The organism is Mesorhizobium sp. M0833, assembly GCF_040319905.1.
GTDB lineage: Bacteria > Pseudomonadota > Alphaproteobacteria > Rhizobiales > Rhizobiaceae > Mesorhizobium.
In genome coordinates this window covers 1-55,133 of the sequence record NZ_JAMYOQ010000017.1, presented here as the reverse complement: position 1 = coordinate 55,133, position 55,133 = coordinate 1, and the positions used below count along the sequence as shown (strand labels likewise).

Annotated in this window: 54 protein-coding genes and 2 pseudogenes (1 of these 56 running past the window's edge); 30 read left to right on the top strand and 26 right to left on the bottom strand. The window is 62.1% G+C overall.

Going from position 1 to position 55,133, the window contains the following annotated elements; translation table 11 throughout:
* The 3 genes and pseudogenes from NKH98_RS19730 to NKH98_RS19720 all read right to left on the bottom strand — a co-directional run.
* Positions 1 to 1,815: the 5' portion of a xanthine dehydrogenase family protein molybdopterin-binding subunit gene (locus NKH98_RS19730; protein ID WP_352900796.1), read on the bottom strand. It extends 507 nt beyond the left edge of the window; only the first 1,815 of its 2,322 coding nucleotides appear in the window; it begins with the start codon at positions 1,813 to 1,815; the stop codon falls past the left edge of the window.
* The gene (locus NKH98_RS19725; RefSeq protein ID WP_352900794.1) at positions 1,812 to 2,795 is read right to left on the bottom strand and encodes an FAD binding domain-containing protein; all 984 of its coding nucleotides are present in this window, start codon (positions 2,793 to 2,795) and stop codon (positions 1,812 to 1,814) included. The genes NKH98_RS19730 and NKH98_RS19725 overlap by 4 nt, the downstream gene beginning before the upstream one ends.
* Positions 2,792 to 3,168, bottom strand: a pseudogene (locus NKH98_RS19720) ((2Fe-2S)-binding protein). The gene NKH98_RS19725 and the pseudogene NKH98_RS19720 overlap by 4 nt, the downstream one beginning before the upstream one ends.
* 702 nt (positions 3,169 to 3,870) lie before the next feature.
* Here NKH98_RS19720 and NKH98_RS19715 point away from each other — a divergent pair.
* Positions 3,871 to 4,503 carry a TetR/AcrR family transcriptional regulator gene (locus NKH98_RS19715; RefSeq protein ID WP_352900792.1) on the top strand — a complete coding sequence of 211 codons (633 nt, stop codon included), beginning with the start codon at positions 3,871 to 3,873 and terminating at the stop codon, positions 4,501 to 4,503.
* A gap of 18 nt (positions 4,504 to 4,521) precedes the next feature.
* On the opposite strand, the gene NKH98_RS19710 is transcribed toward NKH98_RS19715, so the two are convergent.
* Positions 4,522 to 4,962 (bottom strand): lipid-binding SYLF domain-containing protein, encoded by a 441-nt coding sequence (locus NKH98_RS19710; RefSeq protein ID WP_352475599.1) that lies wholly within the window; start codon positions 4,960 to 4,962, stop codon positions 4,522 to 4,524.
* A gap of 265 nt (positions 4,963 to 5,227) precedes the next feature.
* On the opposite strand from NKH98_RS19710, the gene NKH98_RS19705 reads away from it, so the two are divergent.
* Positions 5,228 to 6,163 (top strand): hypothetical protein, encoded by a 936-nt coding sequence (locus NKH98_RS19705; protein ID WP_254819715.1) that lies wholly within the window; start codon positions 5,228 to 5,230, stop codon positions 6,161 to 6,163.
* Positions 6,164 to 6,192: 29 nt separating this feature from the next.
* Here the strand turns inward: NKH98_RS19705 and NKH98_RS19700 are convergent, their stop codons facing one another.
* The gene (locus NKH98_RS19700; RefSeq protein WP_352900789.1) at positions 6,193 to 7,755 is read right to left on the bottom strand and encodes a serine hydrolase; all 1,563 of its coding nucleotides are present in this window, start codon (positions 7,753 to 7,755) and stop codon (positions 6,193 to 6,195) included.
* A gap of 132 nt (positions 7,756 to 7,887) precedes the next feature.
* A complete protein-coding gene (locus NKH98_RS19695) occupies positions 7,888 to 9,324 on the bottom strand; it encodes a coiled-coil domain-containing protein (protein WP_502894283.1) in 1,437 nt (478 codons plus the stop codon).
* Positions 9,325 to 9,775: 451 nt separating this feature from the next.
* On the opposite strand from NKH98_RS19695, the gene NKH98_RS19690 reads away from it, so the two are divergent.
* From NKH98_RS19690 to NKH98_RS19665, 6 genes are all read left to right on the top strand, one after another.
* Positions 9,776 to 10,516 (top strand): ATP-binding cassette domain-containing protein, encoded by a 741-nt coding sequence (locus NKH98_RS19690; RefSeq protein WP_254819718.1) that lies wholly within the window; start codon positions 9,776 to 9,778, stop codon positions 10,514 to 10,516.
* A gap of 55 nt (positions 10,517 to 10,571) precedes the next feature.
* The gene (locus tag NKH98_RS19685; RefSeq protein WP_352900785.1) at positions 10,572 to 11,633 is read left to right on the top strand and encodes an ABC transporter permease; all 1,062 of its coding nucleotides are present in this window, start codon (positions 10,572 to 10,574) and stop codon (positions 11,631 to 11,633) included.
* Between the two features lie 53 nt (positions 11,634 to 11,686).
* The gene (locus tag NKH98_RS19680) at positions 11,687 to 12,691 is read left to right on the top strand and encodes a sugar-binding protein (protein ID WP_352705642.1); all 1,005 of its coding nucleotides are present in this window, start codon (positions 11,687 to 11,689) and stop codon (positions 12,689 to 12,691) included.
* Positions 12,692 to 12,739: 48 nt separating this feature from the next.
* Entirely contained in the window at positions 12,740 to 13,489 is a 750-nt protein-coding gene (locus NKH98_RS19675) for a glucose 1-dehydrogenase (RefSeq protein ID WP_352475605.1), read from the top strand.
* 183 nt (positions 13,490 to 13,672) lie between these two features.
* Entirely contained in the window at positions 13,673 to 14,584 is a 912-nt protein-coding gene (locus tag NKH98_RS19670) for a DUF930 domain-containing protein (protein ID WP_352900782.1), read from the top strand.
* Between the two features lie 152 nt (positions 14,585 to 14,736).
* On the top strand, positions 14,737 to 15,537 hold the full coding sequence (locus NKH98_RS19665) for a class I SAM-dependent methyltransferase (RefSeq protein WP_352900980.1): 801 nt from the start codon (positions 14,737 to 14,739) through the stop codon (positions 15,535 to 15,537).
* 122 nt (positions 15,538 to 15,659) lie between these two features.
* On the opposite strand, the gene NKH98_RS19660 is transcribed toward NKH98_RS19665, so the two are convergent.
* The 4 genes from NKH98_RS19660 to NKH98_RS19645 all read right to left on the bottom strand — a co-directional run bounded on the left by NKH98_RS19660 (position 15,660) and on the right by NKH98_RS19645 (position 18,027).
* Positions 15,660 to 16,235: a dihydrofolate reductase family protein gene (locus tag NKH98_RS19660; RefSeq protein ID WP_352900780.1), complete on the bottom strand. Its 576-nt coding sequence runs from the start codon at positions 16,233 to 16,235 to the stop codon at positions 15,660 to 15,662.
* 93 nt (positions 16,236 to 16,328) lie between these two features.
* Entirely contained in the window at positions 16,329 to 16,862 is a 534-nt protein-coding gene (locus NKH98_RS19655; RefSeq protein WP_254819403.1) for an SRPBCC family protein, read from the bottom strand.
* Positions 16,859 to 17,248, bottom strand: a complete 390-nt coding sequence (locus tag NKH98_RS19650) for an ArsR/SmtB family transcription factor (RefSeq protein WP_254819404.1) — start codon at positions 17,246 to 17,248, stop codon at positions 16,859 to 16,861. The genes NKH98_RS19655 and NKH98_RS19650 overlap by 4 nt, the downstream gene beginning before the upstream one ends.
* Before the next feature lie 143 nt (positions 17,249 to 17,391).
* Positions 17,392 to 18,027 carry an ankyrin repeat domain-containing protein gene (locus NKH98_RS19645; RefSeq protein WP_352900778.1) on the bottom strand — a complete coding sequence of 212 codons (636 nt, stop codon included), beginning with the start codon at positions 18,025 to 18,027 and terminating at the stop codon, positions 17,392 to 17,394.
* A 229-nt stretch (positions 18,028 to 18,256) separates the two neighbouring features.
* Here NKH98_RS19645 and NKH98_RS19640 point away from each other — a divergent pair, with 229 nt between their 5' ends.
* Complete coding sequence (locus NKH98_RS19640; RefSeq protein WP_352900775.1) at positions 18,257 to 19,111, top strand: aldo/keto reductase; 855 nt, start codon at positions 18,257 to 18,259, stop codon at positions 19,109 to 19,111.
* Between the two features lie 185 nt (positions 19,112 to 19,296).
* On the opposite strand, the gene NKH98_RS19635 is transcribed toward NKH98_RS19640, so the two are convergent.
* Positions 19,297 to 19,602: a hypothetical protein gene (locus NKH98_RS19635; RefSeq protein WP_023677305.1), complete on the bottom strand. Its 306-nt coding sequence runs from the start codon at positions 19,600 to 19,602 to the stop codon at positions 19,297 to 19,299.
* A gap of 235 nt (positions 19,603 to 19,837) precedes the next feature.
* On the opposite strand from NKH98_RS19635, the gene NKH98_RS19630 reads away from it, so the two are divergent.
* The gene (locus NKH98_RS19630; RefSeq protein ID WP_352799225.1) at positions 19,838 to 21,130 is read left to right on the top strand and encodes an Nramp family divalent metal transporter; all 1,293 of its coding nucleotides are present in this window, start codon (positions 19,838 to 19,840) and stop codon (positions 21,128 to 21,130) included.
* 32 nt (positions 21,131 to 21,162) lie between these two features.
* On the opposite strand, the gene NKH98_RS19625 is transcribed toward NKH98_RS19630, so the two are convergent.
* Positions 21,163 to 21,372 (bottom strand): hypothetical protein, encoded by a 210-nt coding sequence (locus tag NKH98_RS19625; RefSeq protein ID WP_254819408.1) that lies wholly within the window; start codon positions 21,370 to 21,372, stop codon positions 21,163 to 21,165.
* A 307-nt stretch (positions 21,373 to 21,679) separates the two neighbouring features.
* Between NKH98_RS19625 and msuE the strand changes: the two genes are divergently transcribed.
* From msuE to NKH98_RS19570, 11 genes are all read left to right on the top strand, one after another.
* Entirely contained in the window at positions 21,680 to 22,237 is a 558-nt protein-coding gene (msuE, locus tag NKH98_RS19620) for an FMN reductase (protein ID WP_352799224.1), read from the top strand.
* Positions 22,238 to 22,289: 52 nt separating this feature from the next.
* The gene (locus tag NKH98_RS19615; protein ID WP_352799222.1) at positions 22,290 to 23,654 is read left to right on the top strand and encodes an LLM class flavin-dependent oxidoreductase; all 1,365 of its coding nucleotides are present in this window, start codon (positions 22,290 to 22,292) and stop codon (positions 23,652 to 23,654) included.
* Positions 23,655 to 23,694: 40 nt separating this feature from the next.
* Positions 23,695 to 24,543, top strand: a complete 849-nt coding sequence (locus NKH98_RS19610; RefSeq protein ID WP_352900771.1) for an ABC transporter permease — start codon at positions 23,695 to 23,697, stop codon at positions 24,541 to 24,543.
* A 57-nt stretch (positions 24,544 to 24,600) separates the two neighbouring features.
* On the top strand, positions 24,601 to 25,599 hold the full coding sequence (locus NKH98_RS19605) for an ABC transporter substrate-binding protein (RefSeq protein WP_352900768.1): 999 nt from the start codon (positions 24,601 to 24,603) through the stop codon (positions 25,597 to 25,599).
* Positions 25,600 to 25,631: 32 nt separating this feature from the next.
* On the top strand, positions 25,632 to 26,402 hold the full coding sequence (locus NKH98_RS19600; protein WP_502894281.1) for an ABC transporter ATP-binding protein: 771 nt from the start codon (positions 25,632 to 25,634) through the stop codon (positions 26,400 to 26,402).
* Between the two features lie 168 nt (positions 26,403 to 26,570).
* On the top strand, positions 26,571 to 27,200 hold the full coding sequence (locus NKH98_RS19595; protein ID WP_352900764.1) for a BA14K family protein: 630 nt from the start codon (positions 26,571 to 26,573) through the stop codon (positions 27,198 to 27,200).
* 127 nt (positions 27,201 to 27,327) lie between these two features.
* Complete coding sequence (locus tag NKH98_RS19590) at positions 27,328 to 27,651, top strand: DUF2934 domain-containing protein (RefSeq protein WP_352900761.1); 324 nt, start codon at positions 27,328 to 27,330, stop codon at positions 27,649 to 27,651.
* Positions 27,652 to 27,665: 14 nt separating this feature from the next.
* Positions 27,666 to 27,815: a hypothetical protein gene (locus NKH98_RS19585; RefSeq protein ID WP_023677295.1), complete on the top strand. Its 150-nt coding sequence runs from the start codon at positions 27,666 to 27,668 to the stop codon at positions 27,813 to 27,815.
* A gap of 299 nt (positions 27,816 to 28,114) precedes the next feature.
* Positions 28,115 to 28,207 carry a BA14K family protein gene (locus tag NKH98_RS19580; RefSeq protein ID WP_352900759.1) on the top strand — a complete coding sequence of 31 codons (93 nt, stop codon included), beginning with the start codon at positions 28,115 to 28,117 and terminating at the stop codon, positions 28,205 to 28,207.
* A 295-nt stretch (positions 28,208 to 28,502) separates the two neighbouring features.
* Positions 28,503 to 30,110 (top strand): anti-phage dCTP deaminase, encoded by a 1,608-nt coding sequence (locus NKH98_RS19575; protein WP_352900757.1) that lies wholly within the window; start codon positions 28,503 to 28,505, stop codon positions 30,108 to 30,110.
* Between the two features lie 232 nt (positions 30,111 to 30,342).
* Positions 30,343 to 33,510: a TIR domain-containing protein gene (locus NKH98_RS19570; protein WP_352900754.1), complete on the top strand. Its 3,168-nt coding sequence runs from the start codon at positions 30,343 to 30,345 to the stop codon at positions 33,508 to 33,510.
* A 72-nt stretch (positions 33,511 to 33,582) separates the two neighbouring features.
* On the opposite strand, the gene NKH98_RS19565 is transcribed toward NKH98_RS19570, so the two are convergent.
* Together NKH98_RS19565 and NKH98_RS19560 are read right to left on the bottom strand one after the other, a co-directional pair.
* Entirely contained in the window at positions 33,583 to 34,122 is a 540-nt protein-coding gene (locus NKH98_RS19565; protein ID WP_352900751.1) for a hypothetical protein, read from the bottom strand.
* A gap of 171 nt (positions 34,123 to 34,293) precedes the next feature.
* Positions 34,294 to 34,473, bottom strand: a complete 180-nt coding sequence (locus NKH98_RS19560; RefSeq protein ID WP_352900748.1) for a hypothetical protein — start codon at positions 34,471 to 34,473, stop codon at positions 34,294 to 34,296.
* Between the two features lie 136 nt (positions 34,474 to 34,609).
* On the opposite strand from NKH98_RS19560, the gene NKH98_RS19555 reads away from it, so the two are divergent.
* Together NKH98_RS19555 and NKH98_RS19550 are read left to right on the top strand one after the other, a co-directional pair.
* A complete protein-coding gene (locus tag NKH98_RS19555) occupies positions 34,610 to 34,870 on the top strand; it encodes a hypothetical protein (RefSeq protein ID WP_352475623.1) in 261 nt (86 codons plus the stop codon).
* A gap of 3 nt (positions 34,871 to 34,873) precedes the next feature.
* On the top strand, positions 34,874 to 35,134 hold the full coding sequence (locus NKH98_RS19550; protein WP_352621366.1) for a hypothetical protein: 261 nt from the start codon (positions 34,874 to 34,876) through the stop codon (positions 35,132 to 35,134).
* On the opposite strand, the pseudogene NKH98_RS19545 reads toward NKH98_RS19550, so the two are convergent.
* From NKH98_RS19545 to NKH98_RS19520, 6 genes and pseudogenes are all read right to left on the bottom strand, one after another.
* Positions 35,131 to 35,835 (bottom strand): annotated as a pseudogene (locus NKH98_RS19545) (SOS response-associated peptidase). The gene NKH98_RS19550 and the pseudogene NKH98_RS19545 overlap by 4 nt on opposite strands.
* A gap of 112 nt (positions 35,836 to 35,947) precedes the next feature.
* On the bottom strand, positions 35,948 to 36,166 hold the full coding sequence (locus NKH98_RS19540; protein ID WP_352822714.1) for a hypothetical protein: 219 nt from the start codon (positions 36,164 to 36,166) through the stop codon (positions 35,948 to 35,950).
* 1,087 nt (positions 36,167 to 37,253) lie between these two features.
* Entirely contained in the window at positions 37,254 to 39,041 is a 1,788-nt protein-coding gene (locus NKH98_RS19535; protein ID WP_502894280.1) for an ABC transporter ATP-binding protein, read from the bottom strand.
* Between the two features lie 9 nt (positions 39,042 to 39,050).
* On the bottom strand, positions 39,051 to 40,022 hold the full coding sequence (locus tag NKH98_RS19530; RefSeq protein ID WP_352900975.1) for a glycosyltransferase family 2 protein: 972 nt from the start codon (positions 40,020 to 40,022) through the stop codon (positions 39,051 to 39,053).
* 63 nt (positions 40,023 to 40,085) lie between these two features.
* Positions 40,086 to 41,183 carry a glycosyltransferase family 2 protein gene (locus NKH98_RS19525; protein ID WP_352900746.1) on the bottom strand — a complete coding sequence of 366 codons (1,098 nt, stop codon included), beginning with the start codon at positions 41,181 to 41,183 and terminating at the stop codon, positions 40,086 to 40,088.
* A 2-nt stretch (positions 41,184 to 41,185) separates the two neighbouring features.
* The gene (locus NKH98_RS19520; RefSeq protein ID WP_352900743.1) at positions 41,186 to 42,379 is read right to left on the bottom strand and encodes an acyltransferase family protein; all 1,194 of its coding nucleotides are present in this window, start codon (positions 42,377 to 42,379) and stop codon (positions 41,186 to 41,188) included.
* Between the two features lie 276 nt (positions 42,380 to 42,655).
* Between NKH98_RS19520 and NKH98_RS19515 the strand changes: the two genes are divergently transcribed.
* Entirely contained in the window at positions 42,656 to 42,874 is a 219-nt protein-coding gene (locus NKH98_RS19515; RefSeq protein WP_352900740.1) for an ATP-binding cassette domain-containing protein, read from the top strand.
* A 65-nt stretch (positions 42,875 to 42,939) separates the two neighbouring features.
* Here NKH98_RS19515 and NKH98_RS19510 read toward each other — a convergent pair whose 3' ends face one another.
* Positions 42,940 to 44,346, bottom strand: coding sequence for a DHA2 family efflux MFS transporter permease subunit (locus tag NKH98_RS19510; protein WP_352900738.1), 1,407 nt, complete (start codon positions 44,344 to 44,346; stop codon positions 42,940 to 42,942).
* Between the two features lie 202 nt (positions 44,347 to 44,548).
* On the opposite strand from NKH98_RS19510, the gene NKH98_RS19505 reads away from it, so the two are divergent.
* Complete coding sequence (locus tag NKH98_RS19505) at positions 44,549 to 45,451, top strand: sigma-70 family RNA polymerase sigma factor (RefSeq protein WP_352900736.1); 903 nt, start codon at positions 44,549 to 44,551, stop codon at positions 45,449 to 45,451.
* Between the two features lie 88 nt (positions 45,452 to 45,539).
* On the opposite strand, the gene NKH98_RS19500 is transcribed toward NKH98_RS19505, so the two are convergent.
* Complete coding sequence (locus tag NKH98_RS19500) at positions 45,540 to 46,742, bottom strand: MFS transporter (RefSeq protein ID WP_352900733.1); 1,203 nt, start codon at positions 46,740 to 46,742, stop codon at positions 45,540 to 45,542.
* Positions 46,743 to 46,959: 217 nt separating this feature from the next.
* On the opposite strand from NKH98_RS19500, the gene NKH98_RS19495 reads away from it, so the two are divergent.
* Positions 46,960 to 47,379, top strand: a complete 420-nt coding sequence (locus tag NKH98_RS19495; RefSeq protein WP_352900731.1) for a VOC family protein — start codon at positions 46,960 to 46,962, stop codon at positions 47,377 to 47,379.
* Positions 47,380 to 47,459: 80 nt separating this feature from the next.
* Here the strand turns inward: NKH98_RS19495 and NKH98_RS19490 are convergent, their stop codons facing one another.
* Positions 47,460 to 48,353: a LysR family transcriptional regulator gene (locus NKH98_RS19490; protein ID WP_352900729.1), complete on the bottom strand. Its 894-nt coding sequence runs from the start codon at positions 48,351 to 48,353 to the stop codon at positions 47,460 to 47,462.
* 95 nt (positions 48,354 to 48,448) lie between these two features.
* On the opposite strand from NKH98_RS19490, the gene NKH98_RS19485 reads away from it, so the two are divergent.
* On the top strand, positions 48,449 to 49,198 hold the full coding sequence (locus NKH98_RS19485) for an SDR family NAD(P)-dependent oxidoreductase (RefSeq protein ID WP_352900727.1): 750 nt from the start codon (positions 48,449 to 48,451) through the stop codon (positions 49,196 to 49,198).
* Positions 49,199 to 49,359: 161 nt separating this feature from the next.
* Positions 49,360 to 49,743: a YybH family protein gene (locus NKH98_RS19480; protein ID WP_352705684.1), complete on the top strand. Its 384-nt coding sequence runs from the start codon at positions 49,360 to 49,362 to the stop codon at positions 49,741 to 49,743.
* A gap of 118 nt (positions 49,744 to 49,861) precedes the next feature.
* Here NKH98_RS19480 and NKH98_RS19475 read toward each other — a convergent pair whose 3' ends face one another.
* The gene (locus NKH98_RS19475) at positions 49,862 to 50,323 is read right to left on the bottom strand and encodes an Lrp/AsnC family transcriptional regulator (RefSeq protein ID WP_254819434.1); all 462 of its coding nucleotides are present in this window, start codon (positions 50,321 to 50,323) and stop codon (positions 49,862 to 49,864) included.
* Between the two features lie 160 nt (positions 50,324 to 50,483).
* Here NKH98_RS19475 and NKH98_RS19470 point away from each other — a divergent pair, with 160 nt between their 5' ends.
* The gene (locus tag NKH98_RS19470) at positions 50,484 to 51,491 is read left to right on the top strand and encodes an ornithine cyclodeaminase family protein (protein WP_352649640.1); all 1,008 of its coding nucleotides are present in this window, start codon (positions 50,484 to 50,486) and stop codon (positions 51,489 to 51,491) included.
* 12 nt (positions 51,492 to 51,503) lie between these two features.
* Here the strand turns inward: NKH98_RS19470 and NKH98_RS19465 are convergent, their stop codons facing one another.
* Both NKH98_RS19465 and NKH98_RS19460 read right to left on the bottom strand, forming a co-directional pair.
* Complete coding sequence (locus tag NKH98_RS19465) at positions 51,504 to 52,436, bottom strand: dimethylarginine dimethylaminohydrolase family protein (protein ID WP_352900723.1); 933 nt, start codon at positions 52,434 to 52,436, stop codon at positions 51,504 to 51,506.
* Positions 52,437 to 52,469: 33 nt separating this feature from the next.
* Positions 52,470 to 54,050, bottom strand: a complete 1,581-nt coding sequence (locus NKH98_RS19460) for a zinc-binding metallopeptidase family protein (RefSeq protein WP_352649641.1) — start codon at positions 54,048 to 54,050, stop codon at positions 52,470 to 52,472.
* An 87-nt stretch (positions 54,051 to 54,137) separates the two neighbouring features.
* On the opposite strand from NKH98_RS19460, the gene NKH98_RS19455 reads away from it, so the two are divergent.
* A complete protein-coding gene (locus NKH98_RS19455) occupies positions 54,138 to 55,025 on the top strand; it encodes a LysR substrate-binding domain-containing protein (protein ID WP_254819437.1) in 888 nt (295 codons plus the stop codon).
* Positions 55,026 to 55,133 lie beyond the last annotated feature (108 nt).

The following is a 55,133-nucleotide window of genomic DNA, read 5'->3' as shown; positions in this document are numbered from 1 at the left end:
ATTGGCCGGCATGGTGTCGCCCTTCGCCTCGATATGCTCGCGCCCGACGCTCCTGAGCAGTTCGGCGATGGAAACTTCAGGGCCGTTGCCGCGCGGTGAAGCGATGCGGCCATTGGCGACGACGAGCGTGTTGGCCTGCAGCGCATGGAACGGCGAAGCCGGATCGCTGATGGCGAGCCCGATCAGTTGGTCGAGCGCGGCACTCGCCGCCTTGTGGACGGCGCCGGTCATCACCCCGGCCAGCCGCGAACCGCCGGTGACGCCGGCTCGCGCATAGCGGGAATCGCCAAGCTTGACGACGACGTTTTCCGCCGGCACGCCCACCACCTCGGCGGCGGTCTGCGCCAGGATCGTGTAGGTGCCTTGCCCCATGTCGATCGATGAGCTTTCGACCTCGACCGAGCCGTCGGCCAGGATGCGCACCATGGCCTCGCCATAGGCGCGCCGCACCGGATAGGTGCCGGCGGCGACGCCCCAGCCGATCAGCTGGTTGCCGTCGCGCATCGAACGCGGCCGGGGGTTCCGCTTAGACCAGCCAAAGGCTTCGGCGCCGGCGGCGAAGGCCTCACGCAGCTGCCGTGTCGACCACGGCTTCTTCGCATGCGGGTCCTGCTCGGCATAGTTCCTGAGCCGGATTTCCAGCGGATCGATGCCGGCCTCGTAAGCGAGCTCGTCAATGGCGCTTTCGATGCCGAAGGCGCTCGGGTTCTCGCCCGGCGCGCGCAATGCCCCCGGCACCACCGTGTTGACCCGCACGACGTTCTGCCGCGACGAGAAATTCGGCGTCGCGTACATGACCGAGGTGACCGAGCCGAGCGGCTCGACCCACATGCCGTCGACAGAGGTCTCGTTGACGCCGCGATGCACGATCGACTGGATTTTGCCGTCGCGATCGGCGCCGAGCGCTACCGTCTGGCGCGTCGCCGCCCGTCCGCCATAGGCGGTGAAGGTCTGCGGCCTGGTGACCGCCAGCTTCACCGGCCGTCCCAGCATTTTCGCGGCCGCTGCCGCCACCGCGCCGTAGCCATAGGCGAACGCCTTGGAGCCGAAGCCGCCGCCAATAAAGGGCGAGACAAGGCGCACATTCTCGAACGGCACGCCAAACCATTCGGCATAGGTCCGCGCCATGCCGTCGACCCATTGGCTTGGCTCCCAGACCGTCAGCTGGTCGCCCTGCCACTTTGCGATCAGGCCATGCGGCTCCATCGGCGCCTGGTATTCGCGCGGCGTGTTGTAAGCGTTGCAGATCCTGACCGGAGCCGAGGCGAACGCTGTCTCCGCCTCGCCCCATTCCTTGGTCATGGCGTCGACCGGGATGCCGTCGCCGGCCTTCGGATCGCTGAGGTCGACGATCGCCGGCGCCTCGTCATAGGCGATCTTGACCAGCGCCGCGGCCGCTGCCGCCTGCTCGAAACTCTCGGCCACCACCGCTGCGACATGCTGGCCGCTGAAGGTGATGTCGCGCGCCAGCGGGCAATAGGCGACATCCGGCGGCGGCGTGCCCAGCCAGTCCGTTGCGGTTCTCAGCGGCAGGATATTGTCAGGCGTCAGCACCAGCAGCACGCCGGGCGACGCTTCGGCCGCGGCTGTGTCGATCGAACGCACCTGGCCGGCGGCAATGGTGCTCTCGACCAGCACCGCATGGGTGAGCCCCTCGAGCTGCTGCTCGACGGCGTATTTGGCGGCACCGGTGATCTTGGCCGGGCCGTCGACCCGAGACAGCCGGCCGCCGACCTGATCGGCGAGGACGGCACCGTCCGAAGCGTCGCCGCGTTTGGCATCGCCGGGTCTTGTTCTCAACTCGTGAACGGTCATGCCGTTTCTCCCATTTTTAGGATGGCGCGGGCGACGACGCGCGGCGCCAGTTGGATCTTGTAGTGGTTGGCGCCATGGTCGACGGCGCCCTCGACGGCGAGCAGGCTGGCTTGCCTGACGACCTCCGGCTCGAGCACTTTGCCTTTCAGCGCCTCTTCCACGGCACGCGCCCGCCACGGTTTTGTGGCGACGCCGCCAAGCGCCACGCGCAGGTCGCGGATCGTGCGGCCGTCCGCCTCGAATTCGACACCGACGGCGGCACTTGCGGCGGCAAATTCATAGGATTGCCGGTCGCGGACTTTCAGATAGGTCGAGCGGCGGGCGGCGGCCGAAGCGGGAATGCCGATCGCGGTGATCACCTCGCCCGGCTCGATCGCATGTTCGTTGTCGGGCGTGCTGCCCGGCAGCAGAAAAAAGTTATCGACGGCGATTTGGCGGTCACCGAGATGGACGATTGCGTCGAAAGCGACGAGTGCAACCGCCAGGTCGCCGGGATAGGTGGCGATGCAGGCCTCGCTGGTGCCGAGCACGGCATGGCTGCGGGTGACGCCGCCGATCGCCGAGCAGCCGCTGCCGGGCGAGCGCTTGTTGCAGGCGGGGAAATTCGACGGATCGCGGAAATAGGGGCAGCGTGTACGCTGCATCAAATTGCCGCCGATCGTCGCCATGTTGCGCAGCTGCGCCGATGCCGCCTGCCACAGCGCCTCTGAGACGGCAGGGAACCCGCTCTTGATGCCGGCATGGTCGGCCAGGGTGCTCATCCTGGCCAGCGCCCCGACCATGGCGCCCCGGTCATCGATCACGATCGTGTCCAGTCCGGTGAGATGGGTGATGTCGACCACGGTCTCGGGTTCGGCAACGCCGCATTTGGCGAGATCGACAAGCGTCGTGCCGCCGGCGAGCAGCATGGCGCCCGGCAGTGCTGCTGCCTCACGCGCTGCGTCGACCGAGCCGGCACGGAGATACGAAAAGTCCCTCATGATGTGGCCTCCACGGCTGCCTGGCGCACGGCGGCGACGATATGCGGATATGCGCCGCAACGGCAGAGATTGCCGGCCATGTATTCGCGGATCTCTTCATCGGAGCCGGCATGGCCTTCGCGAATGCAGGCGACCGCCGACATGATCTGGCCCGGCGTGCAATAGCCGCACTGGAAGGCATCCTGTTCGAGGAAGGCGCGTCGATATGGACCGTGCAGGCGCCGCACTGGCCCTGGTCGCAGCCCTTCTTGGTGCCGGTCAGGCCGAGATGATCGCGCAAGGCGTCGAGCAGGGTAACACGCGGCTCGGCCTCGAGCTCATGTCGATGTCCGTTGATTTGAAGTTGGATTGGAGTTCGGGTTTTGCTTGTCATGGGGCGTCTGGCTCCAATTGCTTGACGCGGGAGGGGATGATCTGGCGCCCGGCCGGCGAGCGGCAAGGTCAGCTTATGGCTAGGTGAGGCTAACCTCCCCTTGCGGGGAGATGCCCGGCAGGGCAGCGGGGGTCCGCTTGACTTGATGCGACCTCCGGGAGGGCCGCGGCTTGCGAGGTCGAAAGACGTGACATACCCGATCCCGTGATTACATGATAAAGGCGCCACAAATCGGAGGCGCCTCCGTTTATTAACTAGGAGCGTGCTCCGCCCTGTTCAAGCCCCGGATCGAAATTGATCGAGATTGGAGAAAATTGGGGGCGGGCAGCAGCCGCCATGCCAGAAGACAAAAAAGCACCACCGGCCCAAGCCGGTGGTGCTCTCTGGACTGTCTGTAGGGGCAGGACAGTCCAATGATCCTGAGGGGATCGCGCTCAACCTGGGCTCATTTTTGCCCCACGGCATCGGCCGAACAGATGAGGAGTGCGGGCCGTGAGGAAATATCCTCCGTCGTCATCCACCGGCCGTGCACCGGAGGCGGGCAAGATGCCTCGCCTGCCGGAACGCCGGCCCAAACTCGATCCTGTGATTATAGTTACTTGCGATTATATTTGTCGGAGACGTAACGAAGGTGGAACAGTCTGCGTTCTTGAAACGGGCCTGCCTATCCGATTATGCTTCGGATCAGCACTGGAGAAGAAATTGGCCGCGGAGCCGCCCGTCATACCTGGAGACAAAACCGAAGCCGCCGTTGCAAAACCGCTGCGCGCCGACGCGCAGCGCAACCGCGACGCGCTGGTCGAGGTCGCGGCAAAGGCCTTTGCCGCGCATGGCGTCGACGCCTCGCTGGAGGAGATTGCGCGCCAGGCCGGCGTCGGCATCGGCACGCTCTACCGGCATTTCCCAACCCGCGAGCATCTGGTCGAGGTGGTTTATCGGCGCGAAGTGGAAGGGCTGTGCCAGGCGGCCGACGAACTCGCCCACGATCATGCGCCCGACGTGGCGCTTGAACAATGGATGCAGCGCTTCGTCGACTACATCGCCACCAAGCGCGGGCTGTCGACAAGCCTGCGCATCCTGCTCACGACCAACTCCACCCTGTTCTCCGACGTTTCGGGCAGGGTGACGCTCGCCTTGCGGCGGCTGATCGATGCCGCGGTCGCCGACGGCTCGATCCGCAGCGACGTCGATGCCTCCGATGTGCTGCATGCGCTGGGCGGCATCTATTCGGCCCCGGACACCAAGGACTGGCGCGACCGCTCGCGCCGATTGGTGTCGCTGCTGATGGATGGGCTGCGGTTTGGAGCGGCCAAATCCGGCCCATCCAAGGAATAGCGAATGCAGTGACTGTCCTTATTTCAGCGAGATGCTCATACCGCTGAGATCGGCATTGACTTGCAGACCTACCTGCCTGCCTGTGAGTTCGAGTTGGGCACCCTTGTCGTTGGTCATGACGATCACCTGGGCTCCTTTGCCGAGCGCGCCGCCACCGCCCGCTGCGCCGTAAACCCCCGTCACATCCCGGGCGCGCCGTATGTGGCGCACGGTACCTTTGAAATAGGTCTTGGAGGCACCGAAGGCGAGGCCGCCCGAGATGCCGCCGACCGAGATGGGATACCGGCGGCCATGGAAGGTCAGTGTGCCCTCGCCTCCAGCGCCGCCGATGAAGAAGGCCGCCTTGTAGATGGCGAAGCGGATCGTACCGCTGTCGGCATGTGCGACACTGGTAAAGCTAACTGCCGCCGCAGTTATGACGGCAACCGCGACTGAACGAAATCTGGACGAAATCTTCATGATGAGAACTCCTCAAGATCGCCGCATGCCCAGCCGGCCGGGCACGTCGGCGCCGTATCAAAGTCATAGCTGAACAGTCTCGCCCGTCATTGGTTCCAAGCACGCGGCCTGAATCCGCTGCGAGAAGACCGCTACGAAACGAGGCGGATGGCGAGCGTAGTCCTGGCTGTAAGAACAGTGGCAGAATGGTGGGGATGATCGTAGGTGTTGAGGTGGAAATGGTATTAGTCTGCGCTGTCTGGGGTTTCGGGGGCGCGGCAAGGGAATGGACTTCAACTCACGGCATGGCTACCTCCTGATCGGCGGCCTGATCCTGGTCGGTGCCGGGCTCCTGATCCTTTCGCTGATCGTCAATCTTCGCGTGGCGCACAGCGTACGTGACGACGTACGCCATCGTGAAAAACTGCTGGAATATTATCGCAACATCTTTTCGCAGCTGGGCGTGATCATGATCGGGATTGGCGTGTCCCTGTTCATCTTCTTTTTCCAGCAGAATTATCAGGACCAGCGCAAACGCGAAGCGGAGCTCCAGCAGGTTCTCGCCAAACTGGCGGCGCGTGTTGCCCGCGGCAGCGCTGTCGTGGAGGCCCTCGGCGAATTCGACGCGCTGCTGGATGATGGTGGTGCTTATGTCAGTCCGGAACACGGCGGTGACAACGCCGCTGTCAGCGCCCACGGAACGGCGCTCGCCAAGCAGGTTTCCCAGATCCTTCTGGTCGAGCGCGACGTCGATGTTCAGGGGTTCGATATCCTGAATCTGTCGCGCGATTTCGAGGCATCGTTCGTCGTCAACGAGCTCAACCCAACGCTATGGTTCAACATCGTCCGGGACGAGAGCGACATCAAATATGCCACCACCCAGATCGCCCTTGATTACAAGGACCTGCAGGATGCGATCGGCGGCGAGCCTATCGAGGTTGCGATCGCCAATCCCGAAAAGGAGCGGAAGATCAAGCAGGAGGTGCTCGACGTGTTTTATGATGCCGACCTCCTGCGCCAGCGCAGCAGGCGGTTTCTCGGCCGCGCGTGCTGGCTTTTCAGCAAGGGGCGCGACTTCGTCAAGCTTGCACCCGCCAATGAGATCGAAGCCGATGCCAAGTCGCACCAGGAATGGATCGATCGGTCGAAAGGCTTCCTGACGCAGTTGAAGTCGGGAAGCGGCGATTGCTTCAAATTGCTCCAGTTCGGCCCGGCATCCTGAACCGGCAAGCATCGCCCGCCCCGCGGCGGCTAATCCCCCACGCGTTGCAGCGTGCCGAGATGATTGTCGTCGAGAAATTCGACGGTCATGGCCGACGCCTTGCCGTCGGGGCCGAGGGCAAAGCTGACGGCCGAAGGCCTGTCCGGCATCTCGGCATCGGGGAAGGTCACGAAGAGGTCGCGGTTGAAATGCTTCAGTGGATAGGACCGCGCACCGGCAGGCCCGACCTTGAGGACAAGAGCGTCTCCTTCGCCTGACACAATAGCATCGCCGATGAAGTCGTTGAAGTAACGGCCCGCATAGGCGCTGGCCGGCGCCGCCGGACTTGCTGGAGAGGGCGGCGCGGCATAGGTAGCCTTGGCCGCCGCAATCACCGGGCCGAACATGCCTGCATAGATATTATTCCAAGCCTTTACCTTATCCTTTCCCAGCGTTCCGTCGAAGACGAGATCGGCGAAGCTGTCGGACAGTCCCTCCGGCACGCCTGTCGGAAAGGCGTTGGCGATGACGACGATGCCAAGCTTCTCCTCGGGAAAGAGCATCACCAGACTGCGGGCGCCGGCGCTGAAGGCGCCCGCATGACCCCAGATCGGTCCGTGCCGGCCGAATTCGACATTCCAGCCGAGGCCGTAGAAGGCCTCGCCTCCGGAGACGGGGTTCTTGCCGCGAACCATCAAGGGAATATGTGTCTGGTCCAGCGCATCGGCGGCAATGAGTCTCTTGCCGGCGTAGGCCCCGTTGCCGAGCACAAGGCGCATCCATTGCGAGAGGTCGCGTGCGGTGGAACTGACGCCGCCTGCTGGCGCCTGCGCATCCGGATAGCGCTGGACCTTGGCGGTCCACGCGCCATCGATTTTGGCGTGGAGCTCGGCGCGGTTGGCGTGCTTGATGAAGTCCGAATGACGGGAGCTGGTCGAGGCCATTCCAAGCGGTCGGTAGAGCTTCTCTTCGGCGACCTCTTCCCATGATTTGCCCGTCGGCTTCGCGGCCGCGACGGCACCCTCGGTCAGTCCGAAATTGCTGTAGGAATAGCCCGCACGAAAGCTGGATGACGGCGACACGAGCCGCAGGCGGCGCAGGATCTCCGCGCGGTCATAGCCGATGTCCTCGAGGTCGTCGCCGGCGGTGCCGGGAAGCCCGCTGCGGTGCGCAAACAGGTCGCGGACCGTGAGTTCGCTGGTCGGATAGGGCTGAGCGAGCCGGAAAGCCGGATCGAGGTCGGCGATCTTGGAATCCCACGAAGCGATCCCGTCGCTGACCAGCGCCGCCACGACGGTGGCGGAGACCGGCTTGGAGAGCGAGGCAATCTGGAAGACCGTGTCAGCATCGACGATCTCCGGTTTTCCGGCTTCGCGATGCCCGAACCCCTTGAGGAAGATCACCTCGTCGCCGTGCACGACGCCGATGGCCAGACCGGGCACGCTACCATCCGCGACGACGCCTTCGGCAAGCAATTCGAGCTTCGACAGAGCTGCGGCGATCCTGTCGGGTGGGATGGTTTCGGCCGACGCCGCCTTCGGCAAAAGCGTCATGATTGCGATGAAAGCCAACCTCCTCCACCGGAGGTGATTCCGGTTTGTGAACAGCCGCATGCTCAGCCCCTCCGCTTCACCGGCGTGCACTATTGCAGGCCGACGCAGGGAAGGCCAGCCTCACCCTCGACCCGCCATCCATTGACGGATGTCCGCATCACACCAGTCGAAATTCAGACAGCCGCGCCTGAGCTAGGATGCAGCGCGCAGGCGGAGGCGCCGCCTGCCGGCGCGGGCCTTCTCCGCCACCGCGGCGGTGATCTCGACCACGCCGTCTTCACGCGGTCTGGCGTTGGTGACCTTGTGGAGCCGCTCATAGGGCAACAGTTCCTTGACCCGGGCTTGAAGCGACGCGACTTCGGCTCGCAGATCCTCGCATTCCTGCCTCTGGACGTCGAACTGTATCTGTTCGGATGCCTGTTGCAGAGAAAGCTGCGAAAAATTTGCGCTGATTGCGGAAAGGTTCATCTTGTCGTTTTCGCTCTCTTTCATGAGAGCAGACAATTTTTGCTCGATAATTTGCTTTTCGGCCACCGCGTCGCTCTCTTGGGCCTTGAGCCTGGCGATCTCACTGGCGGCTTCGCTGTTCTGGTTGGAGGCGGCCTCCAGCCGCGATCGAAGGTCCTCGATTTCAGAACGCAGGCCGGTCATCTCCGCGACACTGCGTGCAAGCTCGGCTTCCCTGTCACCGTCCCTGAGGCGGGCTGCTTCCGTTATTTCCGATAGCTTCGCCTGCGCCATATCGAGCGATTTCTGCAGCCGCATCTCCTCTTTCTCGCTCTTGCCAAGCGCGGCCAGCAGTTCCGAAACCTGCGCGGCATCATTGGCATGGACAGTCGAGAGTTCGTCCAGCCTGTGGCGGGCCTCGGCCTCCCGTTTCAGCGCCTTGTCGAGGTCGACCGATAGGCTGACATGTTTCTCCCGCAGCATTTCGTTCTCGCGCGAGCGTCTGTTGGCCTCGACGGCTCTGGCCGAGAGTGTTTTGACAAGCTCGCCAAACTCGGCCTCGCGTTTTGCGCTCGCATTGCCTGCCACGACGAGTTCCAGCCTTGCCGCAGCCAGCGCGCCGCGAAGTGCTTCCTTGTCCTCGACCAGGCTCGCCTCGTGCTGCTGCAGGGCCTCGATAGCGCTGTCGCGCTCGCGCTGCTTTCTGGTTGCATCGTGGAGCTGTTCGGACAGCACCCTTTGCTGCGCGGTCAGGCCGGTATTTGCCAGCTCCAATTCGTTGGCGCGAAGAATGTCGCCGTGGAGCAGTTTTAGAAATTCGCCCGTCAGATGATGCGAGGTCGCGATCTCCGACAGTTTCGCATTGATCTCCCCCAGATACTCCTGCGCGTCGTGAAAGAGCCCATCGACCGCGCTTAAGGCAGCCAGCCGGGTTTGCGTATGGGGGGACAGCCGTCGTGCCGTCTCGAAGGCGTCCGCATTGGCCTCGATCTGCGAGCTGTCATCCGTTGCCCCGAGATTCTCATCCGATACCGTCTCATCATCCGGCACAGTGACGTCGTTCAGCGGCGGCTGATCGTCCACGTTGAGACATTCGCTAAACGCATCCGCCAAATCGGTTTCGAGCTCCTTGAACGCTCTCTCCACAGTCTCGGCACGCTTGATCAAACCTTTGAAATTCATGACCGAATATCCCTCTCGCGCAGCGCCGTTAAGGAGCGGACTTTCAACACTTGACCTCGCCTCCCCGAATACGGGTTCATCTCCTGACGTGCGCTCTGGCCGACGCAGGCTAGGGACAGGCTTGGCCACTGTCCTCGTGTGTTTGAATGACGTAAAGCCGTGTTCTGCGGCGCTCCATACCCGAGGCGTTGGCACCGCTCGCAAAATGCCACTCATTTCACCCGAAACGAATATCAAGCGGCGCAAGCCTGAGAATCGCCTGGTAATTGTCTTAAGGACCGGCCGAGCGCCTCGGTGTTCTGCAGCAGCTACAAGGTCACGGCCTAAGACGACGCGTGTCACTGCCGAGAGGCCTGACCTAATAAATGATTGTGTTGAATACGTTTCGCTGATTAGCTGCTGTGAATAGACCAGGGACAAGACCGACAAATGTTGTCCCGGGAGGACCGCGATGCCGGTGCTTGAGGTTCGCCACGTCTCCAAGAATTTCGGGGCTATACAGGCCCTGACCGACGTCAGCTTCCAGGTGGAGCGAGGCGAAGTCGTTGGTCTCATGGGGGATAACGGCGCCGGCAAGTCGACGATAGTCAAGACGGTGGCCGGGAATTTTCCTCCGAGCGACGGCGAAATTGTAGTCGAGGGCGAGGTGTGCCACTTCCACCAGCCTGTGCAGGCCCGCGCCAAAGGGATCGAAGTTGTTTATCAGGACCTGGCGCTCGCCGATAACTTGACGGCCGCGCAGAACGTCTTTCTGGGGCGTGAGATCAAGAAAGGCTTCTGGCCGATCAGGATTCTTGACAAGCAGGCGATGATCGATCGCTCGGCAGCGCTGTTCAAGGAACTCAAATCGGAAACCCGGCCGCGCGACCTCGTCAGGAAGATGTCGGGTGGGCAGCGCCAGGCGGTCGCCATCGCGCGGACCCGGCTTTCAAATGCCAAGCTGGTGCTGATGGACGAACCAACGGCCGCCATCTCAGTGCGCCAGGTGGCGGAAGTACTCGAACTGATCCGACGCCTCAAAGCACAAGGAGTCGGCGTCATGCTGATCAGTCACCGAATGCCTGATGTGTTCGCCGTGGCAGATCGTATTATCGTCCTCAGGCGGGGCTCGAAAGTTGCCGACAAGCCAGCCGACAAAACATCGCCCGAGGAAATCACTGGACTGATAACGGGGGCCATCCGTGGCGAATAGTGTTCAGGAGTCAGTTGGCGTTCAGGGCTCAGTCGAAGAACATGGCCGGCCGGCCATGTCGGATTTCGTTCCGACCAAAGAAAAAACAGTTCTCCAACGTGTGATTTCAAGTCAGCCCTTCTGGGTGACGATCGCGCTCATCGCGCTCGTCATGTTGATGACTGCGATGGAGCCGAGCTTCGGCACTTCTGAAAACGTCGCCAATGTGACGCGCAATTTCGCACCTTTCGGCATCATGGCACTTGGCATGACGATCGTCATCATCACCGGCGGTATAGATCTGTCGGTCGGCTCCGTCATGGGTCTCGTGGTCATCGTCGCCGGCCTGTTCCTCACCTGGCATTATCCCTGGTACGTCGCCTTCGCCATGGGCCTTTTCTCCGGTCTGGCGTGTGGCGCGGTCAATGGATTCTTTGTCGCCTATGTCGGGATGCCGTCCTTTGTGGTCACCCTCGGCATGCTGTCCGTCGCGCGCTCGCTGGCGGTCGTATTCTCGGCCAACCAGATGCTCTACCAGTTCGGGCCCGATGCCCCGATCGTAAAGGCAATCGGTCAGTGGAAATGGCCGCGGCATGGTCTGGACGACTGGGCACCGCATTGGATACCAGAGCTGTCGTCACAATTCTGGACCATGGTGGTCCTGGCCCTGATTGTCGGCTTCGTGTTTAACTTCACTGCCTGGGCCCGGCATCTCTTCGCCATCGGCGGCAATGAGGAGGCGGCACGGCTCACCGGCGTTCCGGTCAACTGGATCAAATTCCAGGCCTATGTCTTCTCGGCTTTCACCGCCGCGCTCGCCTCGCTCCTGCTCCTCGGCTATAACGGCTCGGCTATCAATGCCATGGGCCAAGGCTATGAGCTGCGCGTTATCGCCGCGACAGTCATTGGCGGCGCCAGCCTCATGGGCGGCGCCGGCACGGCCTTCGGTGCGATCATCGGTTCCGCCTTCCTCGAGGTGATCAGGAACGCGCTGCTGATGGCCGGCATCGATTCAAACTGGCAGGGTGCCTTCGTCGGCGCCTTCATCGTTCTTGCGGTTCTCTTGGGCATGCAAACCGGCGGCAAATCGATTCTCGCCGCGTCGCTGGCAGTCTTGATGCCCAAAAAACGCCGCTAGAAACCCGCCGGCGGGAGGCTTGCGGGACATCACACCAAGGAGGAGAACGTCACATGAAAAAACATCTGCTCACGGCCGCCGTCGCGCTTGGCGCAATGGTGCTCGCCGTTTCCGGCGCCCAGGCGAAATACACCTTCGCCCTGGTGCCGAAGAACATGAACAATCCTTTCTTCGACCAGGCACGCGACGGCTGCAAGAAGGCCGAGGCCGAATCCAAGGGCGCTGTGGAGTGCATGTATATCGGTCCCGGCGAACATGGCGGCGGCGACGAGCAGGTGCAGATCGTGCAGGACCTCGTGGCCAAGAAGGTGGACGGCATCGCCGTGTCGCCTTCGAACGCCGCGGCGATGGCGGTTGCGCTGCAGGCCGCCAAGGAGGCCGGTATCCCGGTCCTCACCTGGGACTCCGATCTCCTGCCCGAAAACAAGGATCTGCGCGTTGCCTACATCGGCACCCACAATTACGAGATCGGCGTGAACCTCGCCAAGCTTGTCATGCAGATCAAGCCCAAAGGCGGCACGATCTGCATCCAGTCCGGCGGCGCCGCGGCGGCCAACCACAACGAGCGCATGCAGGGCATTCGCGATACGCTTTCGGGCACCAAATCGGCAGCCTCGCCCGGGGATCGGCTGACAGGCCAGAACGGCTGGACCGAGATCGAAGGCTGTCCGCTCTACACCAACGATGATTTCCCGCTTTCGGTGCAACAGTTCGAGGATATCATGGCGAAAAACCCGAACCTCGACGCGTTTGTCCCAACCGGTGGCTTCCCGCAGTTCATTCCTGATGCCAACCGCGCCGCCGTCGCACCGTACAAGGACAAGATCGCCTCGAAGGCCCTGGCCCTTGTCGTCGCCGACACGCTTCCGGTACAGATCGACCAGATGAAGGAAGGTTTCTCGCTTGGCCAAGTCGGCCAGCGGCCGTTCGAGATGGGCTACAAGACGATGATGGCGCTGAAGGACATGAAGGACGGCAAGGCTCCGCCGGCCGACCCGACCTACACGGGCCTCGATGTCTGCACTCCGGAGACAGCCGACACCTGCGTCGCCAAATAGTGCTTTTGGGCGGGAGGAAACTCCCGCCCTTTTCCATAGGGGATCTCAATGCCGGAATTGTTCTCGCTCAAGGGCCGTGTCGCATTGGTCACGGGTGCCTCGCGTGGTCTTGGTTTTGCCATGGCCAAGGCACTTGCGGAAAACGGCGCGACGGTGGTCGTCAACGCCCGCGACGTGGCCGCCCTTTCCGCCGCGGCGGACAGGATCGGTGCAGAAGCCCTGCCGTTCGATGTCACCGACGCGGCGATCTCAAGGGCGTCGCTCGAAGGAATCGTCGAACGCCACGGCCGCCTCGACATTCTGGTCAACAACGCCGGCATCCAGCATCGTAAACCGCTAGTCGAATGGCAGGACGAGGATTTCGACCACGTGGTTGCCGTCAATCTGTCGGCTTGCTTCCGCATGATGCGCGACGCGGTGCGCCTGATGCTGCCAAACAAGTTCGGGCGCATAATAAACACCGGATCGGTCGCAGCGATCCTTGGCCGTCCCACCATTCACGCCTATGTGGCGGCAAAGGCGGGGCTGCACGGGCTGACACGCTCCACTGCCGCTGAGCTGGGCCGCCACGGCATCACCGTCAACGCGATCGCCCCAGGCTATTTCGCCACCGAGCTCAACACCGCACTTATGCACGACGAGGCCTTCACCAAATGGGTCGAGGCACGAACCCCCGCGGGCCGCTGGGCCCAGCCTGAGGAACTCGGCGGAGCGGTGGTGTTTCTCGCCTCCGACGCTGCCGCTTACGTCAACGGGCACGTGCTGGCCGTTGACGGCGGGCTATCGGTTTCCCTGTGATTTCAACCGGCGACACCGTGCCGACAGGGCGTGCCTGCTAGCCGCCTGAAATGACGACTTGCTGCATGCGCTGCTGGCCCGGTCCCCTGCGCGGACGCAGACGCCACACGATTGGATGGCGCGCCGTATTGCAGCCGCCGACTTTCGATTCGCAACGGGTTATTTCGACGTCTGGCGGCATCGATGCTTGATGCCGCCAATATTTCATTCCACACACCGGCCACGATGAGAAACGACATACGGGATCAGCGCCGGGTATTCGGGTGGGCCTTGCCCACTTCGATTGCCCTGCATCTGCTCATCGTCGCGTTTTTGTTGTTCGGACTGCCGGCAACGCTGTCGCAGCCAGGGAAGGAGCAGGCCATTGCGGTGGATATCGTGCCGCCGCCTAAACCGCCGGAAAAAACCAAACCTCCGTCTCCCGCTGAACCGCCCAAGCCGGAAAAGCCGCCGGAAGCAAAGGTCGAGCCGACGGCGAGCCGTGAGGTCGCGGCGCAGAGACCTGTCTTCCAATTCGGTGAGAAGGACGCCGGTCCGCGCAAGTCTCTGGACGGCAACAGTGCGGAGGATGGTTCGGAACAACCGCCAGCGCCGCAAGATCCCAATAACCAGGATCTTGCACAGCCACCTGCCGTGACTGCGGTCGACGGGAACGACCAGGCTCCGCCGCCTGGCGCATCACAGCCGCCGAAGCCCAAGCCAGCGGATGTCGCTAACGTGCAAAAGCCGTTGAAGCTTGAAGAAGCGAAAAGATTGTTCTCGCAAGCAGCAACCGATGATCCGATCGCGACAACCGCCATGAAAAACGTGCCGCGCGCCGTACGAATCGGTCAGCTCTGCAACACGGAGCTCGCACAGCAATTGGTGCACGCGTCGCCCCCCTATTTCCCAGACAGCTTGCTTGAGTATCGGCTGAAGGCCGGCACGGTCATGAACGTCGCCAGTGCGCCGTTCCCCGCAAACGGGCAGTGGTACGATCTGAGCTTTCGTTGTGAGGTCGATCCGGACGCAACGAAAGTCGTGTCGTTCGCCTTCCGTGTTGGAAATCCGGTGCCGCGCAGTGAATGGAAGCGCCGCGGGTTGCCCGCCAATTAGGTGGTCAAGGCCACGGAGGCTGGCTGTCCGGCGCCATCAAATCCGGCTGGCGATGTCTTCGCGCGGCCCGGGTGACCGAATCAACACGCGCCAAAAATGGCTTTCGTCAGTGGCCGCCGAAGTCTAGCATACGGCTTTGGGAGGAGGCTTCGATGACTTCAAGTTTCAATGTTCACCATGCTGCCGGCTATGAGCAGCTCATGGGCCGCTGGAGCCAAAGGCTCGCGCCGCTGTTCATCGACTTTGCGGGCCTTAAAGACGGCGAAAAGATCCTCGACGTCGGTTGCGGCACCGGCAGCCTGACCTTCGCGCTCGTCAAGGCCGCTGACCTCCGTGAGGTCGCCGCGATCGACTTTTCAGGCGTTTTTGTCGAGGAGGCAATCCGGCGCAACTCCGATCCGCGGATAAAAATCCATCAGGCGGATGCCTGCGCCCTGCCCTTTGAGGACGGCGCGTTCGACCGTGCCCTGGCCCTGCTCGTGCTCCATTTCGTGCCCGAAGCCGGCAAGGCAGTCGCGCAGATGCGCCGCGTCGTGGGGCCGGGCGGCGTGGTCGCGGCGACGGTATGGGACCATCTCGGCGGCATGCCGGGGATGCGCATGATGATCGACACGGTGGCGGTGCTCAGCGAAGGCGGACGCCAGCTGCGCGCCCGCTATTGCACGCAGCCGATGATGCAGCCGGGTGAAATGAAACGGGCCTTTGTCGAGCAGGGTCTCCGCGACGTTACGGAGACCGAGCTGATGATCCGCATGGACTATCAAAACTTCGACGATTACTGGGCGCCGATAGCCGCCGGCGAAGGGCCGCTCGGCAAGTATGTGGCCACGCTCGATCCAGAAGAGCGGGCGCGCGTCGACGCCGCCATGCGCGACGCCTATGAGGCCGGCCGGCCCGACGGCCCGAGATCCTTTGCGAATGTCGCGTGGGCCTGCCGCGGCATCGTTGCCTGACCGGCCGGCAGCCGGGATGCATTCATCGCATAGGAAGCATCGCTCTCCTCGCGCCGGCTTGTCCCGCTGGTGACGGGACGGCCTGCGCTTCGGCGCCGCTAGATCCGCCAAGGGTGGTTGCGTTAGCCGATCCCGTAGACCAGCCCGACGCGGCCGTCCGAAAGCTGCTCCACTTTGCGCAGTTCGAGCCCACGACGATTTTTCGCCGTCCCAAACAGCGCCTTTCCTTCACCGGCGAGCAGCGGATAGACGATCAGCCTGAGCTCATCGACCAGCCCGGCATCGATAAGGCTCGCGGTAATTTGGGCGCCGCCCATAAGGTAGATGTCTTTGCCGGGCTGCTGTTTCAGCGCAGCGATATCCTCGAAATTCCGCACGAAGCGCGTCTTTGGCCAGGCCGCCGAAGTCATTGTGTTCGACAGCACATAATGCGGGGTCTGCGCGGCGAAGCGGGCCCATTCGAGCTCGGCCGGCTTCGGCAATTTGCCGGTCATCGGCAGCGGCTTGTCGGGCTCGTTCTGGATGGCGCTCCAGTAGCGCTCGTAGCCGGCATACATGACGCTGCCAAGCAGGCAGGCGTCGATTTGCGGCGTCAGGCCATATTCGTCCGACCACGCGCCGACCCAATCGGCGTAACCCTCGGGCCCCTCCATCTTGCCGTCGACGGAGATTTTCATTCCAGCGATCAATTTGCGCATGACTTCCTCCATCAGGCTTGCGGGATGCAAGCACGTTTCATCGTTGCTTCGTGTTGCTGGCGGCGACCTCAGGGATGGACGCCGCGAGTTACATCAGGCCGGCAGGCGGCGATCGTATTCTTCCCGCAGGCGGCTCCAGCCGTCCCAGAACGAGGTCGGCGTCTTGCCAGCCAGGCGGGCGGCCAGCAGGTCGAGGTGTATGTGCCAGCCGGCCGTGATGTTGAGCTGGATTGCACGTTCCGGCAGGCGGCGATGGACGACGGTGAGCAGCACATCGCTACCCTTCGCCTCCAGCAAGAAGGAGACGCCGCCGGTATTTCCCCAGGTGATGGAAAGCTTGCGCGGCGGATCGAGGTCGGTGATCCGGCCCTCCATCCGATGCTCTTCGGGAAAGCCCGCGGGGCGCTGGCCAGGCGGGTCCGTCAGCTCGTCGTTACGCCAGACCAATTCGAACGAACTGCCCGCCTTCATTTCCATCTGCCCCGCTGCCATCCACTGCCGGCGCAGGTCACTCTCGGTGAGATAAGCCCAGACGCGCTCGATGGGTCCGGGCAAAAGGCGCTGGATGGTGAACGTGGCGGGCTCGCTTAGCGCGCCATAGGCGTCGATGCTTCTCATCTGGTTCATTGCTCGTCTCCTTCTTTCGGATTGGGCGATTTCCTGGGCTCATCCTGGGCTTTGCGTGCGTCCTCTTCGCGAAGAAGGCGTTCGAGGACGTCGAGACGACCTGTCCAGAAGCGCTCGTAGAAGCTGAGCCACTGATGGGCGCTGGCCAGCGGTCCGGGGGCTAGTCGGCACAGATGCGTGCGGCCCCTCACCTCTCGACGAATAAGCCCTGCGTTCTCCAGCGTCTTGATGTGCTTGGAGGCGGCCGCGAGCGACATCGCGAAGGGCTCCGCCAGCTGGCTTACCGTTTTCTCGCCATCGGCGAGATCGCGAAGCATGTGCCGGCGCGTGGCGTCGCCAAGGGCGTGAAAGACCGCATCCATCTGAGGTGTTTGTAATTCAACCATGTAGTTGAATATAGACGCACGCTTTGAGATAGTCAACCGTTTGGTTGAATAAATTATGTGAAGCGCCGCAGGGCGGTTTGCGCCATCGAGCGCATCGACGTGACGGGAGATACGGACGGCCCGCGACAGTAAGGGCGAGGCCCTTATTTGCCGTTGAAGAAACTGTGGATCGCGGCTTCCAGCTTTTCGATAAGCTGAGGGTTGTGGCAGCTGCCAGCCCAGATCAGGGCGTTTAGCCTTATTTCTTTGTTGATAAAGCTCACTTTCCCAGAATCCAGCAGGTATTCCGCGATCTCGTAGTGCCGCCCTTTGATAGCCTCGATGAGCGCGTTGTTTCTCCCCGTCTTGTCGGTCAGATTTACTTCCGCGCCATTCTCCACGAGCAACTTGACGACTTCGAGATGCCCGTTCTTCGCCGCCTCGATAAGAGCCGTTCTGCCGTAGTAGTCAGCTCGCGCGTTGATCTCTATTTGGGGGTGTCTCACGAGGCCTGAGATACACGCGTAATGTCCCTTGGCCGACGCAAGGCTCAAGGGCGTGCTCTTCCACTTGTTTCTGGCATTCACATCAATTTCCGGGTCTTCGATCAGCACCTCGACCACCGCTGTGCGGTCATTGAGGGCTGAAAGGTGAAGTGCAGACCAGCCGCCGTCGTCCGACTGATTGATGTCGGCGCCAGCCGCCAATTCCGATCGAACCGCATCCGCATCGCCTTGTTCTGCCGCGACCAGCAGGGGCGACCAGTCTCTTGCTCCTTCGGCTTCCAAGCTGTTGGTCAACGCAGTCGCCTCCTCGGATAGTCCACAGAATACCACAGAATCCGCGACAGCGGGATGGTCCTGAATGGAGTTCCCTGGAGTCCGTGGGTCACAGAGAGCTGTCGGCCCGAAGCGGAGGATCAGCGCTTCACGTCCGTCTCCTCACATTCTCCTGATATCGACTGGCTTTGGCGGCCATTCAGACTAGATAGAGCGTGCGCCGGGCGGAATGATGCAGAAGGACCTGAACATGCCTGAACAGATTACCCTGGATAGACCTGAACAAATCAGATTGAACGACGGCTCCGCCATTCCGCAAATCGGCCTCGGCGTGTGGCAGGTCGATCCAGCCATCACCGCCAAGGTGGTGCGCTGGGGAATCGAGGCCGGCTACAGGCTGATCGACACCGCCGAAGGCTATCAGAACGAGGAAGGTGTCGGGCAGGCAATCCGCTCGGCCGGCGTGCCGAGAAGCGAGTTGTTCATCACCTCGAAACTGCGCAACGGCGCGCATCAGCGCGACGCCGCCTTGCGCGCCTTCGATGGGACGATGAGCAAGCTCGGCATCGGGCACATCGACCTGTTCCTGATCCATTGGCCGGTACCCAGCCAGGACAGATATGTCGAGGCCTGGAAGACGCTGATCGAACTCAGGCAATCAGGCCGCATCAAGTCGATCGGCGTTTCGAACTTCAACCAGGACCATCTCGAACGAATCATCAGCGAGACCGGCGTCACGCCGACCGTCAACCAGATCGAGCTCCACCCCCGCTTCCAGCAGCGTGACAAACGTGAATTCCACGACAGGCACAACATCCGCATCGAGAGTTGGAGCCCGCTGGGCAGCGGCCGGCTGTTGAGCGATCCGACGCTTGAAAGCATCGCCAGGAAACACGGCAAGTCGGTGGCGCAGACGATCGTCAGGTGGCATCTTCAGGAAGGGCTGATCGTCATTCCAAAGTCGATCCACCAGGACCGCATCGCCGCCAATTTCGATGTCTTCGATTTCGAGCTGGAAGCGAAGGACCTCGAGCTAATTCGGGGCATGGATTCGCCCGACGGCCGCACCGGCCCGAACCCCGCTACGGCCGCATTCCTGTTCTGAGGAGGCGGGCCAACCGGGAGGGAGATCGGCAGCTTCAATAGGCCGCGCCCTTCTTACAGCGTCGGAGATTAACGAAGGCCGCGATGAGGGCCAATCTCCCCCTGAGGGCCCCTTGAGGGGGAGATGGCCGGCAGGCCAGAGGGGTGCTGTCCCGCCAGCGATCAAGACCACCCTTCCCGCTAGCCTCATATCCCCGAGCCATCCACCAACGGCACATCTTCCCCTTCCCAGGGGCTAGGCATCGATCCCTTGCTCAGATTGGCCGACGGCAGCGGCATCCAGCACTTCAGTTCGGGTTCGGCATATTCGACGATGCGTCCTGGCGACGAATCGGAAGCGCGCCAGCCTTCGCTGCCGAACTGGTCGGCGCGGGCCCAGTAAGCCATGTCGACCTCGGCCGGACCCTGTTCGGACGGCCGAACCGTGACAAGGATTCTGCTGCCGTCCCTTGGCGCGCTCGACATGTGGCGCCACTGACCGGGCTCGTCCATTGCATTCCTCCTGCGATCTTCGCCTCGAACGGATAGTCGCTTCGAGCTCGGAAGCGGTCAACCCGAACTTTTTTGCCTGAGGCAAAACCCTGCCCCGTCGTCGCGGAACAAGTCATGGCACGCCGGGTTTGGGCAAGTTGTTGAAGGAAGCAAAAATGAGACCAGCGCCCCGACCGATCCTTACCATTGGTGCATGGCAGGCCGCGTCTTTCGTTCGCAACCCGGTCCGGTCGCAATGAGGCAGGCCGGTTCTGACCATTCCCACCCACCCAAGGAGGGCAAAGGCGGCATAGGACGAGCGCTCGGCCTCGGCCTGATAACCGGGGCAGCCGACGACGATTGTTCTGCGATAGGCACCTATGCGAGCGCCGGCGCCCGCTTCGGACCCGACCTGCTTTGGACGGCTCCGGTGACGTTGCCGATGATGTATGTGGTCGTCTACCTGTCATCGAAGCTTGGCCAGGTATCCGGGCGCGGATTGTTCCACGTCATCAAGGACTTCTATCCGCGGTGGCTGCTCTGGTCGGTGCTGTTGGGTGTTCTCGTCGGCAACACCATCGAGGCAGCGGCGGATCTTGGTGGAATGGCGGCCGCAATCAACATGTTCGTGCCACTTCCCATCCCGCTGATCGTGCTGTTCGTCGCCGCCATCATCTTCGCCCTCCAGGTCTTCGGCTCCTATACTTTGATCCGCAACATCTTTCGGTGGCTGGCGTTGGCACTGCTCGCCTATGTCGGTGCCGCCATTCTGGCCAAGCCGGACGCCGCGGCCGTACTGCGCGGAACGCTGCTTCCGCGGATCGAATTCAACCGTGAGTTCCTGTCGATCCTGGTCGCCATTATCGGCACGACGCTGTCCGCCTATCTCTACACGTGGCAGTCCAATGAGGAGGTCGAGGAGGAGATTGCCCAGGGGCGAACGACGCTCGGGCAAAGGAAGGGCGCTACCGACAGCGAACTCCGTCGCTCTCGCCGGGACATCCTCATCGGCATGATGTTTTCAAATCTCATCATGTATTTCATCATTCTGTCGACGGGTGCTACGCTCTACAAGACGGGCCACCACGATATCGACACGGCTGCGCAAGCGGCGGAGGCGCTGCGCCCGCTAGCCGGGCAGGCCGCAAGCGTCCTGTTCGCCGCAGGCGTGATCGGCGTCGGTTTCCTAGCGGTTCCTGTCATGACTACCGGCGCTGCCTATGACGTGGCACAAGCCATCGGCTGGAAAAACAGCCTGCACGCCCGGGCTCGAGAGGCGCCCAAATTTTATCTCGCCATCGGATTTTTTACGGTGATCGCCGCCGGCCTCAACTTCCTCGGCTTCAATCCGATGAAGGCGCTGGTCTGGTCCGGCATAGTTCAGGGCTTCTCGACGCCGCCCTTGCTGCTGCTCATCATGCTGATGACGAACAGCCGCAGGATCATGGGCAACCAGGTGAACAGCCGCAGCACCAACATACTCGGTTGGGCAACGACCGCCGCCATCTTCTCGGCGACGATCGGCCTGGTGGCAACCTGGTTCATGTGATCAGGCAGGACAAAAGGACGCCGCCGGTTGAGTTAACCCGTCCCGCTTGCGGATTGTCCCAGCTTTGCCGGTCCTGGAAATTCCACTACGTCGCCCATCGGCCGTTTGTATTGCACTGCGACAATCGCATCGATCAGATGATCCACAGCCGCACGAGCCGTGCGGCTCGTCTCGTCCTCGCCGCTCAAATAATGGCTGGCTCGTTCAAGATGGAGGTGTGCGGCGGCAAAGTCGCTTGTCATCGGCTTCTCCCTGTTGCCCGCCGGCCGGCAAGATGACCGCCTCGATTTACCCAAAAGCAAATATCCACAGCCGGATTTGAATCAAATTGACCTGATTCACCGCAGCCCGAAGGACAAGGTGCTGGCAGGCCTGTGCGCCGCTGGTTGATGCGCTGCGCCGGCGCAGTACGCCGCATTGAATGAACCAACTACGGGCGGTGTTCCGCAAACTCCGTTCGCTCAATGCGCTACCTTTGAAATTTTCTCGCTCTTTTAATTCTATAAACTCTCTAGACTTAACGTAGATCATTTGGACAGGGAGCCAGGAATGTCGAAAAAGCTCGTGGTAGGGCTGTCGGGCAATTTGACCCGGCCGTCGAAGACCAAGGCGTTCATCAGCCACATTGTCGGGCAGGCCGCAGAAAGCATCAGTGCGGCCTCCGCCGTCTTCGACATCGAGGATCTCGGCGCGTCCCTGCCGCAGGCAAGGCGCCTCGGCGACCTCGACCCGGCGGCGCGCAACATCGTCGAACGGCTGCTGGGCGCCGACATCCTGGTGGCCGGCTCGCCGACCTTCAAAGGGAGCTATACCGGGCTTTTCAAGCACTTCTTCGACCTGCTCGACCCGTCATCGCTGAGGGGCAAGCCGGTCATCCTTGCCGCGACCGGCGGCGGCGAACGCCATTCGCTGATCGTCGAGCACCAGTTGCGGCCATTGTTCGGCTTCTTCGAGGCGCTGACCGTGCCGACCGCGATCTACGCCTCCGAGAAGGATTTTGCCAATGGCGTGCTGGTGTCGGAAGCCATCCACGCCCGCGCCCGGCAAGCGGTTGCCGAGGCATGCCGGGTGACCGGGGTGCCCTACGGCGTCGGCCTTGCCGCCTGAACGCACCACTGACCCGAGATTCGCCCCCCGATCCACCCAGGAGCACGCCGCGATGACCAGATCCACCAAATCCAGGCAAATCAAACTTGGCGCTTTCCTGCCCGGCGGCGGACAGCATATCGCCGCCTGGCGTCACCCCGAGGCGCCGGCCGATGGCGCCACCAGTTTCGAGTTCCACAAGCAGCTCGCCCTGACCGCCGAGCGCGGCCTGTTCGATGCCTATTTCCTCGCCGACAATCTGACGGTCGGCCTCGGCGCCCGCGAAGGCGGCAACGCCAAGATCGCCGGCTTCGAGCCGGTGACGCTGTTTGCAGCGCTGGCGCCGCTCACCACGCATCTCGGCTTCATCGCCACCGCCTCGACCACCTATGAGGAGCCCTACACGCTCGCCCGCAAATTCGCCTCGCTCGATCATCTGTCGAATGGCCGCGCCGGCTGGAACGTCGTCACTTCGGCCGGCGACGAAACCGCGCGCAACTTCAATCGCGATACGCAGCCTGCCCACGCCGAGCGCTATGCCCGCGCGCATGAGCATGTCGAAACGGTCAAGGCGCTGTGGGACAGCTGGGAGGACGACGCCTTCATCCGCGACAAGAAATCGGGGCGCTTCTACGACAAGGACAAGCTCCACGACATCGACCACAAGGGCGCGCATTTCAGCGTCAAGGGTCCGCTCAATGTGCCGCGCCCGGTGCAGGGGCACCCGGTCGTGGTGCAGGCGGGACAATCCGAAGACGGTCGCAAGCTCGCCGCCGCCTCGGCGGAAGTCATCTTCACCGCCCATCAGAACCTGGCGTCGGCGCAGGAATTCTATCGCGACATCAAAGCCCGCGTGACAGCGGTTGGCCGCGATCCCGAGCAGGTGCTGATCATGCCGGGTGTAGCGCCCTTCGTCGGCCGCACCGAAGAAGAAGCGCGCGCCAAATACCAGCAGCTGAACGATCTCATCCTGCCCGAAGACGGCGTCGCCCTGCTCAACGGGCTGGCCGGCCAGACGCTCGACATCAGGGGCTATCCGCTCGACGGCCCGCTGCCGCCAAGCAAGGAAACCGAAGGCATGAAGAGCCGCCAGGCGCTGATCCGCCAGATTGCCGACGAGCACAACTTCACCATCCGCCAGCTCTATCAATGGGTGGCGACGGCCCGCGGCCATTACACCGTCATCGGCAGCGCCACGCAGGTCGCCGACCAGCTGGAGGAATGGTTCGGCAACGAAGCCGCCGACGGCTTCAACATCCTGCCGCCCTGGCTGCCCGGCGGGCTCGACGACTTCGTCGAGCTGGTGATCCCCGAACTGCAGCGCCGCGGCCTGTTCCGCACCGCCTATGAAGGCAGGACCCTGCGCGAGAACCTCGGCCTCAGGCGGCCGGAAAACCCGTGGACCGCCGCGCGCTCGGCCGTGCTGGCCGCCGAATAATTCCACGAAGCCCACTACCCTCGAAGCGAGAGGCACGACGATGACCTTGCAGCACATCGGACAGGCCGCCAGCCTCGGCACGCGTGACAGCACGACAAGCCTCGGCACGGATTTCCTGCGCCTCGGCGGCCGGGCGGGAATTCGCTTCCTGTCGCGCTACGGCGTCCTCATCGCTTTCCTCGCACTGTGGCAAGTGTCGAGCAGCGCCGGCTGGGTCAACACGGCCGTGCTGCCGCCGATCGACATGATTGTCGCGGCACTTTGGAAGGGGCTGGCCGGCGGCACTCTACTCGGCGACATCGCCATCAGCCTGCAGCGCGCCGGTCTCGCCTTCGCGGCCGCCGTGCTGGTCGCGATCCCGCTTGGCCTGTTCATGGGTCAGGTGCGCACGGTCGAAACCGCGCTCGATCCCATCCTGCAGGTTTTCCGCCAGACCTCGGCGCTGGCGCTCTATCCGGTGTTCATCCTGCTGCTTGGGCTCGGCGAAGCCTCCAAGGTGTTCGTCATCTTCTGGGCAACGCTGTTTCCGCTGCTGCTCAACACCATCGGCGGCGTCAAGCAAGTCGATCCGAAACTGCTGGAGATGGCGCGCGTCTATGGCGCCAGGCAGCTCACCGTCTTCCGCCGTGTCGTGCTGCCCGGCGCTGTACCGTCGATCTTCGTTGGGCTGAGGCTCAGCGCCACCACGGCGCTGCTGTTGTTGATCGCGTCCGAAATGATCGGCGCCAACAAGGGCATCGGCTTCCAGGTGATGAACGCGCAATACAACTTCCAGATCCCGCTGATGTTTGCGGCAATCGTCATCCTCGCCAGCCTCGGCCTGATCGCCAACCAGGCACTGATGAGCCTGCAGCGGTGGCTCTGCCGCTGGAGCAATGCCGTCGACTGACCACCGCCTTTATCAATCTCAACCAGGCCAGAACTCAAATCAGGAAAGACCCGGACCATGAAAATCTCCCGCCGTTCCCTGCTTGCCGGCGCGCCCTTCGCCGCCGGCCTTCTCGCCGCCGGCCTGCCGCGCTTCGCCTTTGCCGAAGCCGCACCCGTCAATTTCCGCTCCCTCGCCAGCCGCGGCAGCATCTCTCCGCATGAGCTGGCCGGCGAGCTCGGCTATTTCAAAGGCCTCGGTATCGAGATCGAGAATGTCGGCTATTCCGGCGGCGGCCCGGAATCGTTGTTTGCGCTCGCCTCTGGCAGCGTCGATATCGGCTCGGCCGCAACCGCCGCCGTGATCAATTCGATCTCCGGCGGCAACGACTTCGTCGCCGTCTATCCGAGCAACGGCATCAACAGCAAGGTGCGCAGCGTCTTCTACGTGCTGGACGACAGCCCGATCAAATCGATCGCCGACATTGCCGGCAAGACCATCGCCGTCAACACGCTCGGCGCCCATCTCGACTACACCGTGCGCGAGGCGCTGCACAGCGTCGGCCTGTCTCCGGACGCCGCCAATCTCGTTGTCGTACCCGGACCGCAGCTCGAGCAGACCTTGCGCTCCCGCCAGGTCGACATCGCGGCGCTCGGCTACTGGCAGGCGACGTTTGCCGGGGCGCTGGTCGACAATGGCGGCGTGCGCGGCGTGTTCAACGACACCGACGTGCTGGGCGAGCTGGCCGGCGGCTTCGTCGTGCTCAGGCGCGACTTCATCGCCGCGCATCCGGACGCCGCCCGCAACTTCGTTGAGCAATCGGCGCGCGCCTCCGACTGGTCGCTGCAGAACCCCGACGAAGCGCGCAAGGTGCTGGCAAACATCCTCGACAAGCGCGGCGAGAACGGCGAGCTGGCGCGCTACTGGACCGGCTTCGGGCTGCGCCAGGGGGCCAAGGCGACGGACCGCGACATCGACTTCTGGGTCAGCGTGCTCGAGCGCGACGGCCGCCTGCCAAAGGGTAAGCTGAAGGCAGCAGATATCCTCTACCGGCCCGGCGAAACCAAGACCAACTGAGAAGGCCAACCGGCAAGGCAATCAGCTGGGAGATGAGCGCGATGAGCGGCACAAGCGGCGGTGAGGTCAGCATACGCGACCTGTCCAAATCGTTCAGCATCGGCGGGCGTTCGCTTGCGGTGCTGAGGACCCTCAATCTCGACATCCGCTCGGGTGAATGCCTGGTCATCGTCGGCGCCAGCGGATCGGGCAAGACCACGCTGCTGCGCATCCTGGCCGGACTGGAGGCGGCCGACAGCGGCGGCGTCGCCATTGACGGCAAGCCGGTGCACGGCGTCGGCGCCGAGCGCGCGGTGATTTTCCAGGAGCCGCGCCTGCTGCCCTGGCTGACGGTGCTCGGCAACGTCGCCTTCGGCCTCGAAGTGCGCGGCGTGCCGAAGGCCGAGGCCGAGGAACGGGCGCGCTTCTATATCGCGCTCGTCGGCCTCGCCGAATTCGGCGATGCGTTTCCAAGGCAGCTGTCGGGCGGCATGGCGCAGCGCGTCGGCATTGCCCGCGCCCTGACCGTGCAGCCCGAGATCCTGCTGCTTGACGAGCCGCTGGGCGCGCTCGACGCGATGACCAAGATCGGCATGCAGGAGGAACTGGCGCGCATCTGGAGCGAGGAGAACGTCACCATGGTGATGGTGACGCACGACCTCGAGGAAGCGCTCTACCTCGCCGACAGGGTGCTGATCCTGCCCAAGGAGAAAGGCGGCGCGGCGCGGCTGATCGACATCGACCTGCCCCGCCCGCGCGAGCGCAGCGAAAGCCGCTTCGTACGCTACCGCGAAGAACTACTGCGCGAATTCGGGCTGCACTGAAAGCCGCCTAAGAGGGCTTGGATCCCGCGTCCCGCGAAGCGGGGAGAGGTGTCTCGGCGAAGCCGAGACGGAGATGGGCCTTCCTTCGAGTGCCCTGCACTACGCTCTTTCCTGGAACCGGATTCCCCGCCCCGGCATTTCCTTAACCGGGAGGCAAAGGAGCGCGGCATGAAAGCTTTGTTCGCAATCTTTGGCGGCTTCGTGCTGACGCTCGCCGTATTCGCCAGCGGTCTCGCCTTCGCCACCTGGCTATTGATAGCCAAGCCGGTACCGCCGGCCGCCCCGGTCTCCAGCGTCGCCGAACTGTGGGCCAAGGATCCGCGCCCGGTAAACCCGGCCTCGCAGCGCCTCGAGCGCCTCCCGGCCCGCCCGGTTCCCGTTCGCACCTCGGAAGTTGATCGCACCGCGAGACCCGCCGATACGGCCGCAGCTTCGACACCCGACACCACCGGCTCTATCAAACCGGCGGTGGAAGAGCGGCAGACGCTACCCGTCGCCCATGTCGAATGGTGCGCAAGCCGCTACCGCTCCTACAGGCCCGACGACAACCGTTACACCTCCTACAGCGGGCAACAGCGCCCCTGCATCTCGCCCTATCTCGACATCACCGATGACGGCAGCTACGTCGAGGCGACCGATACATCGTCAGTGGAGGGCTACCCGCGGCCGGACGAAACCGGCGACGCCGAGCTCTCATCCGATCACGTGCAATACTGCTTCAGCCGCTACCGGTCATATCGACCGGAAGACAACACCTACCAGCCATATTCCGGCGGGCCGCGCCGGCAGTGCGAGTAGCGCGGGCCGCGGTGGCTGGCGGCCGCAGTGCATGGCGCCTTGTGCGACCCCACCCAACGATCACGCAGATTTCTTGGATCGTTCGGGTTGGCACGGCGTTCATCCGATACCCAAAGGAGAAATCAACATGGGCGACGACCGGGAAGACAAGATTCGTGAGCGCGCATACCAGATCTGGGAACGTGAAGGCGGGATCCATGGCGATCCCGAGCGGCACTGGCACCGGGCCGGGGCCGAGATCGACAGGGAGGCAGCCCTGCCGCTGACGGCAGGCGATGCCCTGCCGGAAACCCGCGAGGTCGCGAGCTCCGACGTCTTGACGGTTGAGGCCCTGGCGGTGCGCACCGGCATATCGGGCGAACAGGCGCAGGAGCTGATCGACAGGCTGGGAAACGACCGGGCGGCGATCGAGCAAGCCGCGCGCAACCTCGAGGGGAAGCGCCGGCCCTAGCCAAGGAGACACAGATGATCAGAAAACTCAAAGACGGAAAATACCGCCTCTATTCGCGCAAGAAGGACGAAAAGACCGGCAAGCGCCGTAATCTCGGCACCTTCGATACCCGCGAGGCCGCCGAGAAGCACGAACGCGAGGTGCAGTATTTCAAGAGGCATTGAGGGGGCGTTGGTGGCCGGTGCCCGCCAGCCAGTCGCGCGGCATGCCCGGCGGAACCTGAATTCCAGCCCGCAACAAGCCGCCGCGAAGCCACTCCTACAGGCCAAGCGACGACCACTACACTTCCTACAGCGGAGAGCTGCGCCCCTGCATCTCGCCCCATCTCAATGCCGGCGCTGCCGACCGCGCCGTGCAACTCCCCGCCGATGGCGGCGACTACGTCGAGGCGAACGACGCGGGGTCGATGGATGGCTAGGTTCCGTCGCAAGACGCCGGCGCCGCCTGGCTTCCGCCCGACCACGTGCAATATTGCTTCAGCCGCTACCGCTCCTACCGGCCGGAAGACAACAACTGCCGGCCTTACTCCGGCGGCCCGCGCCGGCAGTGCGAGTAGGCAGGGCTGAGCGGCGCCTTGTGCGCGCGTGCCGGGCATCTGCAATCCCATCTATGTGCTCGACCTCCCGGACGGCGGAGAGAAAATGCCGCGGGGCCACCTGTGTTGAGGCGCGGGAGGGCAGCACCTGGCGGAGTCGTGGGCAGGATGGTGGGGTGAGGGCGCACGGGAGATTTCGAAATAATCCCCACTATTCTGGAAACAATGTAGTATTGTCGCTTGACGCGTGGGCTGGGATTCGTCGTTGTCGAGTAATGGGCAATAGTGTGCTTATGCGCTTTGTTGGGGGGAAGTCATGGGGAAAGCTGCGATAAAGGCTCGTCCGACTGCGGACATTGCAAGTGACGCTTTAGGTTCGGAAGAGCTTGCCAGACAGTATGCATCTCAAGAACTCGTCTTTGGGATAGTCGGGCACGTCGGCTCCGGTACAAGTACCATTGCGGAAACGCTTAAAAGCGTTCTGCTGGGCCAAGATCGCAATGGGAAGAAGTATCAATGCGAAATTGTAAAGGCCAGAAAAGTCATCGAGAGCTGGGCGGACAGCCAAGGCGAATCATATCCTGGATCTGGCCACTTCACCATTGCCGAAGTCGAACGATTTCAAGACCTCGGCGACAAGATGCGGGAAACGAAACGAGACCACGCTGCGGTAGCACGGGGAGCGATCGTAGAGATCAGAACGCGTCGAGCTGAATTCCAAGGCGTCACTCCTATCGACAATGAACCGGTCATTCCCGACGGAAATCCCAGAGCGTTCATCGTAGACTCGATCCGGCATCCTGCTGAAGTTAATTTGCTTCGCCATCTCTATGGTGATGGCTTTGTGCTGGTGGGGGTTGTCTGTGAGCAAACAGTGAGGAAGGAACGGCTAAGCCAGAAGTATCGTGACGCTGGCCTCGATGCAGCGGAGGCATTTATGGATCGCGATGCCAACGCCGGACAGAAACATGGGCAACGTGTGTCCGACGCATTCCATCTCTCTGATTACTTTCTGGACAACACCGCAGCCCGATATCTCGACAAAGACCACCGGAAGGCTAATCCGCATTGGGATATCGTGGCTGGTCTAACGCGCCTAATTAAGCTCGTCAGCCATGATGAAATCGAGCGACCTAAAATCGATGAAACCGCCATGTTCGAGGCATCTGGTGCTGCGATGCGAAGCGCTTGCCTTTCTCGGCAAGTGGGTGCGGCTTTGCTTGACGCAAAAGGCAACGTGGTCGCAACTGGATCAAATGAGGTCCCAAAGGCTGGCGGAGGTGTTTACGGCGAAAATTTTGGCAACGAATCGGTTGATGACCGATGCTTCATGGGAAATAAATATTGCAGTAATACTCGTGAGCAGCAGGCGATAGCGGGGGCAATATTTGAAGACATTGCTAAAGAAATGAAGAATGAAAGCGACAAAGCTTCGGTGGTCCAGAGGTTGCGCTCCGGTCGGATAGGCGAGTTGCTCGAATTTAGTCGGGCGGTACACGCCGAAATGGATGCACTGCTGGCAGCGGGCAGAAAAGGAGCGAGCACAGTCGGTTGCCGCCTGTTCGTTACAACATTCCCTTGCCACTATTGCGCTCGGCACATTGTATCTGCAGGCGTTGACGAGGTTCAGTTCATTGAGCCCTATCCGAAGAGCAAGGCATTCAGTCTCCACAGCGATTCGATTCAAAATGACAATGCTGATGGGAAGTGGGAGCCGCCAAGCGAGGGCGGTGGCAAAGTGCTCTTTCGACCCTTCACAGGCGTAGCCCCGCGGATGTATCGGCGAGCCTTTCAGAAGGACCGAGAACTCAAGGACAAGTTTACAGGATCAATGCAAATTTCACCGCCCGAATGGGGATCACCCTATGACATCTCCAAATCCAGTTATGCCGAGTTTGAGGTAACGCTTACGAAGGGCTTTTAGATTGACCGCAGAGCGAAGAGAGCTACCGTACCTGCGGCTCGTCGAGCCGACGGATCGGCCGGCGCCGCAATCTCGAACGCCGAGTTGGGACGGAACGGGCAGCCAACATTCCCTATTCTCCGATGCGGACGGACAAACGCTCGGCTTCATTGAAGTTTCCGAGATGGAGCCATCGACTCTTCTGAATCTGCTTCACGAGGCTAGGCCGAGATACATTTTTGATCTCCGGCAGGTGCCCGATTTTACCAAAGGAAAGCTGTCTAGGAGGGCGGTTTTTTCACTGTTTGAGAATCTGGGCATTACGTACTTCGACGTTGCCGGATACCTTGGCGCGAAGTCACCGCGCGATACGGCCTTCAATCCTCGCCTCCTCATACCAAACATCATGGAGAATCTTGTTGTGAGGCCGACTAGTTTGAGTGGCCCCGCTCTCTTTTTCCTCGATCCCGAACACATGACGGAGCCTTTTATCGAAGCAGTGGCGATCGAGTTGCCGGCGCAAGATTCTCGAGGCTGGCGAATTGCCATCTGGCAAATATCAAAGGAGGTTTTGCACAGTGAACATAAGCGGGACATCGTATTTATTAGTCACGCCAATCCACAAGACAACGATATAGCTCGATGGTTCGCCAGCAGACTTGTCCTGCTGGGTTACAAGGTTTGGACTGACATAACTCGGTTGGTGGGCGGCGAGCTTTTCTGGGACACGATTGAGGACATTATTCGACATCGGGCAGCTAGGGTCGTCGTCCTTCTTTCCGAGAAGGGTCACCAGAAGCCCGGTGTCCTCGACGAAATTAATATCGCGGTTTCGGTGGAGAGACGCATGAAGTTGGATGGCTTTGTCATCCCCGTGCGCATTGATGACCTGCCCTTTGGCGACATTCGGGCAAACATCGCTCGAAAGAACATTATCGATGGAAGTGGAGACCTCAACGTTGCCCTCCGGGATATCTTTGCGGCTCTCGAGGCAGCAGACGTGCCAAGAAGCCTTGCAAGTGTACCCAGCGACTTGGGACGTCTGACTGAAACATTCGGGGAGCGTGGTCAGAGTCCCAATCCAGCCCAATGGGACAGGCTGATACACAACCAAATTCGAATTTCGGCGTGGCCTAAGGCCCTCAGAAAATATAACGCCCCGCGCTTGGGCTCATCAACTCAAGGGCCAGAGTTCGTCGCTTTGGCCTCCGGGCCTGGGGGGGCATTCTCATTCGCGACCCTGCACGAAATCGAAGAGGCAACGAAGCTGCGTGGTTCAATTTCACGCTCTGGCGAGATAGTGACGTCAGCAGTTCTTGCAAGGGAAATCGGCCAGATCTTACGAGACAATCCTCACGATCTGTCCCGTGCCCTAACGTCACTCACTCGCTCTGCCTGGGACGAGGCATGTCGGCGGAAGGGCCTCTTGCCCTACGTTCTCGCCAACAACAACCTTTGTTGGTTTCCTAGCAATGGCTTCAACCCAAACAACCGTGTCTCACTCCGTGACGCGAACAGCAAGACTAGGCAGCGTAGTTTAGTGGGATCGAGCAAAAAAAAGAAAGTCTATTGGCACTTCGGGATAGAGGCGAAAGTCGTTATTGGAGATCACTCGCTCCGTTTGAAGCCGCACGTTATCTTTACCGAGGACGGCGTGCGGCCCATTGATTCTATTAGTAAACAGCACTCGCTTCGCCGAAGCTTCTGCAGAAATTGGTGGAATGACCGTTGGCGCGATCTTCTGATGGCTATTTTGCATTTCCTTGCGGACGGGAACGAAACTTGGGATCTTCCTGTCTCTCCGTCAGAACGCATAGTCGTCACTGGCAAGCTGACATCTACTGACGTTGGTTTGTCATCTATGATTGGTCTGATCGACGAGCCGCCGATTGACGTCGGCTTCGACCAAAAGGTGCTCGATCCTCGCAAGGGGCTAGCGCTATTTGGTCCAGTAAAGTTTGACCGGAATCCTAAGGAAATTCGGATCGGCGTGGTCGGGACTAGCGAGGGCCTTGATCTCTTTCGGCAATGGTGTGCGAAGTTCAAGAAACCCGTACAGCTAAGAGCGGAGCAACTCGCAAAGGGAGAAGTCGCGTTCCCGGGATTTGGAGCCGCTTTTGCAGCCCAATGGCCACCATCGGCCGCGATCGCTTTAGCAATTTCTCGCAACGACTTGTTGAACACCATCCGAATCAGGGATCGTCATCAGGCCGTGTACAAGGCCGTGGATATCTTCGTTACCGGAATCGAGAAGGCAACGCGCGAGGACGATCCTCTCGTCGACATATGGTTCGTGGTTATCCCAGACGAGGTCTATCTATATGGTCGACCAAATGCGCATGTTCCGAGTGCAATTTCTATCGCCCCCGTATCGGCAGTTAACAAGAAAGTCGCGCGCCGGTTTAGCAGCGTTGCACCATCATTGTTCGATGAGGACAATCAGGCTGCGAAGATTTATGAGCATCACGCCGATTTCCATCATCAACTAAAATCGCGACTTCTTAAAAGCGGATCTGTCACTCAGATATTTCGAGAGTCGTCGATCCAACAGTCATTGAATCCGATCGATGGCGTACCAGAGGAAGACGACGAAGACGTGGATCAGAAGTCAAATACGGCTTCACTCACAAGGCGGATGCAGTCCCCATCGGACGTCGCTTGGAACATTGGAACAGCGAGCTTCTTTAAGGCTGGCGGGAGGCCTTGGCGGGTTGCAACCGCTAGGCCTGGCGTTTGCTACGTCGGACTGATCTTCAAACACGATGAACTCGGGGATAAACGGCATGCGTGTTGCGGTGCTCAGCTATTTTTGGATTCTGGGGAAGGCATAGTTTTCAAAGGAACACCAGGACCTTGGTACTCTCCGGATACGAAACAGTTTCACCTAACCTCGTTTGCGGCCGAAACGCTCATGTCGAAGGTGATTGAGGCGTTCAAGTCGATCCACAGTATCGTTCCCAGAGAGATTTTTGTTCACGGGCGGACCCGCTTTTCCGACCAAGAGCTGAACGGCTTTGCAGATGCATGTGCAGGAAAGTCGGAGATTACCGGGGTCCGAATAACTCGAACAAACGATTACAAGCTCTTTGGAAGCGGGGACCTACCGGTTCGGCGTGGAACGTATCAAAAACTTACTAACAGGGTTGGTTTGATATGGACCTCTGGCTTCGTCAATGCTTTGAACACATATCAGGGAAGGGAGACACCCAATCCGTTAAGGGTGGAACTATGCGGACAATCGAAAGTCCCCTTGGATACGGTTCTTCGCGATATAATGACCCTAACGAAAATGAACTTTAACACCGCGGTTTTTGCGGATGGATATCCGGTCACGATGCGCTTTGCCGACGCTATTGGTGATGTCCTCATGGCGACGGGCGACCGGGAGGTTCCTCCGCTTCCGTTTAGGCACTACATCTAGCAATAGAATTGGGTGTCCAAGTGCCTGCACATTGAGGTTAAAACAGCCTTGTTGCCTGAACCAACAGGCTTGTTACCTGAACCATGTGAAGGCGACGTCTTTCTTACCCACGTCCTTACCGGCAGGGAGATCGATAAATACGCCGACCTGATAGTGCAGTTGTTCGCGAAACGCTTCCAGTTTGACTAGATCGCATCGGCGGGCCTGCGTGTTCGTCGTCATCTTTATTTCAACGACAAGTATATTCTCCTCATTAGCTCCCCGCCTGTGCACCACAATGTCAGGAAAGACGCGTTTATTTTCACCACCGCATTCAGCCGGAAGGTTCAGTCGCTTCGCGCTGCCATCAAGCCCTACGCGATTGTACTCGGCGTCAACGCGGTGATCCGGAAAAAGTGGTCGTAGATAGAGATGCGCGAGTACCGCGCCGATAGCGCGTTCGTTGACGTCAAGTTCTAGCAGCTGTGCTTGTTCGTCCAAGAACAGCCCAAGCCCTTTTTCAAAACGGCCGAGAATCTCATCGATTTCCATGAAGCGGACTTTGCCACAGATCGCCTGTCTTTTCATCTCGGCACTAGGTGATGCGGCTGTTCTGCGCGCAGTGCCTGCCATCTCAGCGCTGCGACCATCCAGTCAGGCTGCAGCCAGCTCCCCAGCCATCACGGATTTGTGCAACATGCTCGCCGGCTCTCGCCGCGAGGCCTCGTCCGCCCATCCAGGAACCCTCGGTGGACACCGAAACCGTCCAACGCCCTTCACTCCTGGACATTGGCAACTCCACTCTTAGCGCATCGCTCGGCGCCGGCTCTCCACCGCATCCAACCGCTCCTGCAGATACCCATTCAGCACGATCATCTCCTTCAGCGCCTTCACCGCATCCCCCTTATGTGATGCAATGAACCTGTCGGCGATGGCCTGCAGCGCAGCCTCCTGGCGGCTGTCCAGCGTCACGATGTAATCCATGGCGATGCCTCCGATAGTTTCTGTTCAAATTGAACAAAACGGGAACAAAAATGTCAAGAGCGAATTGACTCTGCGAGGAATGCCTTCCTATTTGTCAGTAGGCGGGGCGGTTGCTCACAAATCGAGGAGAGCCGCGATGGGCAGACGAAAAAGCCGGTTCGACAGGCTGTCGGCGAGGGATGCGGAGGCGATCATCAGGGACGCTCTGAGCCTGCGCAGGACGGTGCTGTCGTCGCAGCTGCATCTGAAGGCGCATGGCGAGCTGTTCTGGCAGCTTTGCGGGCTTGTCGAAAAATTGCACGGGGTGCTGGCCAGCGTCGCGGAGAAGGAGCCCGATTACCGGATGGCGGAGCTTGGCCTGCTTCCCCTCCCCGAGGATTACTCGACCCGGAAATGAGCCATGGCCGGGCCGATGGACAGCGTTGGACGGGCCGCCAAGGCCAACATGCTGCTTATCGTGGAGTGCGGCCATTGCTACCATGTAGGACGGTTCAGGGCGAATGACGTGGCGCAGGTGGTGGGCTGGAACAAGCCGCTGGAAGCGATCGGGTTCAGGTGCAAGCGATGCAGCCGCAAGGACACGACGGTGAAGACGCAGTTCATCGACCAGGATCATCCGCCCAAGGGCTACATCTGGGTGCTGCAGAAATTCAAGCGCTAAAACAATGAGCCTTGCGCCGGCGCCTGCTGCGGAAACTTGATCTGCGTCGCCGGCTTGTCGACGATCACCAGCGCGTCATCGGGCGCCGTGCGCTGCAGGTGTCTTGCCTCCGACCATGGCGCGCTGAGCCAAGCCTCGGTTTCTTCCGGCGTGGTCAGGATCACCGGCATTGCCTTGTCGTGGATCGGCGCGATCAGCGCGTTGGGCCTGGTCGTCATGAAGCCATAGACCTGGTGCTCGGCGGGGCCGTCCTTGACCTTGCGAATGCCCTGCCAGCGCGTCCACAGGCCGGCAAAGAAGAACAGCGGGCGGTCCTCGCCGAGCGCAAACCAGAAGTTGCGCTAAATGCCGGTCTCGGGGTCCTTGTCGCCGGGCGTCGGGCTGGGCTCGGCGAAGCTGGTGACGGGCACCACGCAGCGGTTCTCGATGCCGAGATATTGCTGCCAGTGGCCGTATTGCGGATTGCGGATATTGGTGGTGCCGTAGTCGGCCTTGCTCTTGACCCGCTCCAGTGGCGTCGGCATGCCCCACAGGAGATTGGCTAATTCGCGTTCGCCGTCCGGCGCATTGCGCACCACCGGGCCTGGCTGGTTGGGATAGATGTCGATGGAGGGTTCGAGATTGCCGATGATGTCGCGCAAGGCGCGGGTCCACTGGCGAATGGCCTCCTGGCTGGTCGTGATATTGTAAAGATTGCACATTTCAGGCCGTTCCCGGATGCTCAGGCATCTTGTTGGAAACGGCCCGGAATTTCCAGCGCTGTCCGTCGGGTTGCTGACACGGCAGGCCGTGTCAGCAATGGTTTTGTGAGACCTACCGCGCCGATTGTCTCATAGCTTGTGCGGCGACTGCCGCGAGAAAAGCCCTGGCCGCGGCATCGCAGGCCGCTCGGGACGGACCCTTGGCGAAAAGGAGAAGCTCGGCGGCTCGCATGTTGAGCCCGTGCTTTCTCGCGAATGTGACCAGATCGTAGGGTTTGTTGTCGTAAGGCTCGTCGTCGTAGTCGATCGTCAGATCGTAGTTTTCTTTCATTTTCTTCCTCCCTTTAGCGATCTCCCCCCTCCTGTCGCTAACGCAAAATTAACGTCGATGGCGTCGGGCGAGTCTACCAATCAGAGATTGTGTAAAAAATGTACGGGCTCGGATGCTCGCCCCTCGCAACCGGGCCGCGAGCAATCGCCGCGGACCGGAACGGTCGAAAAAGCCGATTATGATGGCAACGTCGGAAAAGGCTGCCACGGCCTGGTGCTGCGGGGGTGTCCGCCACGCCTACCGTGCCTAATGGCCGTCATTTTCATCTTCCTGGCCCGGTCCGCAAAGCCGGCCTCGTTGGGTTCGGCTAAAGAATAAATCCGGCTAATAACACCGTAAGGAGTAGTGACAGCGGAACGGCTGCAAGACACCAGATCTCCAACGTGTTGTTTTGCCGCGGGTCCATCGTCAGCCTCACTTTTTGGTTTTGTCATTGTGGCACCAACGGTTGGCCGGAGGTAGCGGTTCCAAGCGACGGTGTTCATAGAGCGCTGCCTGTGCTGCATATTAGCAACAGCTTGACGACCGCTGAGCCCTGTACCGCCTGGACAACTTCAGTTGGCGCCGGATTGGATGCGCATTCCGCAGGAATGCAAGCGCCCTCCGCATCAGCCGTGCGGGGATCGATCGACGCCCATGATCAGCGCCGAGCCGCATGCCCCGGAACCCGATGGGTGCATCTATCCCCGGACGAAGTTTCGCTACCACCGAGCCGATCCGATCTTCACTCACAGCCAGCGAGGCCCGTTCGCAGGGACCTAAGTCTGACCTGCCTGCGCAATGGTCCCGTGCACAGGCAACTTCGGGAACAACTGCGCCCGTCTTCAGTTGGTGGCGTCACCTCCTCGAGGAGACATCGGCGCAGAATCAGTCCCTTCATGCGCTGATTGGGGTCCGCTCGCCATTGCTGGATTTGGCAGGCGGACCCTTTGGTTCTGTAAGCTCCAGATCGAAAGCGGGTAAGCTCGGGATCACTCATCACCCCAGAAATGCTCCCGAGAAGCATGGCGGAGGTCTTCCTCACCCTGAGACGCTTGACCTGGCTTGACATTCGAGACGACCTCACAGCGCGCGCAGCGGGTCGCCCTCAGCCCTCCAGCGCCTCGTGCTGGTAAAGCTCGTCCATGCTGAGCGTCGCCAGCGCGGCGAAGGGTGCCTGCTTCTTCACGCGGCCGTGGCTCAGGATCACCACGTCGTCGCAGAACGAGATGGTGCTGCGATGATGGCTGATGACGATGGTGGTGCGGCGGCCGGCGCGCGACTTCAGCGTCTCGACGATCGCCGCCTCCGACAGTCCGTCCACCGCATTGGTGGCTTCGTCCAGGATGAGAATGTCGGGATCGCGCACCAGGGCCCTGGCCAATGCGATCCGCTGCCGCTGTCCCGCCGAGAGATTGACGCCGCGGTAGCCGACGACGGTCCTGTAGCCTTGCGGCAGTTGCTCGATGAAGCCTTGCGCTTCGGCCAGTTTTGCCGCGCGCTCGGCATCGTCGGCCGAGGCGGCGTCCTGGCCGTAAATGATGTTGTCGAAAATCGTTCCGTCGACCAGCTCCAGCTCCTGGCTGGCAAGTGCGATGTGCTTTCGCCACTGGCTGGGGTCGATGCGGTCCAAAGGCGATCCATCGACGAGGATCCTGCCGCTATCCGGTTCGACAAAGCGGCACAGGAGATTGACGATCGTCGTCTTACCGGCGCCCGACCGGCCTATCAGCGCGGTTGAGCGGCCGCTGCGCAGGTCGAAGCTCGCCGCATGCAGCACCACCGCGCGCTGTTCCGAACCGGAATAGGTAAAGGTGACGTCCTCGAACTTGATGCCTTGGCTGAGCCCGGGGAACGCCGCGTCACCTTGCGGCGGCTGGGGCTTGCCGGATGGGTCCAGCATCCACGTCACCTCTTCAAGCGATCCGCTCAGGCCCTGCAGCTGGCTCCATGCCATTTGCAAAGACCGCATATAGGGCTGCAGCCTGTAGAGCAGGATGACGAAGGCGACGATCAGCGGGAAGCTGACATTGGCGAACCAGGCGCCGATCACCACCGCCAGGAACAGCATGGCGTGCAGGATTTCGGTCAGCGGCGGCAACGCTCCCTGACGGGTCAAAAGCACGAAGGCGGCGCGGCGCACCGCATCCGACGCCTTGTCGAATGCCGCCTTCTCGCGTTGCTCCTGGCCGAAGATGCGGATCAGCCGCCCGGCATGCACCAGATGCAGCATCTGTGAGGCGAGCTGGCTGTTACGGGAGGCGACGCTGCGGCTCGGCGCCTTCAGATTGGCGGACAGCATGGCGTGCGCGACCTGCACCAGCGCCAGGCCCAGCGTGACCAGCAACGTCATCTGCCACGACAGGAGCAGCAGGAAGGTCAGCAGGATGATCGCGGCCGATGCGTTGACGATTGCCCCCAGCGTGATCTGGATGGCATCCGAGGCCCGCCAGGATTCGTTGGAGATGATGTTGAGCAGCCGCCCAGGACTTTGCTGCAGGAAGAACGGGTACCCTACCCTGAGCAGCTGCTCCGACAGCGCGCTGCGGATCGAATGGCTGGCCTTGCCGTAGATGAAGGTGGTCAGCAGCGTGTTGGCGTAGGCGAACAGGTTCTTCAGCACGATCGAGCCGAGGATGGCGACCGAAATGACGATCAGCCGGTCGCGCTCGCTCAAGCTCGCTCCGACATGCTGAAAGACGGCGGAAAAACCAGCCATGCCGGTCTGCCCCTGTTGTCCCATGATTATGTTCAGCAACGGGATGATCAGGCCGATGCCGAAGCCTTCGAGCGCGGCGCTGAGCAGCCCGAGCACCACTACGGCCGGAAGCAGGCGCAACTGCTTTTGCCCGAGCGCGCGGCGCAGCATCGGCAGGCTGGGCGGCATCAGTCGCATGATAGCGGATCACCTCGCCTCGGCATTTGCCTGCTGCTCCTGTCGCATTTCCGTTGTCTTTGACGATTTCGCCAGCAAAAGCACCGCGAACTTGGCCGCGCCGAGCAGATTCATGCCGATGATCGGCCAGTGCGACAGCTTGAGTTCACGATCGAACAGCGGGCCTTTCCCCAGTTCGCGCAAGGCTGCCCTCATCGACCAGTAGAAATGCCGAAGCAGCCACGGCGCGTGGCGGATATGCTTCAGGCAAAGCCCGCCATTGCCCATGCTGTAATCGCGATGCAGCTTTTCGATGGCCTTGCGGTCGCGCCGGCCGTGATGGTGATAGATGGTCATGTCGGGCACGTATTCGACCGGAATGCCGAGCAGCACCGCCCGGACGAGATAGTCCGTATCTTCCGCCGAGCGCAGCGGGCCGCCGGCGCCGAACCGTTCGTCGAAACGCCCGATTCGGGCGGCAACATCGCGGTGCATCGTCATGTTGCAGCCAAGCACGAAGCCGCCGGGATGGACATCCGGCGTAAGCCGCGCGCGCACCGGCGACCGCTTGATGGTGAACGGCAGGTCGCGGGGGTCGCCGATCTCGACGCGGCCGCCGCGGATGACCCGTTCGCCGGCCGCATAGTGCCGCTGCAGATCGCGCAGATAATCCTTGTGAACCGCGCAATCATCATCGACGAAGACCAGCACGCGGCCCCGCGCCCGCTCCAGCCCGGCGTTGCGCGCGGCCGCCAATCCGGGTCGCGGCTCGCAAATGGCAGTGAACGGGATGTCCGACAGTTCGGCGATGCTGGCCAGCCGTTTGGCCGTGCTGTCGGTCGAGCCGTTGTCGACAACCACCAGCTCGGCGGCAAAATCGGCATGGGCACGACACGCGGCCTGGATCGAGCTGATGCAGGGCTCGAGCACGGCGACACGGTCGCGGGTGCAGACAATGAAGCTGACCGCCGGCACCGGTCCTTGCTGCGGCCGCGGCGACATGGCCGCCGGCATCATCGAGCGGCCGCGTTGCTGGAGCTGGTGCGATTTGACGAACATGGGTTGCTAGCTCAACTGGTTCGAAGGCAAAACCGCCGCGGCCGGCACGGACTGCAGATACCGCGACAGGGCATCCACCTGCCTGGTGACCGACATCGAGGCGAGACTGAAGCGCGGCGCGAAGGCACCGGTGCGAAACACGTACTGCTCGCGGCGCCGGATGAGCTTCCATTTCGCCGTCCGTGTCAGGAATTCGTGCATCAGCAGCGGCTGCCTTTCTCCCGCTATCAGCTGATAGAGGAAATAGAACAGGTTCAGCGTGCCGGCCTGGTAGCTCGGCCTCGTCTCGGACGGAAGCGCGGCTATCCTTTCTTCCAGCGCGAGGATCCATTCGGCGGCACGGCGAATCGTCTCCATCGACAGGACCTCACCGATGGCGCGGAGGTCCTGCGTCTCTTGTGCGAGCCCTTCGCGCTCGAGGTTCTCGGCGACGATCTTCAAATGCGTCCTGCGCATTTCGCGCTTGTGCCTGTTGGTCACGCTGTCGTCATGGATACGATAGGCGATGAGGCTTTCGGGGATCATTGCTGCCGGGTAGCGATCGGTCAGCCGCCTGAACAGGTCGAAATCCTCGGCGTGCTTGTAGCTCTCGTCATAATGTAGAACGCCGTCTTCGATGACCTTCCGGTTATAAACGACCGTTGAATGCATGAAGATCGTGAAGAACATCGACAATATGCGCAGGCTATTGTCCTGGAATATCGGATCGGGCGACCCCCTGACGATGCGGTTGCCGAGCAAGGTGTCGAAGCTTGCGCCGCATAAAGCGAGGTCAGGCTGCTGGTCGAACAGTGCTACCTGCCGCGACAGGCGCCGGGGATAGGCGATGTCGTCGGCATCCATCCGGGCGACCAGATCGCCGCGGGCCATGGCCAGGCCTTCGTTCAGCGTTGCGATCAGGCCGCGGTTTTCGCGTGAGACGATCGAGATGCGGCTGTCGGCCTGGCGGTATTTCCGCAGGATCTGCAGCGAGTTGTCGGTCGAGCCGTCATCGATGGCGATGACCTCAAGATGCTTGTAATCCTGGCGCAGGATGCTGCTCAGCGCAGCGGCCAGATAAGGTCCCGCATTGTAGATCGGCAGCAGAACGGAGACTAAGGCCATTATCAGCCCCGATCGGTTCGTTGCAGCTTGCGTGGCAAGCGTGGTGCGCCATCAAGCGGCCTGCCCAGATATGCTCCGGCCGCAAGCCATCCGGCATTGCCCACGTCGATGCCTGCCGGGACGGCGCCTGGGCCTCTTCGAGCGACATAGGGGAAGTGGCGCTTGAGGCTGTTGAGTGGCTTCTCGAAAAGCAGCCACGAGACCGAAGCCAGCATGAGCGTTGCCGTTCCCGCCACCAGAAACCGCCCCGGCCCTTGCTCCGAGACGTTGAGCGGGATCCACGGCTGCGATTTGACGACCAGCGCCAGCACTATGGGATGGTAGAGATAGACGCCGTAGCTGATGCGGCCAAAACCGAGCAGCGGCGGCAGTTCGAGACCTTTTCCGATATAGCCGCCAATGCCCGTTGAACAGCTTGCAACGATGACCACCAGCGGCACGAGAGGCAGGATCTGCAACAGCAGCCAGAGGCCCCATTCCTGCACTGGGTTTTCCGGCGTCGGCGCAAACCACTGCAGAACGAAAAACGCCACCGCGAGCCCCGGCCAGCCAACTCGAAGCCATTGCGGCAATTCAGCGGTTCTTGACCGGTAGGCGGCGAGCAGCGCGCCTGACGCCAGTGCATCCATCGACGCCGGCGGCAGCAGGTCGCGCGCCAGGCTGGGCATTCCCGCGATCGGCCAATAAAAGCGATAGGCCAGCGACAGCGCGATAACGCCGATGCAGATCGATTCCAGGCGCCGGCGCGGCGCCAGCAGGATGATCAGCGGCCAGGCGATATAGAACTGCTCCTCGATGCTCAGGCTCCAGAAATGGCAGAGCAGCCAGGGCGTCCATTCATTCTGCGATGCGTACCAGAAGTTCGACAGATAGAGCGCATGCCAGGCCAGCGACCCCCTGGACTGCTCCAGGTCCACCAGCCAGACGAAACCCAGCACGGCGAAATAAGGCGGGAATATCCGCAGCGCCCGCCTGATATAGAAGGATTTCAGCGCCGGTCCGGTTTCGAATTCGGCGGCCGCTCTGGCTTCCAGCAGCAGTCGCGTGATCAGAAAGCCGCTCAGCACGAAAAACAGGCGCACGCCAATATGGCCCCAGAACGAGGATCCTCCGGCCGCGAAGAAGTGGGCGTACAGCACCATCGTCACGGCGATGGCCCTCAGCGCGTCCAATTGGGTGTCGCGCGCATTTCCCATTAGCGGCGTACGCCGGCGGGACGGCGAAACTGCCAATCGGTCAACATGGCGGCGTCGTTCACGGCGCATTTCCAATCGGTAGCGCCCCCCTCACCCAGAATAGGGCCACCATTGTGCAACGCAACACAAAAAGTTGACACATTTGAAACAGGAACGTGAGACGCTACTAATAAAGCACAAGAAACAGCAGGAACCAGCCCGAATTGTCCATTTTTGACGATTTTCACATGCTGCCTTGGCCGACCAATTTCGGCGGCAGGGGTGCTGCGATGCAACATGCTCGCCGCCGCCGCGAAGCTCGTCCGTTCGATCGCCGCCAGCGGCACCGGCGTCATCCTCGTCACGCATGATCTCTCCACGGTGCGGGCGCAGGCCGACAGGATCGTGGTCCTCAGCCTCGGACGCGTGGCCTATGATGGATCCGCCAGGCACCTGAGCGCCGACCAGCTGTGGGGCCTCATGGAGAGCGGCACCCTCGCATCCGCCGGGCAATAGGAGGGCGTGTTGAAGGAGGGGCTGCTTCGCCGCACCCACTCACGCGCAAGCTTCCCGCCTCCGGGTTACGCCTCCTTGCTCGCGTTCGCGAGCGCCACTGTGCGACGCTCCGGCAGCCCCATTCCGACGAGCGCACCGGCGAGCGAGAGCAGAGCGGAGACGTCGATTGCCGAGGTGAAGCCATCACTGAACGCGTCGGTGGACGCGAAGCTTCCGGTCCCGGCGAACACCGCACCGGCGATCGCGATCCCAGATACGCCGCCAAGAAAGCGGAACGTGTTGAACGTGCCGGCAGCCTTGCCGACCTCCGGCCGGGCGACCGCATTGAGGACCGCATTCTGCGCGGCAGGCATGGCCATCGATACGCCTGCGCCGGTAATGATCAGCGGCGCGACGAGCTGGATGTAGGGCAGATCAGGTGCTGCGATCTGCGCCAGCCAGGCCATTCCAGCCGCTTGCAGGATCAATCCGGCCACCACAAGCCAGCGCTCGCCGACGCGGTTGATCAGGCTGCCGGCGATCGGTGCAACTACAAAAAGCGTCGCGGTCCAGGGCAGCAATCCCATGCCGGCGCCGAGCGGCCCGCGGCTCTGGGAAAACTGCAGAAACTGCGGCAACAAGAATACGAGGCCGTACATGGCGGCGCAGAGCAGGAAGTTCGCACCTACGCCCGAGGAGAATGCGCGCGCCCGAAAAAACCGCAAAGGCAGCATGGGCTCACGGGTACGCAACTGCCAAAGGACGAATGCGATGGCGAGAACCAGTCCGGCCGTCAGCGCCGACAGCACTTCAGAGCTGCTCCAGCCCACGATGTTGCCGCGCATCAGACCCCAGACCACTCCAAATGCCGCCGCAGTTACCAGGACGACGCCGAGGACATCGATAGTCGTGCCCGGCCCGTGACTCTCCGGAATCCGACGCAGCACCAGCGGGATGAGGACGATGCCGACCGGGACATTGAGCCAGAAGATCCAGTGCCAGGAGAGGCCTTCGGAGATCGCACCGCCCGCCATCGGGCCGATGATCAGGGCCAGGCCGGTGATGCTGCTGAAGATACCCAGCGCCTTGCCTCGTTCCTCCGGAGGAAAAGCGACGCTCAGCAGCGCCATGGCCAGCGGCATGACCATTGCGGCACCCGCGCCCTGAACCGCGCGGGCCGCCATCAGCAATCCGGCATTTCCAGCGAGCGCGCAGGCAACCGACGCTGCGACGAACAGTGCCAATCCGGCAATGAAGATGCGGCGGCGGCCGAACCTGTCACCGAGCGCCGCCCCGGTCATGAGCAGGACGGCAAAACTCAAATTATAGGCATTCATCGTCCATTGCAGCGTCTCCAGCGAGGCATCGAGTTCGACCCGCATCGTACTTAATGCGGTCGCCACGACCATCGCATCGAGAACGACCATCAAGGAGCCTATCGACGTGAGGGCGAGAACCCAGACCTTCGTTGATGCCGCACTTTGCTTGTTCATGACTGTGGCGCCTCCGGCTTGAACAGAGGGCCTACAAGGTTCGCAGGCCCACGATGCAGAGACGCGGAGGCACCACCAAAGGATTCCAGCTAAAGAAAGTTTTTCGACCGAATCCTTTTGCCATCGTCGAGCGTCTATAGGACGCTGCGCCCGATGGCGGGCGCCTCTGCCTGGAGATACGCATGAAATCGACGCTTGTGCGATGACCGGATCCGCAATCGGCACGCCAGAAGGACGGGAGCCATTTGACCGGCTGCTCGGCGAATTGCGGCCGAAACTGCACCGCTATTGCGCCCGCATCACCGGTTCGGTGATCGATGCCGAGGATGTCGTCCAGGAAGCTACGGTCAAGGCGCTCGAGGCGTTCCCCGGGAGCGGGCCGATAGCCAATGTCGAGGGCTGGCTGTTCCGCATCGCGCACAATGCAGCGCTCGACCACCTGCGCCGTCGCGCCAGGGCGGATGCCGCGCATGCCGTCGAGGATATCGATATGATACCTGACCCCGGCATGTCGGCCGAGGGCCGACACACTGCAGCCGCAAGCCTTCAGACCTTCATGCGGCTGCCCGCGGCGCAGCGTAGCAGCGTCATTCTGATGGATGTGCTCGGGTATACGATCGAAGAGATCGGCAACATTATCGACAGCAGCGTTCCGGCGGTGAAAGCCGCACTGCATCGCGGCCGTCTGCGCCTGCGCGAGGTCGCCGGCGAGCCTGACCATCGGCCTGTGCCGGTGTTGGCCGAGCCCGAGCGGGCGCGTCTGGCAGCCTACGTAGATCGGTTCAACGCCCGCGACTTCGATGCGATCCGCGACATGCTGGCCGAAGACGTGCGGCTTGACCTCGTCAACCGGCTCCGGGCGAGCGGCCGCGCGAAAGTGAGCCGATACTTCCACAATTACGCGGGTATCCACGATTGGCAACTGCTTCCAGGCCTGGTCGATCGGCACCCAGCCATTCTTGTGATCGATCCGGATGACCCGGCCGGAGGGGCAAAATACTTCATCCTGCTGGAATGGGCGGGCGACAGATTGGCGAGAATTCGCGATTTCCGCTATGCGCGCTACACGCTTGATGGCGCCGAAGTAGTGCCTCTGCGGGCATAGCAATTCGCGTTTCATAATGCCGAACAACCACTGCCAGGATCGCGGCCGCTTGCCGTCCAAGCGGCCGCCCTTTTTCGTCGATCCTGCTTTAAGCCGGTTGCAACTCCCTGCGCGGCAGCGGCGGGAAGGCGATCGCAATCGCCATCGCGCCAAGCCCGACAAGGGCCGAGCCGATGAACAGCCAGGAATAGCTGGCATAGGCATCGAACACCATGCCGCCGGCGAGCGGGCCGAAAGCCATGCCAAGGCTGGACAGCATGGTTACGGCACCGAACACGGTGCCGAGGATGCGCTGGCCAAAATATTCGCGCGCCAGCACCGCATAGAGCGGCATGACGCCGCCATAGGTGGCGCCGAAGATGATGGCCAGCGTGTAGAATTGACCAAGCTCGCTGACGGCCAGATAGGCGGCGATAACCACGGCCTGTATGGCCAGCCCGGTGATCAGCACCGGCTTGACGCCAAGCCGGTCGGCGAGCACGCCGTAAAGCAGCCGGCCACCCAGCCCTGCCAGGCCCTCGATGCTGTAGATGCTGACCGCTGCCATCGGCGCGATGCCGCACAGCATGGCATAGCTCACCATGTGGAAGATCGGCCCGGAATGGGCGGCGCAGCAGGCAAAGAAGGTCAGTCCCAACACGATGAATTGCGGCGAGCGCAGCGCCTGCGGAACCGTCATGCCGGCACCCTCGGCGGCAACGCTTGGGGCAGCGCCTTCGGCAGCGGGTTTGGGCGGCTGGCGCACCAGAAGCGCGGCCGGCAGTAGCAGCACCCACGCGGTAATGCCGATGTCGAACATCGCGGTGCGCCAGTCGTAGGCCGAAATCAGCCAGCGCGCGAAGGGCGAGATGGTCATTGGCGCCACGCCCATACCGGCCGAGACCAGCGAGACGGCGAGGCTGCGGTTCGTTTCGAACCAGGCGGAGGTTAGCGCGATCATCGGCGCGAAGAAGGCGCTTGCCGCGAGGCCGACGAGCACGCCGTAGGCCAACTGGAAAACGAGCAGCGAACCGGTGCGGCTGGCCAGCACCAGCGCCAGGCCGAGCAGGACGGCGCCGGTCATGACGACGATGCGGGCGCCGAAGCGGTCGTAAATGGCGCCCCAGGCGAAGCCGCCGACGCCCATTACCAGGAAGTTCAGCGTCATCGCGCTCGATATGCCGGCGCGCGACCATTGTGTGTCGAGCGCCATCGGTTCGAGGAAGATCGCCAGTGAGAACATCGCCCCGAGAGCGACACAGGTCATCAGCGCGCCAGCTGCGACGATAACCCAACGATAGGGAAGGCTCATTTCAATTTTCTCCCATGCCGGAAGCGTTGATACGGCACGACCTTTTCGAGCTTCGCCGAGCCGCTTGCGTCCGAAGGACGTTGGAGATGTTTTGAATCCGACAATCCGGTTGCATTTTTTATCCAGTCAGAAAATTGCGCCGCTCAACTGCTCCAATGCATTGACCGTGCATCGTCCCGAGCTAGATTTCCAGCCTGGCCATCAGGAGCTATCGGGTATGGAACTTCATCGCGGCCGTCTCATCGACCACCTCCACTTGGTGGTCAGGGATCTCAAGGCCAGCCGCCGCTTCTACGAGGCTGTTCTCAACGTGCTCGACATACCGATCGGTGGCGCCGGCGATGATTATTTCTGGGCCGACGAACTGTTCATTTCCAGCCCCGACAGCCCGGCGGCCCTGGGAAAGCTGACCGGGCGCCATCACCTTGCCTTCCAGGCAAAGGACCGTGCGATGGTCGAAGCCTTCTACAAGGCCGGGCTTGAGGCCGGCGGCACCGACAATGGTGCGCCGGGCGAGCGATCCTACCATCCCGGCTATTACGCCGCCTTCCTGCTCGATCCCGACGGCAACAATATCGAGGCCGTCCACCACGGCCCGGCCAGCCGCAGCGCCGATTCAGTGAAGATCACTTTCTAGCTTCCGGTAAAGGTGGTGCGCACCGGCCGGCACGGTTGGTCTCTGCCAAACCTGGGTGCTTGCGTCAGACCGCGTCTGCCCTATCGCGTCAGCGCCGCCATCTGGCTCGCCAGGAAGTCGACGAAGAGCCGCGCCCGGACCGGTAGCTGCCGCCCGTAGGCATGGACGATATGCACCGGCATGGTCGGCATCGCCACCTCGGGCAGGATGCGGACCAAGCGGCCCGCGTCAAGATCGCCCTGCACCGCAAACCGCATCAGATGCGCTATTCCCGCACCGGCAAGTGCTGCATTGCGGATGGCGCCGCCATCATCGGTATCGAGCCGCCCATTCGGGACGATCATCGTACCGTCGGCAAAGGTGACCGGATAGGGCCGGCCGGCCATCTGGTAGCGGATGAAGTCATGGTTCGCCAGATCCTCGACCGATGCCGGACGGCCGCGCCGCTCGACATACGCCGGCGAGGCCACCAGCACGATCGGCAGATTGGCGATCTTGCGGGCAACCAGCCCGGTGTCCGACAGCGCCCCCATGCGCACGGCAACGTCATAGCCTTCGCGGATCAGATCGGCGTGACGGTCGGTGACGCTGAACTCGACCTTCACTTCGCCATGCTGCGCAAGGAACGCCTGCGCCCATGTCGCGATCAGGCCGCGCCCGAGCTCGACCGGCGCTGTAACGCGCAGCAGGCCGCGCGCCATATCGGCCACCTGGACGATGTCTTCGGCATCGTCCAGCGCCCTGAGCAGCGGCGCCACCCGCTCGTAGTAGGCGAGGCCTTCGCTGGTGAGCCCGAGCCGACGCGTCGAGCGCTGGATCAGCCTGACCCCGAGCCGCCGCTCGAGCCGTGCCACGCTTTTCGACACCGCCGATGGGCTCGAGCCGACCAGCCGGCTGGCAGCATGGAACGAGCCGGCATCGACGGTTCGGACGAAGGCGACGAGACCGGTGGTCTTTTCGAGGATGGTGGTCATTCCGGAATTCCAGGCACGAAAGAATGGATCATGATGATCCTAACACGCTTTTTGATCATCATTAATACCGCTCATCGTCGACAAAGGAGAGATTGATGAGCAAGCTGAACGGCAAGGTCGCCATCGTCACCGGCGCGTCCAAGGGTATCGGCGCCGCCATTGCCAAGGGTCTTGCCACGGCCGGTGCCGCGGTGGTCGTCAACTACCCCTCGTCACGGGAAGGCGCCGACCGCGTCGTCGCGGAGATCGAGGACCGTGGCGGCCGCGCCGTCGCCGTCCAGGGCGACGTATCGCAATCGGCCGACGTGCGCCGCCTGTTCGAGGCGGCGAAGTCGGAGTTCGGCGGGCTCGACATATTGGTCAACAATGCCGGCGTCTTCGCATTCGAGCCCCTGGAAGCGGTGACGGAGGCCGAGTTCCACCGTGAGTTCGACACCAATGTGCTGGGCATCATTCTGACCACGCAAGCAGCAGTGAGCCATTTTGGCCCGAGCGGCGGCAGCATCATCAACATAAGCTCGGTCGCCAGCCGCAATCCGCAGCCGAACTCGCTCGTCTATGCCGCCACCAAGGGCGCGGTGGACACGATCACGCTGTCGATGTCGCGGGAACTCGGCGCCCGCAATATCCGCGTCAACGCCATTGCGCCCGGCGGCGTCGACACCGAGGGCCTCGAGCGTATCGGCATCGTCGGCAGCGACTTCGAAAAACAGATCGTCGCCATGACACCGCTCGGCCGCTTCGGCCTGCCCGACGACGTCGCTCGCGTCGCGGTGTTCCTCGCTTCCGACGAAGCGTCATGGCTGACCGGCGAGCGCATCACCGCCTCGGGCGGCTGGCGATAGATATGCAGGGCGCGGACCTGCCGTTTTACGGACCATGCCCCCGCAGCGTGACATCGAGGAACACCGCAATCGATGACGACGGGGATCCAAGCCCTATGTTTCTCAGCAAGGGAGGAGCGCCGTGCGCTATCGATGACCGCTAGATGCCAAGGAGGTAACGGATGACGGGCGACGAAAAAGCAATCCGAAGGCTGGTCGAGACGTGGATGGATGCGAGCAAGCGTGGTGACATTGCGACCGTGCTCAGCTTGATGACGGACGACGCGATCTTCATGGTTCCCGGCCGGGAACCCTTCGACAAGGAGATCTTCGCGGCAGCCGCGCGGGAGACGGCCGGCGTTCATATCGACGGCACCAGCGATATCGTGGAATTACAGCTTCTCGGCAATTGGGCCTTCATCCGCAGCCGCATCGACATGACGGCGACTCCGCCGAATGGCGAGCCGGTCCATCGATCGGGATATGCACTGACGCTGCTGCGCAAGGAGGCAGACGGTGAGTGGCGGCTCGCGCGCGACGCGAACCTGCTGACTGCGCAAGGCTAGCGCCGGTCTCCGGCATCCTGCACCGGAAGGCGGGCAAAGGGAGAGCGGCCAAGGGGGACCGATAAGATGGCGAGGATGCGATGCAAGCCGCCCTGAACAGTGTTCCTCCTCTACCTGATCACACGGGCAAGAGGGCGTTCGGCTTGACATCGGCGATGGAGGCGAAAGTGTGCGTTTCGCGCACACCCGGCAGCGGCAGGATGACCCGCTGCAGGAAGTCCTGGAACACCGCCATATCGGCGATCCGCGCCTTGACCAGATAGTCGAAGCCGCCAACCACCATATGGCACTCCAGAACCTCCGGGGCTTTCGCCACGGCTTCGGCAAAACGGTCAAAGACATGCGGCGCCGTGTGGTCAAGCCGGACCTCGATGAACACCAGCGTTCCCCGGCCGACCTTGCGCGGATCAAGCACGGCTCTGACCGCGGTGATGAACCCGTCGCGGAACAGGCGCTTCACCCGCTGGCTGGTTCCGGTCGGCGACAGCCCGATACGCCCGGCCAGATCAAGCGTCGTCCGGCGCCCGTCCTCCTGCAGCAGCCGGAGCAAGCTGCGGTCTATCTGGTCGAGGTCGTCCATTTCACAATCCACTCTATCTCAGGGATTTATGTGTTGATTTCACGCAGAGATGCCAAAATCAACGTATTTCATCACATGAAACCTCGCAATAGCTTGCACTTCCCTCACCCACGCGAAGCAAACGTGGTGAGCCGATTTCGACGAACAAAGGGAGTGCAGGATGACCAAGGAAGCGTTCAGTCCAGCTGGCAAGAGTGCGGCGGAAATCAGCAAGGGAGCGACCGAGATCCTGGTGCTGAGCGAAGCCGACGTGATGGCGTGCATCGACCTCAGCCAGCTTCTCGATGTTCTGGAAGACGGCTTCAAGGCGCTGTCACAAGGTAAGGTCGTCAATCCACCCCGGCCACAGCTCGACATCCCCGGAGCCGGCTACAGCCTCGCCATGCCGGCCTGGATGGAAGGCATGAACCTGACCGTCAAGATCGTCAATGTCTTCGAAGGCAACTTGGCCAAGAACCTGCCCAGCCACCTCGCCACCATCAGCCTGTTCGATCCGCTGTCCGGCCTGCCGGTCTGCATCATGGACGGCACCTTCATAACGGCGGTGCGAACCTCCGGCTCCGCTGTGCTGTCGGTGCGCGCGCTTGCCCGCCGGGATGCCAGGATAGCGACAGTGGTCGGCGCCGGCGTGCAGGCCAACCAGCATCTCCATTTGTTGCCGCTGGTGCGGGACTTTACCGAAATCCGCGTCGCTTCGAAGAGCTTCGACGATGCGGCAGCGCTTGCCCGGCTGCACCCGTCGGTGGTGGCGGTCGCCGACCTCGAGGCGGCAGTGCGCAGTTCCGACGTGGTGTGCCTGGCGACCCACTCCTATCAGCCGGTGATCGACGCAGGCTGGGTCCAGCCCGGCACGCATGTCTCGTCGGTCGGGGTGGCGCCGCCCCGCGGTGAAATGCCGATCGAGCTCATCGCCAAATCCAGTCTTTTTGTCGAAACCAAGGATGCATTCAAACCGACCCCGGTCGGTTCCTGCGAGCTTGCCGGCTTCGACCCGGATTTCGGCACCGAGCTTGGCGCCATGCTGCTCGACCGCGCGCCGGGCCGCGTTTCGGATCAGCAGATCACCACCTACAAGGCGATGGGCATTGCGATGGAAGACATGGTCGCCGCCGACCTCGCCTATCGCTGCGCCCGGCGTCTGCGCAAGGGAAAGCTCGTCGTGCTGTAGGCGCGTGCCGCCTCACGCAGGCTCGCGCTTCAATGCCTGTGCCATGCAGTGGATGCCGCCGCCGGTCTTCGAGATTTCGCTCATGTCGATGGCCGCCACCTCGAAGCCGCGCGCTTTGAGCTGGCCGATCAGCGTCTGGCTCGAAGTCGGCGCGATCACCCTGTCCTTGCCCAGCGACATGAAGTTGCAGCCGAGCGCCATCGTGTCCTGGAACGGCACGTCGATGATCTCGTGGCCCTTGCCCTTCAGCCAGTCGACGATGCCGGGCTCCGTACAGGCAAGGCAGACGGCGGTCAGTTTCTCAGCGATCGGCACCACCATCAGGTCGATATGGACGTAGTATTCGTCGATGAAGGCGATGCGTGTCTCCCAGCCCTCCTTGTCGAACCAGGCCTGCACCTGACGGGCGCCCTCCTCCTGCGTGCGGGCGCCGCCGCAGCCGATCAGCACCACGCCATCCTCGATGACATTGAAGTCGCCGCCTTCGAAGGTGCCGGCGGTGACCATGTCGTAGATCGGGATGCCGAGCTTCTCATAGGTGCGGATCGCTGCGTAGTTCTCGCCGCGCCGCCACCACTGGGCCATCGCGGTGATAATGGCGCCGTACGGCGTCATGACGCTCGAATCGCGCGAATAGACCTGCATCGGCAGCTCCGGCGTCGGCTCGTGCCAGTGGATGTTGACGCCGAAATGCTCATAGGCGGCGACCAGGTCCTTGTGCTGTGCCTGCGCGATCTGGAGGTTGCAAGGCGCCTCGCGCAGATGTTTTCGCGACAGCGAGCTGGTCGAGAGATGGCGCAGGAAATTCGGCGAGCCGAGCAGCAAGTCGGTCAGCACGTCGGTCTCGTTGGCGAAACCCCAGGCGGTCAACGGCTTGGTGCCGCCCGCCGGGTTGCGGCGCTGCAGCGAAAACGGCTCGGCGACGATGCGGTCATGGACGGTCATGGGTCTCTCCTCGTGATGGGGGCGGCTGGTTGATCATGCGGCTTGGTTGCTTGGTATCCACCAATCCCGTCCGCGCGGGGTGGTGATGTATTCCGGCCAGCGAAATCCGATCGGCGGATCGTAGTCGCAGAGTGGGGCGATCCAGTTCGAGCCGCCGATGCCACCGCCGGTTCGGGCGACGAATTCGTCCATCGCCGCGTCGCGCGCAGCCTCGTCTTCCAACAAGCGAAGTGCCGCGAGCGCAATGGTCTTTGCGGCGCAGATGACCATCGGGTCGATGGTGGCAGAAATGCCGCCCAGCGCATTCATCGCCCAGCCCGGATAGGCGTGACCATTCTCCGAGCGCAGGGCCGGGCGGGCGACATAGAACCGCGCCGTCGGCGCATGCCACGACATATCCGTATAGTCGTCGGAAGTCGAATTGAGCTGCGATGGCGGCAGGTCGCGACGCAGCAGCGCCTCTGCATCCTGCGGCGCAATCAGCCGCTCCAGCTCGGCGATGAACGGTTCGTCGCTCGCCTCGCCGCCGGCATTGACCTGGATTTCGCGGGCGATCGCCTTGGCCGTCTCGTCCCAGCGCGGCGGCCCGACCGCCGCCAGCGCGTCGAAGGCAATGCCGGCCATGACGTGATTGGCCAGCCCCGGCCGCGACTTCGACACCCAGTGCCGCTCATGGCGGCAGCCGCTCATCCTGGCTGCGGCTTCCGCATTGCGGTCGAGCATGGCGGTGACCTGCTCGGCCATAGCAAGCGTCGGCACGCGGATCATGTACTGGATCTCGGCCAGCCCGGCCGGCAGATTGTCGGCGGTCGCCTGGCCCGCCGTCAGGATCGCCTCGCTGATCGACCAGCCGCCCTGATGCGGCAGCATGGAATCGCGCAGCGCCTTGGACGCCATGTACATCATCATGAGCGCGTCGTTGGCGCCGGGCGCCCTGACCGCCGAATGCGCCTGCGGGATGGGTGCTGCGGTGCCTGCCGCCCTCGCCCAATGTTCCGGCTCGTCGCAGATGAAGCGGTGGATCATCGCATAGGCCGCACCGCAATGCGTGTCCCAGCGCGCCGTGTTGCAGAGCGGCAGCATGTAGAAAGGATGGAAGGAGATCATACCCGCCAGCCCATCGTAATAGCCCTTCGCGGCATGGATCGGCTTCGATCCCCTCACCTTCTCCGCCGGCTCGCCGGTGAAGCGCAGCGTGCCTGATATGCCGTGGCGCTGCATTGCTGCCTTGGTCGCCAAAAGGCCGCCGAGGCTGGCAATGCCGAGGCCGGAATGCGGATCGGTGTGGCCGCCCGCCTGTTCGCCGAGGCCCGGACGCGGTCGCTTCACCGTTGCCGCGTCCTGGCAATTGCCCGGCACCGCGTCGTATTCGGCGTACATGCCGATCGTCGGGCCGGTCCCGTTAATCCAATGGGCGCAGAAGGCCGTTGGCATACCCCCGGAGCCTTCCTCGACCGAAAAGCCTTCGTGCTTCAACTGCTCCACATACCAGGTGGCCGACTGGTATTCGCGCCAGGCGGTCTCGCCGAAGTCGAAGATGGTCCGCGTCCACGCCGACAGGGACGGCTGGATGTCGTCCAGACAGGCAAGCGCGGTCGCTTGTGCCGAGGTCATCGATTTCTCCATGGCGGAAAGAAAGCAGTGAAGCGCCCCGCCAAAAAGTGATATGTTTTCCCGGCTCATGCAAATTCGGTTCACCTCTTGAGAATTCCCTCGACGCAGGCGCTGCGCGCCCTCGACAGTTTTGCCCGCCACGGCAGCGTCTGGCGCGCCGCCGACGAACTGCATCTGACCCGCAGTGCGGTGAGCCATCAATTGCGCCTGCTCGAACGCGACCTCGGCTTCGATCTGCTCGAACGCATCGGCAAGGGCGTGGCGCTCACGCCACGCGGCCAGCGCTATGCCAGCGACGTGCGCAAGGCGCTGACGGTGTTGGGTGACGCGGTGACGCGCCATGCCGGCACCGGCGTCGGCGGTTCGTTCAGCGTCAGTTGCACCCCCGGCTTCGCCTCGCTTTTCCTGTGCACTCACATTGGCGAATTCCGGCAGATGTATCCCGACGTCGCGCTCCGCATCCTGACGCCGCGCCGCCTCGATGACGTCAGCAATGCCGAGGCCGATGCCTTCATCGCCTTTGGCGTCGGCAACTGGCCGAACCGCGCGGTCGAGCTGTTGTGCGAGATCTCGTTCACGCCGCTGTGCAGCCCGACGCTGCTCAACAAGATCGGCGGCTTCTCCAAGCCGGCAGACGTGCTGCGCGCCAATCTCCTGCATCTCGGTGACACCGAGGACTGGGCGCGTTGGCTGGCGCTGTCCAAGGTCGAGAACCCCGACCCGGAAGGCGGCATCTTCTTTTCCGACATGAACCTGGTCTTTTCGGCGGCGATCGCCGGCCAGGGCATCGCCATGGGCGACGAGCTGACCAGCGGCCGGGCACTGAGCGAAGGCCGGCTGGTGCGCCCCTTCGACATAGCGATCAATTCCCCGCGCTCGTATTTTCTGGTCTCGGAACATGCCAAGGCGGCGCATCCCGTGCTGGAGGCGTTTGGGCGGTGGCTGAGGTCGAAGCTGTCGGAGAACCAGCGTTAATCTCCCCCCTCGAGGCAGGGCTATCGCATATGAGTGATGGCATTGATGAGATAGTCGTCGTTCCAGGCGCATTTCTTGATGCGATGGCTGATGGGGACTTTGGCAGCA

What these genes read in the sequence shown, in the direction of transcription:
- NKH98_RS19725 (WP_352900794.1), bottom strand. Translation starts at nt 2,795, where the DNA reads ATGAGGGACTTTTCGTATCTCCGTGCCGGCTCGGTCGACGCAGCGCGT.
- NKH98_RS19710 (WP_352475599.1), bottom strand. Translation starts at nt 4,962, where the DNA reads ATGAAGATTTCGTCCAGATTTCGTTCAGTCGCGGTTGCCGTCATAACT.
- NKH98_RS19705 (WP_254819715.1), top strand. Translation starts at nt 5,228, where the DNA reads ATGGACTTCAACTCACGGCATGGCTACCTCCTGATCGGCGGCCTGATC.
- NKH98_RS19700 (WP_352900789.1), bottom strand. Translation starts at nt 7,755, where the DNA reads ATGCGGCTGTTCACAAACCGGAATCACCTCCGGTGGAGGAGGTTGGCT.
- NKH98_RS19695 (WP_502894283.1), bottom strand. Translation starts at nt 9,324, where the DNA reads ATGAATTTCAAAGGTTTGATCAAGCGTGCCGAGACTGTGGAGAGAGCG.
- NKH98_RS19690 (WP_254819718.1), top strand. Translation starts at nt 9,776, where the DNA reads ATGCCGGTGCTTGAGGTTCGCCACGTCTCCAAGAATTTCGGGGCTATA.
- NKH98_RS19685 (WP_352900785.1), top strand. Translation starts at nt 10,572, where the DNA reads ATGTCGGATTTCGTTCCGACCAAAGAAAAAACAGTTCTCCAACGTGTG.
- NKH98_RS19680 (WP_352705642.1), top strand. Translation starts at nt 11,687, where the DNA reads ATGAAAAAACATCTGCTCACGGCCGCCGTCGCGCTTGGCGCAATGGTG.
- NKH98_RS19675 (WP_352475605.1), top strand. Translation starts at nt 12,740, where the DNA reads ATGCCGGAATTGTTCTCGCTCAAGGGCCGTGTCGCATTGGTCACGGGT.
- NKH98_RS19670 (WP_352900782.1), top strand. Translation starts at nt 13,673, where the DNA reads ATGCTTGATGCCGCCAATATTTCATTCCACACACCGGCCACGATGAGA.
- NKH98_RS19665 (WP_352900980.1), top strand. Translation starts at nt 14,737, where the DNA reads ATGACTTCAAGTTTCAATGTTCACCATGCTGCCGGCTATGAGCAGCTC.
- NKH98_RS19660 (WP_352900780.1), bottom strand. Translation starts at nt 16,235, where the DNA reads ATGCGCAAATTGATCGCTGGAATGAAAATCTCCGTCGACGGCAAGATG.
- NKH98_RS19655 (WP_254819403.1), bottom strand. Translation starts at nt 16,862, where the DNA reads ATGAACCAGATGAGAAGCATCGACGCCTATGGCGCGCTAAGCGAGCCC.
- NKH98_RS19650 (WP_254819404.1), bottom strand. Translation starts at nt 17,248, where the DNA reads ATGGTTGAATTACAAACACCTCAGATGGATGCGGTCTTTCACGCCCTT.
- NKH98_RS19640 (WP_352900775.1), top strand. Translation starts at nt 18,257, where the DNA reads ATGCCTGAACAGATTACCCTGGATAGACCTGAACAAATCAGATTGAAC.
- NKH98_RS19635 (WP_023677305.1), bottom strand. Translation starts at nt 19,602, where the DNA reads ATGGACGAGCCCGGTCAGTGGCGCCACATGTCGAGCGCGCCAAGGGAC.
- NKH98_RS19630 (WP_352799225.1), top strand. Translation starts at nt 19,838, where the DNA reads ATGAGGCAGGCCGGTTCTGACCATTCCCACCCACCCAAGGAGGGCAAA.
- NKH98_RS19625 (WP_254819408.1), bottom strand. Translation starts at nt 21,372, where the DNA reads ATGACAAGCGACTTTGCCGCCGCACACCTCCATCTTGAACGAGCCAGC.
- msuE (WP_352799224.1), top strand. Translation starts at nt 21,680, where the DNA reads ATGTCGAAAAAGCTCGTGGTAGGGCTGTCGGGCAATTTGACCCGGCCG.
- NKH98_RS19615 (WP_352799222.1), top strand. Translation starts at nt 22,290, where the DNA reads ATGACCAGATCCACCAAATCCAGGCAAATCAAACTTGGCGCTTTCCTG.
- NKH98_RS19610 (WP_352900771.1), top strand. Translation starts at nt 23,695, where the DNA reads ATGACCTTGCAGCACATCGGACAGGCCGCCAGCCTCGGCACGCGTGAC.
- NKH98_RS19605 (WP_352900768.1), top strand. Translation starts at nt 24,601, where the DNA reads ATGAAAATCTCCCGCCGTTCCCTGCTTGCCGGCGCGCCCTTCGCCGCC.
- NKH98_RS19600 (WP_502894281.1), top strand. Translation starts at nt 25,632, where the DNA reads ATGAGCGCGATGAGCGGCACAAGCGGCGGTGAGGTCAGCATACGCGAC.
- NKH98_RS19595 (WP_352900764.1), top strand. Translation starts at nt 26,571, where the DNA reads ATGAAAGCTTTGTTCGCAATCTTTGGCGGCTTCGTGCTGACGCTCGCC.
- NKH98_RS19590 (WP_352900761.1), top strand. Translation starts at nt 27,328, where the DNA reads ATGGGCGACGACCGGGAAGACAAGATTCGTGAGCGCGCATACCAGATC.
- NKH98_RS19585 (WP_023677295.1), top strand. Translation starts at nt 27,666, where the DNA reads ATGATCAGAAAACTCAAAGACGGAAAATACCGCCTCTATTCGCGCAAG.
- NKH98_RS19575 (WP_352900757.1), top strand. Translation starts at nt 28,503, where the DNA reads ATGGGGAAAGCTGCGATAAAGGCTCGTCCGACTGCGGACATTGCAAGT.
- NKH98_RS19565 (WP_352900751.1), bottom strand. Translation starts at nt 34,122, where the DNA reads ATGGCAGGCACTGCGCGCAGAACAGCCGCATCACCTAGTGCCGAGATG.
- NKH98_RS19560 (WP_352900748.1), bottom strand. Translation starts at nt 34,473, where the DNA reads ATGGATTACATCGTGACGCTGGACAGCCGCCAGGAGGCTGCGCTGCAG.
- NKH98_RS19555 (WP_352475623.1), top strand. Translation starts at nt 34,610, where the DNA reads ATGGGCAGACGAAAAAGCCGGTTCGACAGGCTGTCGGCGAGGGATGCG.
- NKH98_RS19550 (WP_352621366.1), top strand. Translation starts at nt 34,874, where the DNA reads ATGGCCGGGCCGATGGACAGCGTTGGACGGGCCGCCAAGGCCAACATG.
- NKH98_RS19540 (WP_352822714.1), bottom strand. Translation starts at nt 36,166, where the DNA reads ATGAAAGAAAACTACGATCTGACGATCGACTACGACGACGAGCCTTAC.
- NKH98_RS19535 (WP_502894280.1), bottom strand. Translation starts at nt 39,041, where the DNA reads ATGCGACTGATGCCGCCCAGCCTGCCGATGCTGCGCCGCGCGCTCGGG.
- NKH98_RS19530 (WP_352900975.1), bottom strand. Translation starts at nt 40,022, where the DNA reads ATGTCGCCGCGGCCGCAGCAAGGACCGGTGCCGGCGGTCAGCTTCATT.
- NKH98_RS19525 (WP_352900746.1), bottom strand. Translation starts at nt 41,183, where the DNA reads ATGGCCTTAGTCTCCGTTCTGCTGCCGATCTACAATGCGGGACCTTAT.
- NKH98_RS19520 (WP_352900743.1), bottom strand. Translation starts at nt 42,379, where the DNA reads ATGGGAAATGCGCGCGACACCCAATTGGACGCGCTGAGGGCCATCGCC.
- NKH98_RS19515 (WP_352900740.1), top strand. Translation starts at nt 42,656, where the DNA reads ATGCTCGCCGCCGCCGCGAAGCTCGTCCGTTCGATCGCCGCCAGCGGC.
- NKH98_RS19510 (WP_352900738.1), bottom strand. Translation starts at nt 44,346, where the DNA reads ATGAACAAGCAAAGTGCGGCATCAACGAAGGTCTGGGTTCTCGCCCTC.
- NKH98_RS19505 (WP_352900736.1), top strand. Translation starts at nt 44,549, where the DNA reads ATGACCGGATCCGCAATCGGCACGCCAGAAGGACGGGAGCCATTTGAC.
- NKH98_RS19500 (WP_352900733.1), bottom strand. Translation starts at nt 46,742, where the DNA reads ATGAGCCTTCCCTATCGTTGGGTTATCGTCGCAGCTGGCGCGCTGATG.
- NKH98_RS19495 (WP_352900731.1), top strand. Translation starts at nt 46,960, where the DNA reads ATGGAACTTCATCGCGGCCGTCTCATCGACCACCTCCACTTGGTGGTC.
- NKH98_RS19490 (WP_352900729.1), bottom strand. Translation starts at nt 48,353, where the DNA reads ATGACCACCATCCTCGAAAAGACCACCGGTCTCGTCGCCTTCGTCCGA.
- NKH98_RS19485 (WP_352900727.1), top strand. Translation starts at nt 48,449, where the DNA reads ATGAGCAAGCTGAACGGCAAGGTCGCCATCGTCACCGGCGCGTCCAAG.
- NKH98_RS19480 (WP_352705684.1), top strand. Translation starts at nt 49,360, where the DNA reads ATGACGGGCGACGAAAAAGCAATCCGAAGGCTGGTCGAGACGTGGATG.
- NKH98_RS19475 (WP_254819434.1), bottom strand. Translation starts at nt 50,323, where the DNA reads ATGGACGACCTCGACCAGATAGACCGCAGCTTGCTCCGGCTGCTGCAG.
- NKH98_RS19470 (WP_352649640.1), top strand. Translation starts at nt 50,484, where the DNA reads ATGACCAAGGAAGCGTTCAGTCCAGCTGGCAAGAGTGCGGCGGAAATC.
- NKH98_RS19465 (WP_352900723.1), bottom strand. Translation starts at nt 52,436, where the DNA reads ATGACCGTCCATGACCGCATCGTCGCCGAGCCGTTTTCGCTGCAGCGC.
- NKH98_RS19460 (WP_352649641.1), bottom strand. Translation starts at nt 54,050, where the DNA reads ATGACCTCGGCACAAGCGACCGCGCTTGCCTGTCTGGACGACATCCAG.